Source organism: Flavobacterium sp. PL002 (assembly GCF_054165825.1).
Genome location: NZ_CM135110.1, coordinates 4189903 through 4247573 on the forward strand (window position 1 = coordinate 4189903; position 57671 = coordinate 4247573).

52 protein-coding genes and 1 pseudogene (1 of these 53 running past the window's edge) are annotated in these 57671 nt (G+C 31.1%); 29 read left to right on the top strand and 24 right to left on the bottom strand.

All coding sequences use genetic code 11. The features are described 5' to 3' along the window. Positions 1 to 460: 460 nt before the first annotated feature. The 20 genes from ACVEGE_RS18325 (at position 461) to ACVEGE_RS18420 (ending at position 21358) form a co-directional block, all read left to right on the top strand. A complete protein-coding gene (locus ACVEGE_RS18325) occupies positions 461 to 1114 on the top strand; it encodes a hypothetical protein (protein ID WP_192501615.1) in 654 nt (217 codons plus the stop codon). A 176-nt stretch (positions 1115 to 1290) separates the two neighbouring features. Then, positions 1291 to 2163, top strand: coding sequence for a hypothetical protein (locus tag ACVEGE_RS18330; protein ID WP_192501614.1), 873 nt, complete (start codon positions 1291 to 1293; stop codon positions 2161 to 2163). A gap of 428 nt (positions 2164 to 2591) precedes the next feature. After that, a complete protein-coding gene (locus tag ACVEGE_RS18335) occupies positions 2592 to 3143 on the top strand; it encodes a DUF3575 domain-containing protein (protein ID WP_458008595.1) in 552 nt (183 codons plus the stop codon). Between the two features lie 186 nt (positions 3144 to 3329). After that, on the top strand, positions 3330 to 4514 hold the full coding sequence (locus ACVEGE_RS18340) for a hypothetical protein (RefSeq protein WP_173857662.1): 1185 nt from the start codon (positions 3330 to 3332) through the stop codon (positions 4512 to 4514). 1591 nt (positions 4515 to 6105) lie between these two features. Beyond that, positions 6106 to 6795 (top strand): hypothetical protein, encoded by a 690-nt coding sequence (locus ACVEGE_RS18345; protein ID WP_192502046.1) that lies wholly within the window; start codon positions 6106 to 6108, stop codon positions 6793 to 6795. Between the two features lie 203 nt (positions 6796 to 6998). Further along, positions 6999 to 7382, top strand: a complete 384-nt coding sequence (locus ACVEGE_RS18350) for a helix-turn-helix domain-containing protein (RefSeq protein WP_192502009.1) — start codon at positions 6999 to 7001, stop codon at positions 7380 to 7382. A 23-nt stretch (positions 7383 to 7405) separates the two neighbouring features. Beyond that, complete coding sequence (locus ACVEGE_RS18355; protein WP_458008648.1) at positions 7406 to 8245, top strand: IS3 family transposase; 840 nt, start codon at positions 7406 to 7408, stop codon at positions 8243 to 8245. A 167-nt stretch (positions 8246 to 8412) separates the two neighbouring features. Further along, complete coding sequence (locus ACVEGE_RS18360; RefSeq protein WP_192501714.1) at positions 8413 to 10182, top strand: DUF4209 domain-containing protein; 1770 nt, start codon at positions 8413 to 8415, stop codon at positions 10180 to 10182. A 772-nt stretch (positions 10183 to 10954) separates the two neighbouring features. Continuing rightward, entirely contained in the window at positions 10955 to 11770 is an 816-nt protein-coding gene (locus ACVEGE_RS18365; protein ID WP_173839503.1) for a hypothetical protein, read from the top strand. Between the two features lie 213 nt (positions 11771 to 11983). Continuing rightward, on the top strand, positions 11984 to 12364 hold the full coding sequence (locus ACVEGE_RS18370) for a hypothetical protein (protein WP_192502050.1): 381 nt from the start codon (positions 11984 to 11986) through the stop codon (positions 12362 to 12364). Positions 12365 to 14133: 1769 nt separating this feature from the next. Continuing rightward, positions 14134 to 14940: a pentapeptide repeat-containing protein gene (locus ACVEGE_RS18375; RefSeq protein ID WP_192501620.1), complete on the top strand. Its 807-nt coding sequence runs from the start codon at positions 14134 to 14136 to the stop codon at positions 14938 to 14940. Beyond that, positions 14940 to 15566 (top strand): nucleotidyltransferase domain-containing protein, encoded by a 627-nt coding sequence (locus ACVEGE_RS18380; protein ID WP_192501619.1) that lies wholly within the window; start codon positions 14940 to 14942, stop codon positions 15564 to 15566. Before ACVEGE_RS18375 ends, ACVEGE_RS18380 begins: the two co-directional genes overlap by 1 nt. Further along, positions 15567 to 15866, top strand: a complete 300-nt coding sequence (locus tag ACVEGE_RS18385) for a hypothetical protein (protein ID WP_192501618.1) — start codon at positions 15567 to 15569, stop codon at positions 15864 to 15866. It begins immediately after the preceding gene. A gap of 188 nt (positions 15867 to 16054) precedes the next feature. Continuing rightward, positions 16055 to 16438 (top strand): helix-turn-helix domain-containing protein, encoded by a 384-nt coding sequence (locus tag ACVEGE_RS18390; protein WP_192502009.1) that lies wholly within the window; start codon positions 16055 to 16057, stop codon positions 16436 to 16438. A gap of 23 nt (positions 16439 to 16461) precedes the next feature. After that, positions 16462 to 17301: an IS3 family transposase gene (locus ACVEGE_RS18395; protein ID WP_458008648.1), complete on the top strand. Its 840-nt coding sequence runs from the start codon at positions 16462 to 16464 to the stop codon at positions 17299 to 17301. Positions 17302 to 17638: 337 nt separating this feature from the next. Further along, positions 17639 to 17845: a hypothetical protein gene (locus tag ACVEGE_RS18400; protein ID WP_173857657.1), complete on the top strand. Its 207-nt coding sequence runs from the start codon at positions 17639 to 17641 to the stop codon at positions 17843 to 17845. Positions 17846 to 18093: 248 nt separating this feature from the next. Then, the gene (locus ACVEGE_RS18405; protein WP_225738158.1) at positions 18094 to 19002 is read left to right on the top strand and encodes a transposase; all 909 of its coding nucleotides are present in this window, start codon (positions 18094 to 18096) and stop codon (positions 19000 to 19002) included. Then, positions 18959 to 19639, top strand: a complete 681-nt coding sequence (locus ACVEGE_RS18410) for a transposase (protein ID WP_370566993.1) — start codon at positions 18959 to 18961, stop codon at positions 19637 to 19639. The genes ACVEGE_RS18405 and ACVEGE_RS18410 overlap by 44 nt, the downstream gene beginning before the upstream one ends. 120 nt (positions 19640 to 19759) lie before the next feature. Next, entirely contained in the window at positions 19760 to 20614 is an 855-nt protein-coding gene (locus tag ACVEGE_RS18415) for an ankyrin repeat domain-containing protein (RefSeq protein ID WP_192501444.1), read from the top strand. 222 nt (positions 20615 to 20836) lie between these two features. Continuing rightward, positions 20837 to 21358, top strand: a complete 522-nt coding sequence (locus ACVEGE_RS18420; protein ID WP_192501445.1) for a hypothetical protein — start codon at positions 20837 to 20839, stop codon at positions 21356 to 21358. Positions 21359 to 21775: 417 nt separating this feature from the next. On the opposite strand, the gene ACVEGE_RS18425 is transcribed toward ACVEGE_RS18420, so the two are convergent. After that, the gene (locus ACVEGE_RS18425; RefSeq protein ID WP_225738160.1) at positions 21776 to 22216 is read right to left on the bottom strand and encodes an IS110 family transposase; all 441 of its coding nucleotides are present in this window, start codon (positions 22214 to 22216) and stop codon (positions 21776 to 21778) included. Between the two features lie 334 nt (positions 22217 to 22550). Between ACVEGE_RS18425 and ACVEGE_RS18430 the strand changes: the two genes are divergently transcribed. The 6 genes from ACVEGE_RS18430 (at position 22551) to ACVEGE_RS18455 (ending at position 31775) form a co-directional block, all read left to right on the top strand. Continuing rightward, complete coding sequence (locus tag ACVEGE_RS18430) at positions 22551 to 24608, top strand: tetratricopeptide repeat-containing sensor histidine kinase (protein WP_458008596.1); 2058 nt, start codon at positions 22551 to 22553, stop codon at positions 24606 to 24608. Between the two features lie 11 nt (positions 24609 to 24619). Further along, entirely contained in the window at positions 24620 to 26068 is a 1449-nt protein-coding gene (locus ACVEGE_RS18435; protein ID WP_192501447.1) for an FAD-dependent oxidoreductase, read from the top strand. A gap of 392 nt (positions 26069 to 26460) precedes the next feature. Then, entirely contained in the window at positions 26461 to 28944 is a 2484-nt protein-coding gene (locus ACVEGE_RS18440) for a PAS domain-containing hybrid sensor histidine kinase/response regulator (RefSeq protein WP_192501448.1), read from the top strand. Between the two features lie 165 nt (positions 28945 to 29109). After that, on the top strand, positions 29110 to 29922 hold the full coding sequence (locus ACVEGE_RS18445) for a tetratricopeptide repeat protein (protein WP_192501449.1): 813 nt from the start codon (positions 29110 to 29112) through the stop codon (positions 29920 to 29922). Positions 29923 to 30232: 310 nt separating this feature from the next. Next, positions 30233 to 30562 (top strand): hypothetical protein, encoded by a 330-nt coding sequence (locus ACVEGE_RS18450; protein WP_192501450.1) that lies wholly within the window; start codon positions 30233 to 30235, stop codon positions 30560 to 30562. Between the two features lie 295 nt (positions 30563 to 30857). After that, positions 30858 to 31775 (top strand): AraC family transcriptional regulator, encoded by a 918-nt coding sequence (locus tag ACVEGE_RS18455; protein ID WP_192501451.1) that lies wholly within the window; start codon positions 30858 to 30860, stop codon positions 31773 to 31775. 1 nt (position 31776) lies between these two features. Here the strand turns inward: ACVEGE_RS18455 and ACVEGE_RS18460 are convergent, their stop codons facing one another. Continuing rightward, positions 31777 to 32151: a DUF779 domain-containing protein gene (locus ACVEGE_RS18460; RefSeq protein WP_173853339.1), complete on the bottom strand. Its 375-nt coding sequence runs from the start codon at positions 32149 to 32151 to the stop codon at positions 31777 to 31779. A 66-nt stretch (positions 32152 to 32217) separates the two neighbouring features. Next, on the bottom strand, positions 32218 to 33723 hold the full coding sequence (locus ACVEGE_RS18465) for an aldehyde dehydrogenase family protein (RefSeq protein ID WP_192501452.1): 1506 nt from the start codon (positions 33721 to 33723) through the stop codon (positions 32218 to 32220). A 263-nt stretch (positions 33724 to 33986) separates the two neighbouring features. Here ACVEGE_RS18465 and pheT point away from each other — a divergent pair, with 263 nt between their 5' ends. Next, the gene (gene pheT, locus ACVEGE_RS18470; RefSeq protein ID WP_192501453.1) at positions 33987 to 36407 is read left to right on the top strand and encodes a phenylalanine--tRNA ligase subunit beta; all 2421 of its coding nucleotides are present in this window, start codon (positions 33987 to 33989) and stop codon (positions 36405 to 36407) included. A gap of 128 nt (positions 36408 to 36535) precedes the next feature. Here pheT and ACVEGE_RS18475 read toward each other — a convergent pair whose 3' ends face one another. Continuing rightward, positions 36536 to 37090 (bottom strand): fasciclin domain-containing protein, encoded by a 555-nt coding sequence (locus ACVEGE_RS18475; protein WP_192501454.1) that lies wholly within the window; start codon positions 37088 to 37090, stop codon positions 36536 to 36538. Between the two features lie 70 nt (positions 37091 to 37160). Here ACVEGE_RS18475 and ACVEGE_RS18480 point away from each other — a divergent pair. Further along, positions 37161 to 37578, top strand: a pseudogene (locus ACVEGE_RS18480) (IS1595 family transposase); the annotation flags it as partial. Positions 37579 to 37803: 225 nt separating this feature from the next. On the opposite strand, the gene ACVEGE_RS18485 reads toward ACVEGE_RS18480, so the two are convergent. Beyond that, positions 37804 to 39024 (bottom strand): IS4 family transposase, encoded by a 1221-nt coding sequence (locus ACVEGE_RS18485; RefSeq protein WP_192501455.1) that lies wholly within the window; start codon positions 39022 to 39024, stop codon positions 37804 to 37806. A 430-nt stretch (positions 39025 to 39454) separates the two neighbouring features. Between ACVEGE_RS18485 and ACVEGE_RS18490 the strand changes: the two genes are divergently transcribed. Then, complete coding sequence (locus ACVEGE_RS18490; protein WP_192501524.1) at positions 39455 to 40870, top strand: ThuA domain-containing protein; 1416 nt, start codon at positions 39455 to 39457, stop codon at positions 40868 to 40870. Positions 40871 to 41156: 286 nt separating this feature from the next. On the opposite strand, the gene ACVEGE_RS18495 is transcribed toward ACVEGE_RS18490, so the two are convergent. The 19 genes from ACVEGE_RS18495 to ACVEGE_RS18585 form a co-directional block, all read right to left on the bottom strand. Then, positions 41157 to 41366 carry a hypothetical protein gene (locus ACVEGE_RS18495; protein ID WP_192501523.1) on the bottom strand — a complete coding sequence of 70 codons (210 nt, stop codon included), beginning with the start codon at positions 41364 to 41366 and terminating at the stop codon, positions 41157 to 41159. 285 nt (positions 41367 to 41651) lie between these two features. Continuing rightward, positions 41652 to 42830 carry an IS256 family transposase gene (locus ACVEGE_RS18500; RefSeq protein WP_458008584.1) on the bottom strand — a complete coding sequence of 393 codons (1179 nt, stop codon included), beginning with the start codon at positions 42828 to 42830 and terminating at the stop codon, positions 41652 to 41654. Positions 42831 to 43499: 669 nt separating this feature from the next. Then, entirely contained in the window at positions 43500 to 43628 is a 129-nt protein-coding gene (locus ACVEGE_RS18505; protein ID WP_255505435.1) for a hypothetical protein, read from the bottom strand. A 205-nt stretch (positions 43629 to 43833) separates the two neighbouring features. Further along, on the bottom strand, positions 43834 to 44040 hold the full coding sequence (locus tag ACVEGE_RS18510) for a hypothetical protein (RefSeq protein WP_192501504.1): 207 nt from the start codon (positions 44038 to 44040) through the stop codon (positions 43834 to 43836). Positions 44041 to 44196: 156 nt separating this feature from the next. Beyond that, positions 44197 to 44463 (bottom strand): hypothetical protein, encoded by a 267-nt coding sequence (locus ACVEGE_RS18515; RefSeq protein ID WP_192501505.1) that lies wholly within the window; start codon positions 44461 to 44463, stop codon positions 44197 to 44199. A 32-nt stretch (positions 44464 to 44495) separates the two neighbouring features. Continuing rightward, a complete protein-coding gene (locus ACVEGE_RS18520) occupies positions 44496 to 45065 on the bottom strand; it encodes a hypothetical protein (protein ID WP_192501506.1) in 570 nt (189 codons plus the stop codon). Then, on the bottom strand, positions 45062 to 45259 hold the full coding sequence (locus ACVEGE_RS18525; protein ID WP_192501507.1) for a hypothetical protein: 198 nt from the start codon (positions 45257 to 45259) through the stop codon (positions 45062 to 45064). The genes ACVEGE_RS18520 and ACVEGE_RS18525 overlap by 4 nt, the downstream gene beginning before the upstream one ends. Positions 45260 to 45441: 182 nt before the next feature. Beyond that, positions 45442 to 45984 (bottom strand): hypothetical protein, encoded by a 543-nt coding sequence (locus tag ACVEGE_RS18530; RefSeq protein WP_192501508.1) that lies wholly within the window; start codon positions 45982 to 45984, stop codon positions 45442 to 45444. Further along, positions 45981 to 48005: a DUF4280 domain-containing protein gene (locus ACVEGE_RS18535; protein WP_458008597.1), complete on the bottom strand. Its 2025-nt coding sequence runs from the start codon at positions 48003 to 48005 to the stop codon at positions 45981 to 45983. Before ACVEGE_RS18535 ends, ACVEGE_RS18530 begins: the two co-directional genes overlap by 4 nt. Beyond that, a complete protein-coding gene (locus ACVEGE_RS18540) occupies positions 47993 to 48778 on the bottom strand; it encodes a hypothetical protein (protein ID WP_192500941.1) in 786 nt (261 codons plus the stop codon). The genes ACVEGE_RS18535 and ACVEGE_RS18540 overlap by 13 nt, the downstream gene beginning before the upstream one ends. Before the next feature lie 206 nt (positions 48779 to 48984). Continuing rightward, a complete protein-coding gene (locus tag ACVEGE_RS18545) occupies positions 48985 to 49839 on the bottom strand; it encodes a hypothetical protein (RefSeq protein ID WP_192500940.1) in 855 nt (284 codons plus the stop codon). Between the two features lie 45 nt (positions 49840 to 49884). Then, the gene (locus ACVEGE_RS18550; RefSeq protein WP_192500939.1) at positions 49885 to 51027 is read right to left on the bottom strand and encodes a phospholipase effector Tle1 domain-containing protein; all 1143 of its coding nucleotides are present in this window, start codon (positions 51025 to 51027) and stop codon (positions 49885 to 49887) included. A 2-nt stretch (positions 51028 to 51029) separates the two neighbouring features. Beyond that, positions 51030 to 52127 carry a DUF2931 family protein gene (locus ACVEGE_RS18555; protein ID WP_192500938.1) on the bottom strand — a complete coding sequence of 366 codons (1098 nt, stop codon included), beginning with the start codon at positions 52125 to 52127 and terminating at the stop codon, positions 51030 to 51032. 108 nt (positions 52128 to 52235) lie between these two features. After that, on the bottom strand, positions 52236 to 52832 hold the full coding sequence (locus ACVEGE_RS18560) for a DUF805 domain-containing protein (RefSeq protein WP_192500937.1): 597 nt from the start codon (positions 52830 to 52832) through the stop codon (positions 52236 to 52238). Position 52833: 1 nt separating this feature from the next. Beyond that, entirely contained in the window at positions 52834 to 53586 is a 753-nt protein-coding gene (locus tag ACVEGE_RS18565; RefSeq protein WP_225738114.1) for a phage baseplate assembly protein V, read from the bottom strand. A 232-nt stretch (positions 53587 to 53818) separates the two neighbouring features. Beyond that, the gene (locus ACVEGE_RS18570; protein WP_192500935.1) at positions 53819 to 54502 is read right to left on the bottom strand and encodes a hypothetical protein; all 684 of its coding nucleotides are present in this window, start codon (positions 54500 to 54502) and stop codon (positions 53819 to 53821) included. A gap of 8 nt (positions 54503 to 54510) precedes the next feature. Next, positions 54511 to 56394, bottom strand: coding sequence for a hypothetical protein (locus ACVEGE_RS18575; RefSeq protein WP_192500934.1), 1884 nt, complete (start codon positions 56392 to 56394; stop codon positions 54511 to 54513). Positions 56395 to 56398: 4 nt separating this feature from the next. Then, positions 56399 to 56566 (bottom strand): hypothetical protein, encoded by a 168-nt coding sequence (locus ACVEGE_RS18580; protein WP_173855870.1) that lies wholly within the window; start codon positions 56564 to 56566, stop codon positions 56399 to 56401. Between the two features lie 20 nt (positions 56567 to 56586). After that, positions 56587 to 57671 carry the 3' portion of a type VI secretion system Vgr family protein gene (locus ACVEGE_RS18585; protein ID WP_192500933.1) on the bottom strand. The gene runs 724 nt beyond the window's last position, so only the last 1085 of its 1809 coding nucleotides appear in the window; the start codon falls outside the window, past its right edge — the gene reads right to left on this strand; the stop codon is at positions 56587 to 56589.

A 57671-nucleotide genomic window follows, 5' to 3' on the forward strand; every position in this document is an offset into this window, starting at 1 on the left:
AAAATAATCAGAAGAAATAATCGTGGAAAATGAACTATGCCGAACTGTGCGTGCCGAATTTTATCTGAAAAGCAGAATCTGAGAATTGAACTTAGTCATACTGTACGTGCCGAATTTTGTCTGACAAGCAGAATCTGAGAATTGAACTTAGCCGAACTGTGCGTGCCGAATTTTGTCTGAAAAGTGGAATCTGAAAACCGAACTTAGTCGAACTTTGAGAGTAGAAAAATAAATAGAAGAAAATAACATTTTTCGATCAAAAAAATTGAATATTGTGGTTAAAATTGTAATTTCGACTAAAAATAAGCCTCGTACAACAGCGGTTTTGACATAGTGGGGTTTTAGTGGAATTATCGTTTCGCTTCAAGTTTTCGTTAAGCCGAAAATTTATCGTTTACGAATTCCCCACCATTTCAAAGCCGCGACACGTTGTATGATATTTTGGAAAAACTCGTGGAAAATGAAAACCAAATGTATAGGAATAACAGCAATTATATTAACAATTCTTTCGATTATGCTATTTTCAATTTATAACAAAGAAACTAAAGAAGAAAAATTTTGGAATTGGTTTGTAGAAAATCAAGAATCATATTATGATGAATCCGTAAATCTTGAAATTAGAGAAAAAATATTTGACGAACTTTCCAAAAATTTAAAAAAAGTCAATGAAGATTTAGTATTTGAATTTAGTCCAAAACATAAAAATAATACTGTAGAATTTACAATTTCAGCAGATGGAATCAAAGAAATATTTCCCATTGTAGAAAAATTAATCGAAAAAGCTCCAAAACTAAAAAATTGGAAATTTAACGCATTTAGACAACCAGTTCCAGGAGATGATTTTACAATAAATTATGGAGATTTAAAAATTGGTTATTCTGATATTTTTTACCGAAGCCAGACTAATAACGGAAAATTAGGAATTGAGTTAAATATAAAGAATTATGACGGAAAAGGTCGAACACAAAATGCTATATATATTCTTTTAGATAATTTAATTGGAGAATATAATGTAGTGACAAAAATTGATTGGATAGAATGGGTTGAGTTGAAAGAAAACGAAATAACAGGCCTAAAACCACTTACTGAATTACGAAAAGAAATAGATAAATAAAAAAACATCATACAACAGCGGTTTGCAAAAATGGCGAAATATGTGGTAAAATCACGTTTATCTTTCGCAAGATATTTTATCTTAGCCGAAAATAATCGGTTACGAAGTTCGCCACTTCTGCAAGCCGCGAAACGTTAGTAGCAAGGCTAGAAAAAATCGCAAGTAAATCAGAAAATATGACAGAAAAATTAAAATACGAACGCCGAATAATTGCTTTCATTGATATCTTAGGTTTTAAAGAAATAGTTAAAAAATCTGAAAGTGATACATCAAAAATCGAATTACTATATTCAGTTTTAGAATATTTAAAGAATTGGGAGAAACCAGATAATTGGAATCTAAAATTTGTGGAAATTGAAGAAGATGCTCAAAAGAAAGGTTTGAAATATTTTGATATTAGTACTAAGACAAATACAACTGCATTTTCAGATAGTATCGTAGTTTCAGTTAAAATTGAAAATGATATTAATGAAATGACTTCGACCTTAATTTGTAATTTGGCTTATATTGGCTCTATGTTAATGGAAAAAGGAATATTGTTCCGCGGTGGTCTAACTATTGGAAATATCATTCATAAAGACAACGGAACCGTATTTGGACAAGGTTTAATTGAAGCATATTTACTTGAGCTGAAAAGCGCAAAATTCCCAAGAATTGTCTTATCTGATAAATTAATAAAAGAATTAAATTATCCAATCGAACGAAAAATAAATAGATATCCTTATCATCAATACCTAAAGAGATTTGAAGATGGTTGCGTAGGATTTCATCAAATGATTTATTACCAAGTAATTGACAGTTGTCCATATTTCACGAAAGATGATAAAATTTTAAGTTTGGAAAATATTCGCAAAACTATTATTAATGGATTAGATTCAAGCTTTGAGCAATCTGAAGTTTTTGAAAAATATAAGTGGTTAAAAGTTCAATATAATGACTTGATAATTTTAAGCGATTTTGATTGCGATAATAAAACACATGAGAACATAAAGGTGAAAATTAGGGAAGTTAGAGAAGATCATAATATACATTTTTCTCAGGTTGATTAAAGTATGATTATATGATAATAAGCCCAGCCACTAACAGCGGTTTGCAAAAATGGCGAAATATGTGGTAACTTCACGTTTATCTTTCGCAAGAAATTTTATCTTAGCCGAAAATAATCGGTCACGAAGTTCGCCACTTCTGCAAGCCGCGACACGTTGTGCGACATTTTGGCGCAGACGGGTAGAAAACGAAAGTCGATAATCAAATGAAAATCAGAATTAAAGAATTTTAAGTTTAAAAAAAGCTTTGAAATATTGTCGAAATATTCTGAACTCACATGAAATAAAATTGGGAACTGTACCACAATCTTTATACAAACTTTTCGTCGCATTTATTTATGCTTTATTTAACGAGTCGTTTATGAGTAAGTTAACATTTTAAAAAGAAAATCAATGTAGGTTTGTCAGAAATTAATTAAATAAAAAAACTTATGAAAAAAATCTTTTTAGCAGTTACAATACTGTTTTCGTTTTTCGTTGCTAAAGCACAAAATAAAAATGAAACCATCCTAAATCCCTACGAAAAAAAAAATGAAGTTATTCTTGATTTAATTGCACCAGCTTTTTCGGGAGGAATTAATGCAAGTTATGAAAGGTATTTCAACAAAAAATCATCATTAGGGATTACTTTTATTTATATATTCGACAATACCAAGGAAAAAGATATGAACTATTCTATCTCTCCATACTACAGAAGGTATTTTGGTAAAAAATATGCTTCAGGTTTTTTTGTTGAAGGATTTGGAATGGTTATGTCAATTGATGGAAAAAAAGTATATGACACACCAGAGAAATTAACATTTACTGAAAATCCAAATGTTATTAATCTTTCTATTGGTGCAGGTTTTGGGTGGAAAGGAGTTACAAAAAGTGGACTTACATATGGTGCAAACCTTGGTTGGGGAAAAATGTTATTTAATGCTGACAAAACTGACCATACCCAAGTTGCTAAAATTTCATTGAATGTAGGCTATAGATTTTAATCCAATTACTGAAGAAAAACGTCGCACAACAGCGGTTTGCAAAAATGGCGAGATATGTGGTAAATTCACGTTTATCTATCGCAAGAAATATTATCTTAGCGGAAAATAATCGGTCACGAAGTTCGCCACTTCTGCAAGCCGCGACACGTTAGTGGCTATTATACCTAAAATAACGCATAAAATACTATGAAACAAATACTTAATCTTATCATTATTTTACTTTTTGTAATCAAAATTGAAGCGCAAATTAAAAAAGAAACTTATCAATTTTCTAAAGACATAGAAACTAAAATTGATAAAGATACTTTGTCTTGGAAATATCAAATGGGCGCAACTGATTATTCGATTAGCGAATATTATTTACAAGCACTAAAAACTTGGGATAAAAATGGAAGTGGAATTAAAAAAATTTCAAAAGAAGACAGTTTGTATTTTAATTCATTTAAAAAAAATGATGCAAAAGAATATATTTTAAATCGTTCCAAAAGAGAAAAAATTATAATTATAAATGAAGCTCATCATAACATAAGACATCGAGTTTTTACAACTTCACTTTTACAAGGATTATATGATAATGGCTATCGATTTTTTGGATTAGAAGCGCTTTCTGATACTTTAATAAATAATAGAAAATATCCTGTTTTAGAAAGTGGATATTATACACAAGAACCGCAAATGGCAAATTTACTTCAAGAAGCAATTAAAATTGGATTTACATTATTTACTTATGAACCAAATGATAAATCTAATGGTAAACAAAGAGAAATTGGTCAGGCAGAAAACATTGCTAAAATCATTAAAGAAAATCCAAATGCTAAATTTCTAATTCATTGCGGTTGGGATCACGTTATCGAAGGAACACCAGGAAATAAAAGTTGGGAAAAAGCAATGGCAGGAAGATTAAAAGAAAAAACCAATATTGACCCATTTACTATCGACCAAGTGGCATATTCTGAAAAAGGAGATATACAATTTATAAGTCCATATGTATTAATTGCTAATTCAGAAAAACCAGTAATTATGGTAAATGAAATTGGAAAAACATTTAATGGAAGTGAAACAAACGACCAAACTGATTGTAGAATAGTTCATCCAATAACAAAATACATTAACGAAAGACCAAATTGGCTATATTTAAACGGAGAAAGAAAAGCGTACAAAATTCCTGAAAATAAAATAACTGAATATCCAATTTTAGTTTTAGCATACAGAAAAAAAGAATTTGAACAGAATGGAATTCCAGCAGATTTAATTGAAATTTTAAACGAAAAATCAACTTCAAACCTGATTCTAAAGAAAGGCATTTACAAAATAATAATAAAAGACAAAGACTATAAAATTATAAACGAATATGAAGCGAAAATAAAATAACAGCCACTAACAGCGGTTTGCAAAAATGGCGAAATATGTGGTAAATTCACGTTTATCTTTCGCAAGAAATTTTATCTTAGCCGAAAATAATCGGTTACGAAGTTCGCCACTTCTGCAAGCCGCGAGACGTTGTCATAAATAATGGTTTTACGCAAAGAAAAAGCAATAGAATTTCTAAAGACAAAATATTTGAGCAGAAAGTAATTTGCTTCAATCAACAGAATTTAATTAGCGGCAGGATTTTAAACGACAAAAACGGTAAACGGAAAATCATCATCTTCGATCAACAGAATTTAATTTGTAACAGACTTTCAAATCACAAAATCAATAATCAGAAAATCATTCTCTTCGATCAACAGAATTTAATTCTGTGGCTAAATTAATTTTTACAAAATCGGTAAACAGAAAATCATTATCTTCGCTTAACAGCATTGACTTTTTAACTAAATAATCTGTGTTGAAACAAAATATAAATATTTAAAAATTACTCATGACAACAACGGTTTTACAATAGTGGGGTTTTAGTGGAATTACCGTTTCGCATCATGTTTTCGTTAAGCCGAAAAATATCAATTACGAATTCCCCACCATTGTAAAGCCGCATCACGTTGTAATAAATAATTTTGCCGAGCTTTTCGCATAAAAAAACAGAAAGTAATTGTTTAGTAGAAAGTATTTTGGTTCTATTGATGTGATGCAGTTTGCGCTGAAAATCAGAAATAAAACGTTAAGAAGAAAATATTTTGGTTCTATTGATGTGATGCAGTTTGCGAAAAAATGAATCAGGAAACATAGTTTGCCGAAAATACTTTAATTCTATTTAAATGAAGAATTTTGTGGTGAATTAGATTGCGGAAAATAAATCTGCGAAAAGGATGATGATCAATATAATTACTTATTACAACACACGTTTGTAGCTATTGCGGAATTTAGTGGAATTATCGTTTTTAATTTGTATTTTCGTATAGCCAAAAATTCTCGTCTTCGAAGTCCGCAACAGACTACAAGCGCGGGAACGTTGTACGAGACTTATGCCGAAATTACGCAGAAAACACTTTTGTCAACTAAAAATTTATTTCCGCAGGAACTTTTAAGTATTGTGTTTAGCCGAACTGTGCGCGTAGAATCAAATCAGAGGAAAAACTCGTGGAAAATGAACTTATCGGAACTGTGCGCGTAGAATTTTATCTGAAAAGCAGAATCTGAGAATTGAACTTAGCCAAACTGTACGTACCGAATTTTGTCTGAAAAGGAAAATCTAAGAATTGAACTTAGCCGAACTGTGCGTGCCGAATTCTGCCTGAAAAGTGAAATCTGAAAACCGAACTTAGCCGAACTTTGAGAGTAGAAAAATAAGTAGAAGAAAATAACATTATTCGATCAAAAAAATTGAATATTGCGGTTAAAATTGTAATTTCGACTAAAAATAAGCCTCGTACAACAGCGGTTTTGACATAGTGGGGTTTTAGTGGAATTATCGTTTCGCTTCAAGTTTTCGTTAAGCCGAAAATTTATCGTTTACGAATTCCCCACCATTTCAAAGCCGCGAGACGTTAGCAAACATATTACCCGAACGAGACGAATTCATTTTATGAGAAAATATACAAAATCATTCAAACTTGATGCTAGCAAATTAGAATTAAATGATTTAAACCATTTAGTAGAAATTATAACGAAGACATTCTCTGAAAATGAAAGAAGTAATGATTTTGAAATATTAACGAGATTAGATGACTTGGACATTAGATCTGAATCACTAGAAGAGTTTTTGAAACATAGAGAATTACCAAATAAATTAAATAATTTATCTATTAGTATGACAGGTTGGAATGAAAATGGAAATATAGATAAGAGTGTAAGATTGTTATTCTATAAAATATTCACAAACCTTGATGTTAACGGAGATGAAGAAACTTGGGTTATTGGTAAATCTTCACAAATAAACGAATTCTTAAAGAAGAAACGTCCATGGCATTGGTTACTAAATAAAATATTCCCCTATGCTACCGGTGTAATTTTTGCAATTTCATTATTCTACTTATCTCACTTTTTAAAAAACGGAGAAATAATTTATTCTATTAGTACAGGAATATTCTTTTTATCATGGATTTTAGCAACATTTTTTTTTACAAAAGGAACATTTTTACCGCATGTGCAAATAATTCTCAATAGAGATAAATCATTACTCAATAAAGAAAATATTACAATTTTAATTTCAATCTTGAGTCTAATAGTTTCTATAATTGGTGGAATAATTTTACCCTTAATTAATTCTAATTAAAATACGTTTGCTAACAGCGGTTTGCAAAAATGGCGAAATATGTGGTAAATTCACGTTTATCTTTCGCAAGAAATTTTATCTTAGCCGAAAATAATCGGTCACGAAGTTCGCCACTTCTGCAAGCCGCGACACGTTAGCCGTCAGTGTAAAAAATGACAAATCCTGAAATAGGTTGACTAAAAATTAAACACTTTTAGTAAACTATGGAACCCACAAAAAACGGACACTGTCCAAAAATTGAGTACAAAAAAATTGGTTTTGACCTAAAACTTTCCATCATTGACCAAATTTCAAACGGTCAAATTTCGGTAAATCACGCTTCCAAATTACATGGAATTTCTCGCTCTTCAATAACCTATTGGATGAAAAAATTGCGTTCCTTTGAACAAAATTCTAAAGCCATGAGTAAAAACGAGGAAATCAAAAAACTCAAAGAACGAATCGAAGAACTTGAGTTCATCAAAGACTTTCAACAAATGATAATTGCTGATTTTGAAGTAAGCACTAATCTTGATTTTGCAAAAAAGTCATTACCCGAAGCATTACTAAAAGAAGTGGAGAAAAAAAAGAAAGACCTTTTAAAATAAAATGGTTCTCCCAATGCTTCGGAATAAGCAAACAGGCTTATTACAAACGAATGAACAAACAAAAAACAGAAGATTTACAGGCTGTAAAGATCAAAGAACTCATAACACCTATCCGTCAAAAAATGGTACGATATGGAGGTAAAAAACTACACTTGGATATCAAAGATGACTTTCTAAAAAATGATATAAAAATGGGTAGAGATAAGTTTATTCACTTTTTAAAATATCATAATTTATTAATCAAAAAAACAAAGCTTTATCATATAACAACTGACTCTAAACATGGGTTTTACAAGTCAGACGACTTACTTAAAGACCTTGAAATAAAACACGCAGAACAAGTCTTTGTTAGCGATATAACCTATATTAAATTAGCTTCACAACATGCCTATTTAGCCCTGGTTACTGACGTTTATTCCAAGAAAATAATGGGATACAAAATTGATACAAATATGAAAGTTCAACTTGTCAAAGACGCAATGCAAATGGCTGTTAAAAACAGACTTTATAAAAATGAAAATCTAATCCATCATTCCGACAGAGGTATACAATATTGCTGTCCGGACTTTGCTGAATTTGCCAAATCAAAGAACATTATTTTAAGTACAACTCAAAATTCAAGCCCTTACGAAAATGCAGTAGCCGAAAGAATAAACGGAATTTTAAAACATGAATTTGGACTAAATAAAACAATTCCAAATTTAAAAACAGCACAAAAAATGGTGAAACAAGCTATAGAAATTTACAATAATGAGCGTAGACATTGCTCTCTTGAAATGAAAACACCACAATATGCACATAAAAATCAAACCCATCAATACAAGCCTTATAAAAAGAAAAAAAATACTAATTTAGTTGCGTAGGAATGTTGACAAGTTTGGAAAAAAATCCTTTCAAAGATTTTTTCTAAACTTATCAATATTCCGACTACAATCACCTATTTTTGAAATTATACATTAACAAAAAAAGGTCAACCTATATCAGGACAAGACAAAACCTCGTAAAAAATGAAATCTAAATCAAACATCAAATGAATTTTCAAAACTTAGAAGAGTATTACGATTATCTTGAAAACGACACTAATTTTAAACATTTAGATTTAAACACTTATAAATATATTACGGATTTAAGAGATAGAACAAATGAAGAAAGCTTAAAGAAAATCTGTTCTTATGAATTATTTTTCGCTGACTTTTCAATAGAAAATGGCGTACATATTCCAAAATTTAAAGTTGGTGCAGATGCTTATCCAAAATTAGAATTATTTGACGATAACTTTGATTATATTAAAACACGAGCAAGCAAAGTTAACAACCCGAAGTATAAAGCAAAATACAATCATTTGCTATGGTTAAGTCCTGTTAAACACATTGATTTTGCAAAACAAGCAATTGAAAACTATTTGTTGGTTTTACAAAACTCTTCCTTTTCTGTTGATGATAATTTACAATGCTATTCTTTTGGGAATTATTTCAAAAATATTTTTGTGTTGAGCCAAAAAGTCAACTACAAAAAAGATGAAGTTATTGATTACTTAGTATCGCTTTTAGATAGTGATAAACTTAATGATTTTACTAAGTATTCATTAATGGATTTCATCGTTTCGAACGAAAAAAAAAACAATTCTTCGACAACCCAAAAATTTTACGATTATTCGTATAATATGATTGGAAATTTAGAATCAAGGGTATTAGAAAACTACCTAAAATTGCTTGTTACTTTAAGTCAAAAGCTAAATCTATCAACAAGTGAATTTCACGAAAAAATAGGAGATTATCATATATCACAACTCAAAACTGAAAAAAATCAAGGCTTTATTGCTCATCACTATTACGCAAACGCTTTAGAAGAATATAAAAAAGCAAACAATAAAGAAAAGATTGAACAAACAGCAGTTTTACTAGAACAAGCAAAAAAGACTATTGACCTTAAAAAAGTTTCTTTTGAAATTAAAGACGAAAAAATAAATGAAGCTTTAAATCAATGGTGGGATTATACTAAAGAAAAAACTAACCAACTAATTGAAAATGGAAATGTTAAAGATATCTATGAATATCTAATTTTAGAAAACTTATTTCCAAAGGCTTCTACCTTAAACGAAGATATTAAGCCAGTAATGTTAGATTTAGTTTCTACGATAACATTTGACATTAATAATAACATCAGTAAAAACAAATCAGGTGGAATAAATCCATATTCAATACATATAAATAATTTTTCTATTAATCACATTTGGCTTGTAGTTTCAAAAGGAATTAAAAATGGTAAAATTTCATACGAAAGCTTAATTGAATACTTAAAGAACAATTCTTGGTATGGTCAAGATTTTACATACTTGGACACAAACAGCGAAACGCAAGGTTTCAATTGGATTGAATTACTTTCTCCAGCTTTACAAAGTTTTTTTATTCAGACTGAAATTGATATAAAAACAAACAACCATAATACACAAGGTTACATTTTGGCAATAGACAGTTTAGTATTGAAATTTGAAGGCCTATTACGTGAATTTTCAAGAATGATTGAAGCTCAAACAATAGAAATAAAAGAAAATGGAACAGAGGAAAGAATTAATTTTGACAAATTATTAGATAACGAAAAGCTAATAGCATTAATTCCAGAAGACGATATTGCTTTTTTTAAATTTCTATTTACATCAGAGGGAATGAATTTAAGAAACAATATAGCACATTGTTTTTTCAACACAAAAAATTATACTTCAGCAGTTATGCTTTTGTTAATAATTGCGTTATTGAGACTTGGAAATTATACACTTAAAACTGCAGAAAATGATGAATAATAAACATATTAGAAAATGAAAAATAAGTAGAAAAAAGAACACCGAACGGCTAACAGCGGTTTTGCGAGACTGCGAAATATGTGGTAAATTCAAGTTTATCTTTCGCAAGAACATTAGCAGTAACAGAAAATACTCGGTTACGAAGTTCGCAACCTCGCAAAGCCGCAAAACGTTATAATATATATTTCGCCATTTTTGCGGTGAAAAAATTACTTACTTCGCTCCTACTAAGAAAATAATCTGCAATGAAAAAAATTGATGATTATTAAGAAGGTTTTGAAAAAGCTTGTGTCGAAATAAATTCTGGTAAAATCGTTAAGCCGAAAGTAATCTGATTAAATTAAAGTGATACAGTTTGCGTCGAAATAGATTCTGGCGATTCATCAAGCCGAAAATAATTTGCTTCAATTAAAGTGATGCAGTTTGTGTCGAAATAGTTTTTGGTGAATTCATTAAGCCGAAAGTAAGTTGGTTCGATTAAAGTGATGCAGTTTGCGTCGAAAAATATTTTGTTGAAATCGTTACGCCGAAAGCATTTTGGTTAAATTAAAGTGATGCAGTTTGTAGCCAAAAGTATTGCGGTGAAAAATTGAATAACGACGAAATTTTGTGCTGAAAAATACATATTATAACAGCGGTTTGCATAAATGGCGAAATATGTGGTAAATTCACGTTTATCTTTCGCAAGAAATTTTATCTTAGCCGAAAATAATCGGTTACGAAGTTCGCCACTTTTGCAAGCCGCGACACGTTATAGCCAATTTACAGAAAAATGGAAATCCTGAAAAAATACACCGAACTGCAATATAGCAATTTAACAATAATTAAAAGTTATACTTGTATGCTTTTAACGATTAATCCAGAATATAAAGTTTATGGTTCAGGTGTGTTCATACAAGTCAAAAATCATTTTTTTCTTGTTTCTGCTTCACATGTTCTTGATAATTTTGAAAACCTAGTTATTCCATTAGAAAAAGGAAAAAACTTATTTAAACCAGGAGGAATAACATATATTAATGAGTTTTTTATAAGCAGGGAAAAGGATTCTGTTGACATCGGATTTTTGGAATTAGATAAAGAAAGTGTAGAAGAATTATTAACTACTTATAAATTCTTAAAAGACGATGATTTAGCAATTAATCATAAATTTGAAAATCAACCATATTATACTTTTCTTGGATATCCTACCACACTTTCAAAGATTTCACAAAGCAAAAACTCTTTTCATAGTTATCCATTTTTTCAATTTTCAACTCCAGCCAAGGAATGTGAATATATGAAATACAATAGAAACATAAATTCTAATATTGTAACATCTTATGAAAGGAAAAAATCATATAATTTAAAAATTAATAAATTTGCTGTAGGTCCAGATTTACATGGAATCAGCGGTTGTGGATTATGGTTTACTGATCCTATGGATATATTTACTCAAAATAAAAGACCGAAATTAACTGCAATAATGACAGATTGGCCAATTAAAGATAGAACAAAAGTTATAGGTACGAGAATAGATATATTAACAGAATTTCTTAGAAAAAAATTAAATTTACAACTTCCTGAATCTAATATCATTTCGGTAAAATAAACTGGCTATAACAGCGGTTTGCAAAAATGGCGAAATATGTGGTAAATTCACGTTTATCTTTCGCAAGAAATTTTATCTTAGCCGAAAATAATCGGTCACGAAGTTCGCCACTTCTGCAAGCCGCGACACGTTGGCAGTAATACTTCCGCAGAGTCATGAATCTATCGCAACTTAAAATAAATAATGAAAAATACTGAAATAAATATAACAGATTTGAAAGAATTTTTAAAACTGAAATTCTCAAAATTAATTCCTGATTTTATATATGAAGGTTTTGGAGATTATGATTCTAATGAAATTGACATTTTATATGAATTAGAAAAATATGGAATTACAAACATTTCTGAATTAGAAAAAATTATTCCAGATAACTATATGGAAGCTGTAACTGAACTAGGAATCAAATTCAATTATTTAGGAACGTTGAGAGTAATACTGATAATAAATGATTACAAAAAATATATTAGTAACTATAATGAATACGAATACAGGAATTTTTGGGAAATAGCTAATATTAAAAGTGTCGAATCTATTTTTAGCTTTTATAACATATCGGTTGACGAAATTACAAATGAAACAAGAGAACGTAATTAGTACTACTGCCAACAGCGGTTTGCAAAAATGGCGAAATATGTGGTAAATTCACGTTTATCTTTCGCAAGAAATTTTATCTTAGCCGAAAATAATCGGTCACGAAGTTCGCCACTTCTGCAAGCCGCGACACGTTAAGCAATATAATATCAAAAAATAAAAATCTGCTTAAAATTCACATTTATGATTAAGCAGAAAATATTTTGAAATCAGCATCTTAAGCGGAATTTGGAATGAAACATTATTGCTGAAATGTTTGTGGCGAAAGTTGAAACGGAAAATGATTACCGAAGTGTTTGTGGCGAAAATTGGAACGGAAAATGATTGCCGAAGTGTTTGTGGGAAAGTTGAAACGGAAAAGGATTGTCGAAGTGTTTGTGGCGAAAGTTGAAACGGAAAAGGATTGTCGAAGTGTTTGTGGCGAAAGTTGAAACGGAAAATGATTGTCGAAGTGTTTGTGGCGAAAGTTGGAGCGGAAAAATATAAAAAACATTTAGCTGAAAAACTTCTAAAAGTTCATTTAAAATCCACAAAATATTACTAAAATTGTCGTATAATTACATTGCTTAACAACGGTTTTGCAATAGTGGGGTTTTAGTGGAATTATCGTTTTGCTTCAAATTTTCTTTAAGCCGAAAATTTATCGTTTACGATTTCCCCACCATTTCAAAGCCGCAAAACGTTGCAGTAAATAATCTTGCCGAATTTTGCGCATAAAAATAAGAAAGGAATTGTTAAGCGGAAAATTATCTAGTTCTATTTAAGTAATGCTGTTTGCGCTTAAGAATCAAGAAGATAATGTTAAGCGGAAAATTATTCGATTTTATTTAAGTGATTCTGTTTGCGCTTAAAAATAAGAAAGTGATTGTTAAGCGGAAAAATATTTAATTCTACTTAAGTGACGCTGTTTGCGCTTAAAATCAAAAATAAATTGTTAAGTGGAAAATATTTGGTTCTATTTAAGCGATGCAGTTTACGTTGAATAATTAAGAAAGAAATTGTTAAGCGGAAAACTATTTTATTCAATTTAAGTGCTGCGGAATTGATCAAATTAGATTGTAATAATACAATTTTGAACAAAATAGGATTTTGAACAATTACTTACTGCAACAACCATTTGCCATGATTGGGGCTTCGGTGGAATTATCGTTTTTATTCGTATATTCGTTTCGGTGGAAAATAATCTGGTTCTATTTCCCCAACCAAGGCAAGTGGTGAACCGTTGTAATATATTTTAGCGCCGAATTTTGCGGTGAAAAATTCCTTGCTTCTCTCCTACTAAGAAAATAATCTGAAATCCAAAAAGTTGTCGTTTATCAAAAAAAAAAGAACAGTTTTATGTGAAATAGATTCTGGCGAAATCGTTAAGCAGAAAGTAATTTGCTTCAATTAAAGTGATGCAGTTTGTGTCGAAATAGTTTTTGGTGAATTCATTAAGCCGAAAGTAAGTTGGTTCGATTAAAGTGATGCAGTTTGCGTCGAAAAATATTTTGTTGAAATCGTTACGCCGAAAGCATTTTGGTTAAATTAAAGTGATGCAGTTTGTAGCCAAAAGTATTGCGGTGAAAAATTGAATAACGACGAAATTTTGTGCTGAAAAATACATATTATAACAGCGGTTTGCATAAATGGCGAAATATGTGGTAAATTCACGTTTATCTTTCGCAAGAAATTTTATCTTAGCCGAAAATAATCGGTTACGAAGTTCGCCACTTTTGCAAGCCGCGACACGTTATAGCCAATTTTAAGAAAACAGAAAAATATGACAAATAATGATAAATAGTGGACGAGAAAAATTCGAAGACAAAATAATTGAAACAGATTTAGAGTTAACAAATTATCATAATAAACATTTTGTCAGAATTGGAAGTAAAGACCTTACATTCACGAAGGTAAACTTTAGTCATTCTTATTTTGAAAACTGTTATTTCAGAAATATAACATTCGATTCTTGCGAATTTAATGGCTGTAAATTTATCAATTGTAATTTTCAAGGAAGTAAATTCCCTGGTAGTAGATTTGACTATGCAACATTTGAAAAAACATTAGTTGATTCTGAAATATTAAGTAATAATTGTCCAAGTCATAATAACTTAATATTAAAATTTGCAAGAACTTTAAGAATAAACTATCAAGGTATTGGCGAATCAGAATCAGTTAACAAAGCTATAAGAATTGAACTTAAAGCTACACAAGAACATTTATACGAATCTTGGAATTCTAAAAAAACATATTATAGAAATAAATACAATGGGTGGAATCGTTTCGGAATGTTTCTCAAATGGCTTTATTTCAAATTACAGGATTTCATTTGGGGTAATGGCGAAAGCCCTTTAAAATTGTTAAGAGCTGGATTTTATTTTTGGTTAATTATTTCAGTAATTGATACTTTGACTTTTAAAAATTCTAATTTATTATGTGATTACCTATCTTCATTTTTTAATGCACCATCAATAATTATGGGAGTTAATAAGCCTCCAAATTATTCAGATTTATTTTTAACTATTATTACAACTGTACGATTTATAGGTTTTGCTTTGTTTACATCAATAATAATAAAAAGATACAATAGAAGATAATGGAAATTTATGCGTTTGGCTCGATAGTAAGAGGAGAAATAGATAAGTTCTCAGATGTTGATTTGCTAATATTAAAAGATGTAGAAGAGAAAATTCAAGAAATTGACAAAGAACAATATTCAATTTATACATATGGAAGAATTTCTGAATTATGGAAAGAAGGTAATCCATTTTCTTGGCATCTATTTATTCAATCAAAATGTATTTTTTCAAAAAATGATATTCCTTTTTTAAGTTCGCTTGGAGAGCCAAAACCTTACAATAATATCAAAGATGATTTAGATAAGTTTACTCAATTATTTTACGAATCAAAAAATTCAATTAATTCCGACAGTCATTCAGTCGATTTTGATTTATCAATGATTTTTTTGGCAATTCGAAACTTTGCTTCGTGCTTTTCACTAGGATTTTTAAAAAAAAATGAATTTTCTCGTGATTCTGCGCTTAATATCGAGGAATATTCAATTCAAATTAATCACTTTGTTTACAATAGATTAAGAGAATCGAGACTTTTAGCAACAAGGGGAATTGGAGAAAAAATTTCAGAAATAGAACTTGAAATAATAATTAATGAATTCGAAAAAATTGAGAATTGGTTCAATAAATTAATAAAACACACTAAATAAATGGATGATTTTTTAAACAGAATTACCGCACAGCGAAAAGTGATAAATATAGTTAATAAAGAAAAGAAACACGATTTCCCTCTAGTAGGTTTGTCATCTAAATCATTAGAAAGATGGAAATTAGAGAATTCAATTTCAGATAATTCTGAATTAGTAGAATCACTTTATTTAATTTCATCAAATCTTTTTTTTCTTGCAAATAAAAGTCAAGAACAAATTACTGAAGAATATAAATTATTAAGCAATTCTGTAAGTAACCTAATAAATAATCTTAATGTGAATATAAAAAACTGGCTATAACAGCGGTTTGCAAAAATGGCGAAATATGTGGTAAATTCACGTTTATCTTTCGCAAGAAATTTTATCTTAGCGGAAAAATCTCGGTCACGAAGTTCGCCACTTCTGCAAGCCGCGACACGTTATAGCCAATTTTAACCCTGACAAATCCTGAAATAGGTTGACTAAAAATTAAACACTTTTAGTAAACTATGGAACCCACAAAAAACGGACACTGTCCAAAAATTGAGTACAAAAAAATTGGTTTTGACCTAAAACTTTCCATCATTGACCAAATTTCAAACGGTCAAATTTCGGTAAATCACGCTTCCAAATTACATGGAATTTCTCGCTCTTCAATAACCTATTGGATGAAAAAATTGCGTTCCTTTGAACAAAATTCTAAAGCCATGAGTAAAAACGAGGAAATCAAAAAACTCAAAGAACGAATCGAAGAACTTGAGTTCATCAAAGACTTTCAACAAATGATAATTGCTGATTTTGAAGTAAGCACTAATCTTGATTTTGCAAAAAAGTCATTACCCGAAGCATTACTAAAAGAAGTGGAGAAAAAAAAGAAAGACCTTTTAAAATAAAATGGTTCTCCCAATGCTTCGGAATAAGCAAACAGGCTTATTACAAACGAATGAACAAACAAAAAACAGAAGATTTACAGGCTGTAAAGATCAAAGAACTCATAACACCTATCCGTCAAAAAATGGTACGATATGGAGGTAAAAAACTACACTTGGATATCAAAGATGACTTTCTAAAAAATGATATAAAAATGGGTAGAGATAAGTTTATTCACTTTTTAAAATATCATAATTTATTAATCAAAAAAACAAAGCTTTATCATATAACAACTGACTCTAAACATGGGTTTTACAAGTCAGACGACTTACTTAAAGACCTTGAAATAAAACACGCAGAACAAGTCTTTGTTAGCGATATAACCTATATTAAATTAGCTTCACAACATGCCTATTTAGCCCTGGTTACTGACGTTTATTCCAAGAAAATAATGGGATACAAAATTGATACAAATATGAAAGTTCAACTTGTCAAAGACGCAATGCAAATGGCTGTTAAAAACAGACTTTATAAAAATGAAAATCTAATCCATCATTCCGACAGAGGTATACAATATTGCTGTCCGGACTTTGCTGAATTTGCCAAATCAAAGAACATTATTTTAAGTACAACTCAAAATTCAAGCCCTTACGAAAATGCAGTAGCCGAAAGAATAAACGGAATTTTAAAACATGAATTTGGACTAAATAAAACAATTCCAAATTTAAAAACAGCACAAAAAATGGTGAAACAAGCTATAGAAATTTACAATAATGAGCGTAGACATTGCTCTCTTGAAATGAAAACACCACAATATGCACATAAAAATCAAACCCATCAATACAAGCCTTATAAAAAGAAAAAAAATACTAATTTAGTTGCGTAGGAATGTTGACAAGTTTGGAAAAAAATCCTTTCAAAGATTTTTTCTAAACTTATCAATATTCCGACTACAATCACCTATTTTTGAAATTATACATTAACAAAAAAAGGTCAACCTATATCAGGACAAGACAAAAATGATAATTATTATTGGAACAATCATCTTTCTGATGTTGATTTTGAGCAACGTTCAGAATAAACGGAATGAAAAAAAGTTGCGAAAATTAAATGAAAGTCGACCGAATCTCACGCGAACGGAATATATTAACCGACTTGTGAAAAACGGATTTAATAAACGGCACGTTGAAATCGTTCACGACGAAATTCGAGAATTTATTCAAATGGACGATTTCTCAATTTACCCTGAAGATGACATTCATAAAATATATGGAATTGAGGATTTAGATGATATTGAACTGATTGACACAATTTGTGAAAAACTGAATTTGAGAAAAGCGGAACAGAAAGACTGTGAAGAACTAAATAAAAGAATGAAAATATTTAACGCGGAATATATTCTGACTTTGACTAAAGAGTTAACGGAATAAAATACTGCGTACAACAGCAGTTTGCATAAATGGCGAGATATGTGGTAAATTCACGTTTATCTTTCGCAAGAAATTTTATCTTAGCCGAAAGATTACGGTTACGAAGTTCGCTACTTCCGCAAGCCGCGAAACGTCAGTCTGTGAAAAAACTAACATTTATTTGAATCAAATATAATTAAATAATTTTATTATTATTATTATTATTATTATTATTATTATTATTATTATGAAAAGTTGTATATTTAGTAATGCAACATATCACTGGAATCGCACGTAATCAGCTATATTTCTCAAGTCTGGAAGAAACAATTTCAGCAGATAACCCCGTTCGTTTTGTAGATGCTTTTGTGGAGGCGTTAGACTTGGGACGCATTGATTTTAGGGTTCAAACCATTAAATTGGAAGGGCGACCTAGTTATGACACTAAAGTGTTTCTTAAAATCTATTTATATGGTTATTTGAATGGCCTTAGGAGTTCTCGAAAGCTTGAAAAAGAGTGCAGTCGTAATATAGAATTGCAATGGCTTTTGTGTGGTCTTGTACCCAATTACCACAGTATATCCGATTTTAGGAAAGAGAATCCTGCAGGATTAAAAAAACTTTTTAAACTTTTTGTTACATTTTTGAAAGATTCGGATTTGATTTCAGGAGAAACTATCGCCATTGACGGCACCAAAAGCCGAGCCCATAACAGCCGAAAAAACAATTTCAACCAAAAGAAAATTGACAAACACCTAGCTTACATAGAGGAAAGAACCCAAGAATATTTGGATGCACTAGCTACAAATGATCAAAAGAAAAATAGCCTTACAATTACCGAAATACAGAAAAAAATAGAGCGTTTAAAAAGGAATAAAATTGGCTATGAACTCCTAGAAGAAAAGTTAAAAACTAGTGGCGAACCGCAGATTAGTAAGACCGATGCTGATGCACGAGCCTTGTTGGTTCAAGGTGTAGTGGTCGAAGTAAGTTACAACATCCAAGCAGCGGTAGATAATAAACACAATTTGGTGGTTGCTACGCACACGATCAATCGCAACGATTTGAACGCTTTAGGAACTATTGCATTGGAAGCAAAAGAGAATTTGGGGGGTAGAAACTCTTACTGTTATAGTGGACAAAGGCTACCACAACGGACGAGAAATCAGCCAATGTAAAGACCATAACATCACCACCATTGTAGCACATCCTACACCAGGAATAAGTAAAGAAAGCGTTACACAACCGGATTATTTAGTGGCTAAATTTATCTATAATAAAGAAGACGATATCTACGAATGTCCGCAAGGAGAAACCCTAAAAACCACTGGCCGTTGGCACAAGAAAACGGGGCGTACCGAACAAAGTGGTTATGCGTTTAAGAAATACCGAACATCAGCCTGCAAAGAATGTCCAGTAAAAAACCTTTGCACCAGTAGAGCAGGCGGACGAGAGATTGACCGAAGCCAGTATGCCGATGCTGTAGAAGAAAACAACCAACGCTACAGAGAAAACAAAGAGCTATATCGTACTAGACAAGAAATAAACGAACATATTTTCGGGACAATTAAACGTCAATGGGGCTACAATCACACCAATTTATCGGGACTCGATAAAGTAAATGGGGAACACAGTTTAATTATGCTAGTATACAACATCAAACGCTCGATAAATATCTTGGGTGTACCTGATTTGATTGCCAAAATTAAGAATTGGAAGTCACCTTATAAAGTAAAAGGTGTTTTTGTTTTAAAAAGGATTTATTTTAGGCTTTCTAAGGACTTATTGGAAATAGACTTGGCAATTGCTGCCTAAAAATCCTTTTGCTTAGCGTAGCTATATTGAAGTGTGTAACAGTGAATTTTACCAAAATTAAGTAAAAAACGGAGTTTTTTCACAGCCTGACGTTAGCGGTAATTTTAACAAATAGCATCAATGAAAGTACTTTACGAAAAAATACAAGAAACATTACTAAGGTTAAGAAAAAAAGAAATTAGTGATACCGAGTTCTATAAAATTTCGAATATAAATTGTTTTGAAAATTACTTAGACACAACTTCGAACAATAATATGATAAATATTTTGGCTGGAACTATTAGTTCAGCATTACCAGTTAATTCGACCGTTTTTGATTTTTATCTTTCTAAAGGATTAGACCCTAATTTAATAGATAAATCAAAAGGACGTACTGCAATCTTTGATTGTAAATATTCTTATGAAATTATTGATATTTTAGTAAAATATGGTGCAAATTTAAATCTTCAAGATGATGGCGGAAATACATTTTTAATGTATGGAACAAATTTTAAAGTATTTAAATTTTCAGTTGACAATAACTATGAAATATTAACTAAAAATATTAACGGTAAAGATATTTTATATAGTTTGTTTGATAACAGATATAACCACGGAGATGAGGCTTTAAATGAACAATTTAAAATATTAGAATTTTTATTAATCAATGAATTTTTTAATCTCAATGAATATAATTTTAACCAAATGAGTGTTTTGCAATTTGCTATTACATACGGAGATTTACCACTTGACGCATTAGAACTACTTGTTAAATATGGAGCAAACCCAAAGTTGGAAACAATAAAGGAAACTTCCTTTAGGTTATGGAGTGAAGAACAGACTATTTTACCTAAAGGAACGCAAACGATTGACATATTAAAAAAACAAAAAGAAACTTTAAATCTTGAATATAGAAATGGACTTATTTCTGAAGACCATTATTACCACAAAGGCCTAAAATATTTTGATAAAGCGATTCAAATTTTAGAATCTTGAAAATAAAAACTACCGCTAACATCGGTTTGGCAATATGGCGGTTTTAGTGCTAAATCGAAGATTTTTGCTATCTTTGAAGTTAAGTGATTATAGAAAGTTTCGGCTTCCTAATCCGCCACATCGCCAAGCCGAGAACCGTTGTGCGTCAGTTTAGTGCAGAAACTGAAAATTGAAAATGACATAATTATAAAATTGTTTAAACCAAAAATATCAAAATTATATATGGAAAACGAACTAAAATCTGATATTGAAAAAAAATATAATCAATATTATACTCAAAAAGAAACGGTAGAATATTTATTAAAAAATGGATATAGTGAAAGTGAAATTAAAAACGAGATATATAACTATTACTTAAAGGAAGATGACAAAACAGTAAAGAAGGGATTTTCATATATATTTACTTTAATAATATTGTCAATAATTTCAATATCACCGTTATTTGCTTACCTTTTTGTGACAGAAATTTATTATGCTATTATTTCATTAGGTTTGATTTTGTTGACTTACGGATATTCAAAATTAAATAACAAATGTATTTTAGCTTGGTTAAGTTTTGTAGTTATTTTTGTAATTTATATTTTGTCAATATTTCTAATAAAATTATCGGGTAAATTTATAAATTCATTATATTCGTATCAAATGATGATTTCCTTATTATTCTTTTCGTCTTTAGTTACAGCCAAAATTTATGATGTTTACCAACGTAAAACTAGATTAAACGAACAATTTGACTTCCAATAAAACCGAACGCACAACAGCCGTTCCTATGTAAAGCATCATTAAGTTATTAACAACTTTTGAGAGGGTTATATGTAAGGTGTTTTTCAAGTATAGAATTCCGTTGCAGCGGCTTGTTGGAAAAGTTGGAAACAACTTTTTGTCGGCCGTAGGCTTTAGACAGAAAAAGTTATTCTAACTTTTTCAATAATGCCACGAATTAATTTCTCTTTTCCTTCATCGTTTATCTTTTAAAAATCTTAAGGCTCACGCTCCTATATGTGGTCCACGCCTCAGACGTGGCCACCAGCATCGGTATGATTGTAAGATTAAATAAAATAGCTACCTGCTTGGCGATGTGGCTTCTTGTTACAGAACCACCACGGCTGTTTTGTAGTCTATTTTTCTTGTATGGTTGAGCTTTTTAAGATGGTTATTTTTTTATTTCTCTATTGCGATAGCTATCGGTATTAAATTCCTATTGATTTGGTAAGCTGTTTCGGTTTTGATTACCGATAAAATTCTTCGTGCCATCTTATGAGCCACTTTTATAATGACACTTTTTACGTTTTTTCCTTGATGGTTTCGGTAATAGTTTTGCATCTCAACATCTTTTCTAATAGCCACCCAAGCTGCTTCTACTAAATAACTGCGCAATTGTGAACGACTTCTTGGTGTAATTCCTAAACACTTTTCTGATCCTCCACTATTGTAGATTCCTGGAACCAATCCAACGAATGAACTAAATTGTCCTTCATTATTAAAACGACGTAAATCTCCGCATTCTGCCAAAATAACACTCGATAAATAACCGCCTATTCCAGGAATACTTTTTAATAGATTGTAATCTTTCTTGTTAGTTTTTCTATAATGAGCTCGCATTTGAATGCATCTAATAGTTCTTGTAAAAAGATAGATATGTTTGGATATAAACTGTCCAACTTTTTTTTAATATCTAAACCAATGAATATCTTTAGATTAGAAAAAGTGTTTTGTATTTACATATCTTCGTTTTTAGTATTCTCAAAGTTATGCTTTTACATAAATGCTTGGCAAGATAGGTGTTTTAAGAGAATTAGCATTTTTTATCCTATCTTCGTATTGTCACAAATATTCTTTGAATAAAAATTAGCGATATAAAAGTTGCCAACAGTAAAATATAGCCCTAAATAGTTATAAAATATACGTTTATTAGAATTTTGGATCTCTTATTTAGATGATTTATGTAAATTGGTTTACGACATCTTCAAATGTAGTATATATGAAATATCCATTAGTAATTATTCTTTTATTATTCTCTAATTTTTTGTTTTCTCAAACAAGGATTGATAGTTTAGAAGGGCTGCTGTCTCATAAAGTAGATCTTGAAAAAGTGATATTATTAAATGAATTATCCTTTGCATACTGGAATGTATCTCCAGACAAAGGCCTTCAATATGCAAATATGGCTTATTCACTAGCTATAAAAGAAAACAGCAAAAAAGATATTGCAAGATCACTACAAAATAAAGGAGTAAATTACTGGGCTAAAAGCGAATTTAAACTTGCTCTTGATAACTATCAAAAATCATTAAATATATTTGAAGAAATCAATGATTTAGAAGGTATAAGCGCACTATGTAGTAATCTAGGAGCTGTCTATCTCGATATAAATGATTATGAGAATGCATTAAAATATAATTATAGATCTTTAAAAATTTCTGAAGAGAAAGGGTTTACTGAAATTTATATCATAGCAATAAGTAATATCAGTTCTATTTATTTGGCACAAAAAAATTACCCTAAAGCCTTAGAATATGTGCAGAAATCTATTGCTGTTTCTAAGAAACAATCTAAGACAAGTAATTTAGCTTCTCAACTAAATACTTTGGGTGAGATTTATAAATTTAAAAAAGAGTATAAAAAAGCGAAAGATAGTTATAAAAATGCCCTAAAACTGTTTGAGGAAACTAAAAACAGCTATGGAACTGCTATTTGTTTGTACAATATTGGAAACACAGAGTACCACCTTAAAAATTATGCTAGTGCTAGTGCATATTTAGAAGAATCTCTCACTATAAGTAACACTATTAATGATCAAATTGGGATGTTACTTGCTAATCAAAATATAGGGCTTGTTCATAAAGAACAACAACAGTATGATAAAGCCCTATCCTACTACTATAATGCGTTTCAATTGGCAATTAAATTAGGCGCTAAAGAAGAAAAGTTAGAACTCTATAAGAACTATGCCGACCTTTATAATACTACTGGTAAATTTGATAAATCAGTGGTTTTTTTAGAAAATTATATTTTGCTAAAAGATAGCATCAATAATGAAAATAGCTCAAAGCAAATTGCTGAAATGCAAACTAAATACGGTAGTGAACAAAAAGAGAAAGAAAATGAATTATTACGAAAAAACAGTGAAATCCAAAATTTAGCTATTGCAAAACAAACCAACTTAAGAAATTCATTTATTGGGGTGTCATTATTAGTCATACTTATGATTATAATTCTTTTAAATAGGTTTACTATTAAGAAAAAGGCGAACCAATTATTAATTATTAAAAATGAAGTAATTTCAAATCAACGTGATGAACTTAAAGAAATAAATTCGACTAAGGATAAATTCTTTAGCATTATTTCCCATGATCTCAAGAGCCCATTTAGTAATATTCTAGGTTTTAGTAATTTGTTAGTCGAAGATTACGATAGTTTTGATGATGATCAAAAAAAAGAAATTATAATTGCATTAAATAAATCATCACAATCAGCTTTTGATTTATTAGCAAACTTACTTACTTGGGCACAATCGCAAACAGGAAGAATTAAAATTAATAAAAAACTACTGAACTTAAAAGAGTTGGTTGAAAATAGTATAGCTCCTTATAAATATAATGCTTCCGCAAAAAATATAGAGGTTACAACAACTATTCCATCTGAGGTAAATGTTTTAATTGATCTAAATTCGGCTGTAATAGCTATTGGAAATTTGGTGAACAATGCAATCAAATTCACATCTAATGGTGGAAAAATTACAATTAAATATCATGCTAATAAAAATACGATAATGTTACATATTATTGACACAGGTATTGGTATGTCAACAGAAGTCATCGAAAAATTATTCAAAATTGATAAAAATATATCAACTAAAGGAACTAATGATGAAGAAGGTACAGGATTAGGTCTTATTCTTTCTAAGGAATTTATTAATAAAAATGGCGGAGATATTACTGTAAAAAGTGAATTAGGAAAAGGCAGCGAATTTATCATTAGCCTTCCCAAGTAAAATAAAAAAAAATGAAAAATGAAGTAACTGGCTGGACTACTTGTCAGGAATGTAAAGGACGCGGTAAAAAAAGTCGAAGAATCAATAAAAAAGAACGCATTAGGTACCAAGTAGCATTCGAACAATATGAAAAATCTAATAATCAAGGAGTACTTCCTATTCGCCCTAAAGCACACTTAGACCACTGTATAAAATGCTTTGGATCTGGATTAATACCATCTGATAATTTTCCAATAGCAGATATCGAAAATTACCCACGGGTTGCTATTATTGGTGGAGGAATTGGTGGTGTGGCTCTAGCTGTAGCTTGCTTACATCGCGGAATTCCCTTTACAATTTATGAGCGAGATAACGGTTTTGAAACACGTTCGCAAGGTTATGGACTTACACTACAACAAGCGAGTAAAGCCATTGAGGGATTGGGAATTTTTAACTTAGAGAAAGGGGTTGTCTCTACTAGACATTTGGTTCATACTACAGATGGAAAGGTAATTGGAGAATGGGGAATGAGAAAATGGATGGATTCTGATTCAAAAATAGCTCCCAAACGTACAAACATACATATCGCACGCCAATCATTACGATTAGCACTTCTAGAGCAACTTGGGGGACATAATAAAGTACAATGGGGTCACCAGCTTATGGATTTTAAAGAAGTTGATGGTGAAACTGTTGAACTCAAATTCCAAGTAAACGGTGAGATTAAATATACTAAATCCAATCTTGTTGTAGGTGCTGATGGCATACGTAGTTCGGTGCGTAAATTATTAATTGGCGACAAAATAACTCCTTTACGTTACCTAGATTGTATAGTAATATTAGGCATTTGTCCCTTGAGTGAACTAGATGGCCTTGAAAATCCTTTATTAGATTCGGCTACAGTATTTCAAACCGCTAATGGCAAGGAACGAATTTATATTATGCCTTATGATTCTGATTCGGTGATGTGGCAATTAAGTTTTCCAATGCTTGAAGCAGATGCTAAAGCGCTAAGTACTAAAGGACCTATAGCATTAAAAGAAGAAGCTTGCCGTAGAACGCAATGGCATGCTCCTATTCCTCAAATTCTGTCTGCGACTCAAGCAAATCAAGTTTCTGGTTATCCCGTATATGATAGAGAATTACTTGATGTTGCACTATTAGAAAAAGGAAAACAAATAACGTTAATTGGGGATGCCGCTCATCCTATGAGTCCGTTTAAAGGCCAGGGAGCAAATCAAGCTTTATTAGATGCATTGGCATTGGCACGTGGAATCACAAGAGAATGCCGACCTTTATCTAAATGGAGGGAAGCTGGAATAAGACAAAGTGTTTTAAATGAGTTTGAATCCGAGATGTTACAACGTAGCGCCATAAAAGTAAAACATTCAGCCGAAGCGGCACAGTTCCTACATTCTAAAATTGTACTACATGAAGGCAATGAACCTAGAGGACGTTGCCTAACTAGAAAAGAAGATTAGCCTAATTTAAAGCTTTAAATTACAATACCATGAACTTATAGGTAATCGATTTGGTTAGACAGTTTTAAAGTCTGCAATATTCAATTAACTCAAAAAAAAAAAACTTGCCACTGATTAAATCATATTAATCTTTCACAATATAGTTTTTAAAACCAAAGTGGCATCTCTAAATTCAATAACATTAGACTCTATTTAAGACTAATAATAGCAATAACTAGTAAATTACAACAACAATACCTAAGTAGTCGCAAACAATTTGCCAATATGCTTATTATAGCGTTTTTATTTGTATTTTCGTTTAATCTAATGTTCTATTTCTCATATAATTAATTATAATTTGAACATTCCATACGGTAATATATTGCAACAAATAATCATAATCTAATTTCAGTATGCAAAACGAATTGTCGAAAATTAAAGATGAAGTTGTCAATAAAATAGTTGTAATGAGCGCTATTTTTTTTATACCTCCATATATTTTTTCATTACTAAGATGGTTTGAAATAGGATGGCAAGATATCTACGTATTTCATTCTTTACTCTATTTTTCTGTACTTGCGTTAGCTATTTTTCGCAAAAAATTAAATTATTTTCAAAAAACAGTTTTAATCTCTCTTTTATATTTAACGATATCCTTGATTGGGTTGGTTAAATTTGCCTTAAATGGCGGATTCTATTATTCGATCATTGCTATGGCAATATTAGCCATACTCACAAAACGAAAATTTGCTATATATGTAAACATTATAATAATTATCCTTTTTAGTTTTGTAGCAATTGGTTACTCAAATTATACTTTAAACCCCTCATTAGATCTCAATTTATTAGCTCGCTCTCCTTCACATTGGTTTTTAACCTTGTCTTCAATTTTTTCAATTACAATTATTTTTATTTATGGTTTTGGGGATTTTTATAGAAACTTAACTGAGACAATCATCCAAAAAGAAGAAACAACTACTAAATTACTTCTTCAAAATGAGCTACTTGAAACTAGTGAGAAAAAATACCAATTGATTTTTGATGGCGCAAATGATGCTATATTCCTATTAACAGAAAACCGATTCTTAGATTGCAATCAAAAAACTTGTGACTTTTTTAAAATCAATAAAGCAGCGTTAATTGGCATGGAAGTAGATAGACTAAGCCCTGATTTTCAATATGATGGCCAGAAATCTACCATTAAAGCACAACAAATAATTAAAAAAGTGCTTGATAATTACCCACAACAATTTGAATGGCAACATATAAAATCAAATGGTGTACTTTTTGACACATCAATATCTTTGAATAAAATTACTATTCAAGGGAAAGATTACATTCAAGGAGTTTTACAAGATATTACTGCAAAAAAAAGAAATGAAGAAGCGCTAAAGGCCAGCGAAAATAAATTTAAAAGTTTGTTCGAAAACTCCGCTGATGGAATTCTTGTACTGAATGAAAAAAGCGAGATATTAGAACTAAACAACCAAATTTGTGAAATATTAGGTTATGATTGTGAAGAACTTCTATTATTAAAAGTAAATGATATTATACATACTGAAGATAGAATGAGTAAAGACCATAATGCTTCATTACAAGAGTTACTACAAGGAAAAACTGTAATTAGTCAGTACCGCTTATGCAAAAAAAACGGAGACTACATTTATACTGAACTAAGTACAAAAAAAATAGCCGAAGGACAGTACCTAAATATTGTTAGAGACATTACGGAGAAAAAGAAGATAATTGATGAACTCATAATTGCTAAAGAAAAGGCAGAAGAAAGTGACCGACTTAAATCAGCATTTTTAGCAAATATATCTCATGAAATTCGCACCCCTATGAATGGTATTTTAGGTTTTTCGGAATTGCTTAAAGAACCCAATCTTACTGGAGGAGAGCAACGAAAATATATTAAGATTATAGAAAAAAGTGGGAATCGAATGCTCAATATTATTAATAATATTGTGGATCTTTCTAAAATTGAAGCAGGCTTAGTCGAGTTGACAATTTCAGAGACAAATATTAATGCTCAAATAGAATATGCTTGTACATTTTTTAAGCCAGAAGCTGATAAAAAAGGAATTCAACTTATTCAAAATACAACCTTGTCAAATCAAGCTGCAACTATAAATACAGACCGAGAAAAATTATACTCTATTCTTCTCAATTTAATAAAAAATGCCATAAAATATTCTGATACAGGCACCATTGAAGTTGGATACAACTTAAAAAACTCCGCTACAACTGATTACATCGAGTTTTACGTATCAGATACTGGTATAGGAGTTCCAATTGATCAACAAGAGTCCATTTTTAAACGTTTTATTCAAGCCGATATTTCCGATAGAGAAGCGAGACATGGTGCTGGTTTGGGACTTTCTATTTCTAAAGCATTTGTTGAAATAATGGGAGGAAACATTCGCGTTGAAAGTAAAGAAGACAAAGGTTCTATTTTTTACTTCACTATGCCCTATTCCCCTACTAATGAAATTAAAAAGCGCAAATCTGGAGAAACTTTAGATTTTGTGATTCCTGAAAAATTAAAAATTCTTATTGCTGAAGACGATGAGATCTCTAAAAAACTATTGACTTTTCTATTAGCTCCCATCGCAACCGAATTACTCGTTGCTAAAAATGGCGAAGAAGCCGTAGAAATCTATAAAACAAATCCAGATATTGACATTATTTTAATGGACATACAAATGCCCGTACTAGACGGTTTTGAAGCCACAAAACAAATTAGACTTTTAAATAAAGAGGTTAAGATTATTGCACAAACTGCTTTTGCTTTATCTGGTGATGAAGAAAAAATTAAAAATGCGGGCTGCAACACCTATATTTATAAGCCTATTAAAAAAGAAAATCTTTTCTTAGCGCTAAAAGAAAATATTTAATGAGTACTTTTTTTAAATTATTTAATCATCATTTTTCAAACAAATCTTTCTGAGCATCGTAGTCAAAATACAGTTTTTTTTTATTAAAATAATTTAACTATTTTTGAATATAATAGAAATCGATTTTAAAAAACAGATAACTTTAATAATAGTAAAACAAATAACATGAGGATTCTAACGCTTTTAGTTTTATTTATAACCACTTTTAGTTTTGCACAAACGGAACTAATAGACAACACTAGTGTTCAAATTGATACGGTAAGGTATAAAGGAATTCGAAACAGAATTAAAGACCAAACTTATTTCATAAATATGAATCCTTCAGCAGAGAAATATTTTAAAAGAGCACAGCTAAAAACACAAATTGATGATTACAAAGGTGCGATAGAAGATTATGATCTAGCTGCTAAAATGGCTCCCAATGAAATAACCATTTATTATAATAGGGCTGCTGCCAAAGAAAGAATAAACGATTTAGAGGGTGCTTACAATGATTTTACAAAAACAATTGAGTCAATGCCTAATAATGAATGGGGCTGGCATGATAGGGCATTAATTGAGATTAAACAAAAAAAATACAACGAAGCCGAAAAAGATTTAGAGAAAGCATTATCGTTAAAACCAAACTGGGAAATAGCAGTATTCAGTAAAGGATTGTTGTATCAAGAGCAACAAGATTTTGATAAAGCAATAATATTCTACACACAAAGTTTAGCTCTTAATCCAAACAATTACTTAGCATTTAACAACTTGGGTTTTATTTATTTCAGCCAAAAAAAATACGATTTGGCTATTTCAAAATATTCAGAAGCAATAGTACTTAATTTAAACTATTTTAATGCTTATAGAAACAGAGCTGATGCTAAAATTGCCAAAAAAGATTTTCAAGGTGCTTGTCAAGATTTGAATATTGCATCAGGATTAGGAGATAAAAAAGCAGAAAAAATTTTAAATGATGTTTGCAAGAAAAATAATTGATTGTTTTAACCTCTGATGTGGTTAAATAATCAATACCTTGATTTGTATTTAATAATAAAAAATATCGCTTAAAAGTCATACCAATACCGTTAAAAACACCCAAAACAGAATTACTTTTAAAATAAATTCAAACTAAAATAATTAATAATGTAAGTATTTTTCAGTTAATAAATTTGAGTACTTAAAAAATAAAAGGGAAAACTATTTCTTGAATATATTATTTAGATATATGCCATTTTATTTCTAAAAATCGCAGAATAGATCATGTAATTATAAATCAGTATTTAATATTCCTAAGAACAGAAAAAAAATGGAAGACTTTAATTTTGAAGAATCGCAAAGAGAACAAAAGAGAATTGACGAAAATTTTGAAAGGACAGAAATTGAAGGAGGTAAAAATATTTTAAAATATTTTGATAGAATTCATGATAAACTTTTTGCATTTAATAACATTTTAATTGCAGGTTTCTTTGCGCTTTCTAAAATTGAAAATTCTATTTCAGTAAAAACCATTTTAATACCAATAATCAATTTATGCTTCTTAGTATTTATAGAATATCAAATGATGGAAAAAAGCCGATTTGAGTCATCAATAAAAACTCAAAATTTTGAAAATATGATTCACACGGTAAAAGAATAAATAGAACAAATCTCTATTCATTACTCAGTATTGTATCAACGTTAGTTGTAACAATCGTTTTTCTTTGGTTCTTACTGTGTAAATAAAAAAACGGCATATAAAAGCGGTTTGCAAAAATGGCGAAATATGTGGTAAATTCACGTTTATCTTTCGTAAGAGATTTTATCTTAGACGAAAATAATCGATCACGAAGCTCGCCACTTCTGTAGGTCACGACACGATATAACTACAAAATGTTTTTTTTAATACATCTATTTTCAGTAAGTTTATAGATCAATTTTCATACGTTATATTTATGAATCGCAGCTATATCTCTCCTCCAAGTTTGTCAAATGAAAAGTCCTTAAAAACTTTAGTTGAAAATAGAACGGTTTATAATTTAAACCACTGTGAATTAAATATTTTTGAGACTTATAAAGATGCTACTTTAGTTCCATTACAATTTAATGATTTAGTGGTGACGAGCATGTTAAGAGGTAAAAAAATAATGCACTTGTTTGACGATCCTTGTTTTGAGTATTTACCGGGCGAAACAGTGGTGATTCCGTCAAACGTAGAAATGAAAATTGATTTTCCTGAAGCAACTAAAAGTAATCCTACGCAATGCTTGGCTTTGGCGATAGACCAACAAAAAATCACAGCAACTTTACACTTTTTAAACGAGCGCTATCCTAAAGAAGGTAACAATCAGTTTTGGCATTTAGACTACCACAATTATTATTTTTATAACAATATAGAATTAGCAACTACCATCAATAAATTAGTAAAGGAATGTATGGGTACGTCCATAACTAAAGACATTTTAGCTGATTTGACCTTACAAGAATTATTGATTAGAATAATACAAACACAAACAGCAAAATCAATTGATGATGGAGTAATAACAGACTCTAATGCTCCAATAACTCAGGTAATAGAATACATTCGTTTAAATTTACGTGAAAATATCAGTTTGAAAAATCTAAGCGAAAAAGCATGTATGAGCACAACTTCATTTTATCGTTTCTTTAAAAGAGAATTAGGAATGACTCCTATAGAATTTGTAATTAAAGAAAAAATTAAATGTGCAAAAAAACTGCTTAAAAACCCTAAGATACAAATAAATGAAGTTTGCCATTTATCAGGATTTGAAGACAGTAATTACTTTATTAGATTGTTTAAAAAGCATGAAGGTATTACCCCTAAACAATACCAATTATTGTATGTAAACTGAATTATTCAATGTAGTGAATAGGTGTTAAATTTTGTTCTTCTTCTGGAGTGAAAATTCGGTATTCAATTTGGAACGTTTTCTTTAATGGCGTTTCTAAAGAGAATCCGCCAACACCAAAAGCATCAATAACTTTTAAGGTAAAATGAGCATGTTTCCAGTATTCAAATAAGTCTTTATCCACCCAAAACGCTACTTCTTCAATAGTTCCAATGCATACATCACCCATTCGTTGGTAAAAACCTCCCTTTTCAAAACACTGTGGCTGCGATCCCTCACAACAACCTCCTGCTTGATAAAACATCAATTCCCCATGTTTTTCTTTAAGAATAGCTATTAGTTCAATAGCTTCTTTTGTAGCATCAATTCTTCTAATCATTTGTTTATTTTAAATTATATATTAAGATAAAAGGCAAGCTTACACCTGCCTTTTTTGAATCATTTGCTAAAAGAAACCTAATTTCTTTTTGTCGTAAGAAATCAACATGTTTTTAGTTTGTTGGTAATGTGCAAGCATCATTTTATGATTTTCGCGACCTATACCAGATTGTTTGTACCCACCAAAAGGAGCACCCGCAGGGTAAGAATGGTATTGATTAACCCAAACCCGACCTGCTTGAATTGCTCTTGGAACTTGATAGATTTCGTGTGCATCTCGAGTCCATAAACCCGCGCCTAAACCATACATAGTATCATTTGCAATAGCGATAGCTTCCTCAGTAGTTTTAAAAGTTGTCACTGCTAGAACAGGACCAAAAATTTCTTCTTGAAAAATACGCATTTTATTATTCCCTTTGAAAATCGTAGGTTGGATATAATATCCTCCTGCAAGATCTCCATCCATTTTATATTGATCGCCACCAGTCAACAGCTCAGCTCCTTCTTCCTTACCTAATTTTAGATAAGACATAATTTTTTCTTTTTGTACCAATGAAGCTTGGGCTCCCATCATTGTAGTTCTATCCAATGGATTCCCCATTTTTATAGCCTTAGTTCTTTCAATTACACGTGCCATAAATTTTTCATAGATATCCTCATGAACTAATAAACGGGAAGGACTAGTACAAATTTCTCCTTGATTTAAAGCAAATAAAACAGCTCCTTCAATGGCTTTATCAAAGAAGTCATCATCAGCATCTCCAACAGATTTCATAAAAATATTAGGAGACTTCCCTCCTAGTTCCAGCGTCACCGGAATAATATTTTCAGTGGCATATTGCATCACTAAACGTCCTGTAGTCGTAGAACCCGTAAAAGCTGCTTTAGAAACTTTTTTATTAGTTACCAAGGCGCGTCCTAATTCTGCACCAAAACCATTTACAATATTCAATACTCCTGGAGGCAAAATATCACCTATTAATTCCATTAAAACTAAGATGGAAATGGGTGTACTTTCTGCTGGTTTTAATACTACAGTATTTCCTGCAGCTAATGCAGGTGCAATTTTCCAAACGGCCATTAATATGGGAAAATTCCAAGGAATAATTTGTGCAATAACGCCAAGAGGTTCACTCAAAGCAATTGAAACACTTTGTGAATCTAGTTCTACAATTGAACTTTCCTCAGCTCTAATCACTCCTGCAAAATATCTAAAATGGTCAATTGCCAACGGAATATCAGCAGCTAGCGTTTCACGAATCGCTTTTCCGTTATCGACCGTTTCTACCGTAGCGATGTATTCTAAGTTATCTTCTATTTTTTGCGCAATCTTATTCAATAAATTACTTCTCTCTGTGGCTGATGTTTTTCCCCAAGTTTCAAATGCTTTATGTGCAGTATCTACTGCTAGTTCTAGGTCCTCTATACTAGAATGTGCTGCTTGAGTGAATACTTTTCCGTCAATTGGAGAAACTACATCAAAATAATTTCCTTTTATCGGAGCTACGAATTTACCTCCTATGTAATTGTCATACTTTGCCTTAAATTCAGGTCTTTGTGCTATATTACTCATACTTCTCTATTTTAATTTACCCAAATTTACTTTGAATAATAATACATCTATAGCATTATCTATTCACTTAATAGCATAAAATTTCCATATTCGTTTTTTTAACCTTATTTTATTATTTAATTAGTAAAATAAATACTTAAAGTATAAGATATTATTTTTGTAGAAAGTTTTTTAATACTACAAAATTGACATAAAAAACAAAAAAAATAGTTTCTTACTACAAACTGCAATCCTTATATTTGCAATCTTATTAAAAATGACAGATGAAAATATCTTATAACTGGTTAAAACAATTTATTAAAACAGACTGGAATTCTGAAGAGACAGCAGCTTTACTAACCGACTTAGGTTTAGAAGTAGAAATGGTTGAAAAATATCAATCTATAAAAGGTGGATTAGAAGGAATTGTAGTAGGACATGTGCTTACTTGCGTTCCTCATCCTGATGCTGACCGACTAAAATTGACGACTGTAGATATAGGAACCGGTACTCCTATTCAAGTAGTATGTGGAGCTACCAATGTTGATGCGGGACAAAATGTACCAGTGGCAACAATAGGAACTGTTTTATACGATAAAGAAGGTACTGCTTTTACTATCAAAAAAGGTAAAATTCGCGGTCAGGAAAGTCACGGTATGATTTGTGCTGAGGATGAGCTAGGTTTAGGAGAAAGTCATGATGGAATTATGATTCTTGACGCAGCACTAGTTCCTGGGACAAAAGCTGCCGAAGTTTTTAAAGTAGAGAATGACGAAGTATTTGAAATAGGCTTAACGCCAAATCGTGCAGATGCCATGAGTCATTTAGGTACTGCTCGTGATTTAAGAGCGGGCTTACTGCAAAGTGGTATTAATGTAGAGTTAATTACGCCATCTGTAAGTAATTTTAGAATAGACATGCGTACCCTTAAAATAGATACTGTAATCGAGGACACACAATTAGCGCCAAGATATTGCGGAGTTACTATATCAGGGATTACAGTAAAACCTTCTCCACAATGGCTACAAGATAGATTAAAAGCTATTGGATTAAATCCAAAAAACAATATAGTAGACGTTACAAATTACGTTTTACATGAACTAGGACAACCATTACATGCTTTTGACGCTGCGAAAGTAAACGGGAAAATCATTGTAAAAACATTAGAAGCAGGAACAAAGTTCACTACTCTTGATGATGTAGAACGCACATTACATGAAGAGGATTTAATGATATGTGATGAAAAAGGCCCATTGTGTATCGCAGGAGTTTTTGGTGGTAAAAACTCTGGGGTTTCTGAGCATACTAATGCAATATTTTTAGAAAGTGCTTATTTCAATCCTGTAAGTATTCGTAAAACTGCAAAAAGACACCAATTAAGCAGTGACGCTTCATTTAGATTTGAAAGAGGTATCGACCCAACAATCACTGCTTATGCTTTGAAACGTGCAGCTTTATTAATTCAAGAAGTTGCCGGTGGAGAAATCACATCTGATGTTAGTGATGTTTACCAAAAGAAAATTGAAGACTTTGCTGTATTCTTAAACTTTTGTAATGTTAAGAAAATCATTGGTCAAGAAATACCAAAAGATACTATCAAGCAAATCTTAGTATCCTTAGATATTAAAGTCAATAGCGTATCTGAAACTGGATTGGGGCTTACAATTCCTTCATACCGTGTGGATGTGCAAAGAGAAATTGATGTTATCGAAGAAATATTAAGAGTTTACGGATACAACAACATTAGTTTTTCAAAAAAATTCAATGCTACCGTTGCTAACTCCCCTCGTAATGAGGACTATAAATTGCAAAATATTATTGCAACGCAGTTAAACTCACAAGGTTTTCACGAAATGATGGCTAACTCGCTAACTACGGCTAGTTATGTACAACTTTCGGATACTTTAAAAGAAGAGCACAATGTTACTATGTTGAATCCTTTGAGTAACGACCTAGCAACAATGCGTCAGTCATTATTATTCTCAGGATTAGAAGCTATCTCTTATAATATAAACCGAAAAAATAGTGATTTAAAATTATTTGAATTCGGTAAAACATATCATAAGTTTTTATCAGGATTTGAAGAACACAAACATTTGTCTGCTTTTATCACTGGAAATAGAAATCAAGAAAGCTGGACCAACGCTCAAAAACCAACAGATTTCTTTTTATTGAAAGGATACGTTGATGCTGTATTAGCACGTTTTGGAATACAAAAAACGCAAAATAGCCCCGTTACCTCTGATGTGTTTTCAGAAGGAATCGCAATTGGAACTGGTCACAATGCTTTGGTAGAATTTGGTTTAGTAAAAAAATCAATTTTGAAACATTTTGGAATAAAACAAGAAGTTTATTATGCTGATTTTAATTGGGACATCCTTTTGAAAGCTGCTGCCAGCAAAATAAAATTTACTGATATTCCAAAATACCCAGAAGTACGTAGAGATTTAGCGTTGCTAGTTGATCAAAGTGTAAATTACGATGCAATATTCGCTTTAGCAAAACAAACAGAGAAAAACTTATTGAAAGACATTAATTTATTTGATGTTTACGAAGGAAATAATTTACCTGAAGGAAAAAAATCTTACGCATTAAGTTTTACAATTCAAGATACTTCTAAAACATTAACCGACGCTCAAATCGATAAAATTATGGGTAAGTTGCAAAAAGTTTTTGAAACTGAATTAGGAGCTACGTTGAGATAAAGGCATTCGTGCTAAATATAAAAATCCCAATTCTGAATTAACAGAATTGGGATTTTTTTTCGTCAAAAAAAAGAGCCTTGAATAATTATCAAGACTCTTTATTATTTGCAATAACCTTCAACTAATTCTTAGTTTTTAGGTAATAAAACAGCATTTACTACGTGAATAACACCGTTTGATTGATTAACATCAGCGATAGTTACTTCAGCCATCCCCCCTTTTTCATCTGTGATGTATAGTTTTTTTCCTTTCATCCAAGCTGTTAAAGTTCCGCCACTTACTGTTTTAAGCATTGCTTTTCCATTTCCTTCTTTTATTGCTTTTGCAATATCAATTGCGTTCATTTTTCCAGAAACTACGTGGTAAGTAAGTATTGTTTGTAACATTTTTTTATTTTCAGGCTTCAATAGTGTTTCTACTGTTCCTGCAGCTAACATATCAAAAGCTGCATTAGTAGGAGCAAAAACTGTAAACGGTCCCATTCCTTGTAAAGTTTCAACTAAATCTGCCGCTTTTACTGCTGCAACTAATGTAGTGTGGTCTTTAGAGTTTACAGCATTTTCGATAATGTTTTTAGAAGGATACATTTCTGCCCCACCTACCATTACTGTTTTTTGTGCGAATGAAGTTCCTCCGAATGCTAATGCTAAAAATGCTACTGATAAAAATTTTCTTGTTTTCATGATTGTAATTATTAAGTTACTGAGGTCAGTAGATAATTTAATGCCTTAGAAGTCAATAAATAGGGGGATTATGAATTTATTTACGGGCCAAAACCTTTTAGAGTTTACTGAACGGTTTAAAACAGATGAAAACTGCAAGGAATATCTAGCAAATTTCAAATGTGAACAAGGTTTTGTATGTTTAAAATGTAAGCATACAAAGAGTCAAATCCGCAAGAATTTTTCGAGAACTTGTAATATTTGTAGCCATACAGAAATAGCGACTGCAAATACTTTATTTCACAAGGTTAAGTTTGGCTTACACAAAGCTTTTTTTATATGTTTTGAGATGTCCACTACTATCAAAGGTTTATCAGCTAGTTACGGAAGTTCGCTTTGGAGTCACCGAAAAAACAGCACGTTTATTTATACACAAAGTTAGAGAAGCAATGAAATCTAATGAGAATCATCCAATGAACGGAACCGTTCAGGTTGATGAATTTTTTATAATTCTAAGTAAAATTTAAAATTGCCAAATTTCTAAAGCAGCGTTATTTTTAATAATGCTGCTTTGTTTTACAATCATTGTTGTCCGGTAAAAATAATTTGAAAGTTATTTTTTCTTTATTTTGCAAGGCTTGACGAGGTTTTAACCTAGTTCAGCTTGTTTTCGAGTACTATCTTGAGAATTCGATGTACTAAAAAATATAATTTTTGGTTTGTTATATCGAATTTTATCCAGTTGCTAAATAATCATCAAATAAACCTATTTGACCATCTTTTATATGATCTAATTCCCAGTCTTTTTCAGGACTTTCTAAGAATTTAGTTAGGTGAATGTAATTGAATAAATGAATTCTACAAAAACTAATTAAATTCGAGAAAGACCATTGTCGTTTCAAGCTTTTCTTTATCACGCCTAGCAATAGATTTACTATTAGAACACAGTAAATTTGGATTTTAATAGCGTTTTCATTGTCTCCTAAAAAATATTTTAGAGGAAAATTTTGCTTGATTTGTTTGAACAAAAGCTCTATTTGCCAACGTATTTTATAAAGTGCAGCTATTGTGTCTGCTCTAAAGTCAAACAAATTACTAATAAACTCAAATCTTCTTTTGTGTTCTCTGTCATAGTACATTATTTTCCTTAATTTCAATTTGGTTTTTACGCCTTCCTTATTGACTTCAACTTCAATTATTTCGTCCGATAAAACACCGCAGTGAATGTTCCTTGGAATGTCATTTGTTTGTGTTACTTCATATTTTGCATTCTCTTTTATTCTCGTTACAAAACCTGTTTTTTGAGCTGTAAAATGCTCAAAAGCTTTGTAATCATTGTATCCTTTATCGAATATATAAACGGTATGTTCATCGCATTTTAGTCTTTTCAAAAACTGATGATCATGCGTTATGGCTGATGTGAACCAAACTAAACTTGGTACTTTTTCATCGGCATTTATCACACTATGCGATTTAATTCCTCCTTTACTTTTTCCGTCAACAGACTTTCTACCAACACATTTTAATATATCTTTAAACAAGCTTATTGTGGTGCTATCTACAATCTTAACATTCTTCTTCAAAGCTTCTTTAATTCGACTGTCCGATAAAACGAAGCTATATTTCTGAAGTAAATTGGTATAAATTTCTTCAAAAAACTCAACCTTACGTCCCTTGTTGGCATCCGCCAAAGTACTCTTTTTGGGAAGAGAGTTGATTCTAACAGTTTCTTCCTTACCTGACAAACCAAGCATTCCTCCAGATACTTCTCGTAAAGAGTTGCACTTTTCTATGCAACAAAATATCATACTAAATAGATGATCTTGACTCTTGAAACGTTTTACATATCGGTCTGAATTATATTTCTCAACAGCTTTCTGAATCATGGAGTCATCTATTAAAGAAATTAGCTGTCCGAAAACAGACTTAGTCGAAAAATACTTATTTTTACCCATCGTTATTTGAATTTTGCAACTCTAAATTACGATTATTTTAAGAAGCCATTAATTTGGCTTCTTTTTTTATCGGACAACAATGTTTTACAATACAATTTTATTAGAAATTTTAGCCCATGATATAAAACGACACTTACATACTTCGTAGATTAAGAAAAATTAGAGCTATTGTATAGAAAATTATATTTTATTCATTACAACTATCTGTTATCGTAACAAGAAAATATCTAATTTTTTTCCTATTTCATATAATAATTATTTAGGTTATATTTAATAACACTATCAATTTGCATTCGTGTTTTAACTTAACTTCTAATTCAATTTAGTAACAATATTGTTTTATTTATTATTTCTACACTAATTTAAATGAAATAGAGTTAATAGATATGTAATTACTTATTAAAATCTAAAGTATTAAAACAAACAAATTATGAAATCAAAAACTATTAAAACAGCGCTTTATTTATTCCTTTTTGCATGTGCAATAGGAAACGCTCAAACATTTAAATTACTTGTTTTTAACAAAACAAATGGTTATCGTCATTCACCAGCCATAACTAGTGGTATAACTATGATTAGAGATTTAGGAAATACTAACGGATGGACCACTGATGATTCACAGGATGCAAACATTTTTACATCTTCAAACTTATCACAATATAAAGTTATTATTTTTGCTAATACTTCGGGCGATGGGTTATTCACAAGTGCACAAAAACTAGCACTTGAGAATTTTATTAAATCTGGTGGTGGTTTTGTAGGTATTCATGCTGCAACAGACACTTATCGAGATAGAAGTTGGCCTTGGTACAATGACTTAGTTGGTGGAATTGTGCAAACAAGCCCTAATCATACTAGCAACAATACAGCAGGAACGATGGATGTTTTAACAACAAATGAAATAACATCACATTTAGGTTCAACTTGGTCAAAAAATGAAGAATGGTATTACTGGGAAAGAAACGGTGGCTATTTATACAATCAAAACATTAATTTATTACAAGTTCGTTCTACAGGTTCTAATTCTTATGATGCGTCAAGACCAACAACTTGGTACAAAGAATATGATGGTGGCCGTTCTTTTTACACTGCACTAGGACACAACAGTTCAGATTATGTTAGTAATTCTAATTTTGGAAAACTAATAAAAAATGCCATCTTATGGACTTCAAACGCAACAACTTCAACAACAACAATCCCTTTAGGTAGCATTATCTCAATAAAAGGAAGTAATGAGAAATTTATTTCTTCAGAAAATGGCACTAAATCTATGACTTGTAATAGAGATGCATCTGGATTATGGGAAAAATTTACAGTTGTTGATGCTGGAGGAGGAAAAATTGCTCTTAAAGGAAATAACGGAAAGTATGTTTCTTCTGAAAATGGTACAAAAGCAATGACCTGTACGAGAACATTTAACACAGTTTCTTCAATTGGTTCATGGGAAAAATTTGACTGGGTTAATGTTTCAAATGAAAAATTTGCTCTAAAAGGAAGCAATGGAAAATATGTTTCTGTAGATATGTTATGTAATAAGATTACAAAAACTACAACAGAGGAATTTTCATGGAATACAACTTCAAATGCTCGTCTAAATGATTTAGAAACAGCTAATTTTGAGGATATTACAGTATACCCAAACCCTTCTTCTGAAAGGATAAGTATTAATGCTCCAGTAAATTCATCGATTGCTATACTAGACGTTACTGGAAATATAGTTCTAGAGAAAAAAAATACAACAAATATTTTAAACACAATAGACATAAGCTCACAAAAACCAGGTATTTATCATGTTAAAGTAACTAATGGAGACGTTGTTAATTATAAAAAAATCATCATAAAATAAATCAAATACTTTAGATTTTAATAAAAATCTCTCTCTTTAAACTAAAATTTAAATTGAGAGATTTTTTTATAAAAGGAGAATTTAATAAAATTAAAGCTAAAGACTACCTAGCTAAAAATTGATTCTAATTTATTGGGGTCACATAAATTTTCTGGGGATTAAGCAAAAAGCTTTTCCATCCTAAAGAGAAAGAATTTCACCCCGCTACCGCACGAATCCTTTCGTGTGGGACGTTCTGTTAAACACAAAACATCCTAAATACTACCACTGCATCAACTAATCCTTTTTACCCTGCATAATCAATTGCACTACTATATATATAATCTTCTGGCTTATAAACAAATCCTTCTTCTACAGGATTATTATGCACATAATCGATTTTTTGATGAATAACTTTATTGCTCCATAGTTCAATTGGTTTGTTATCATGTCGCCAAAATTGAAAATGTTTTACATTGGAACTTTTTTCAGCTTCTTTTCTAAAGAACTCTAACAAAAACTCTTTTCTGCTTTGCTTCGCTTGTTCGCACTTTCAGGCTCGAGTCCCTAGGGTTTTCTTGTATGCTTTTTACAATAGATTGACTGGCAAACCTTTTTAAATCTCCAATCAAAAAAGCGGGTTTTTGATCATCTATACTTCTAAAAACTAAAATTATATAATTGCTCATTATACACCAAGCATGAATTTCTAAACCCTTATTGGTAGTGTATTAAAAAGTGTGTAAAAGTTATTATTATTATTTCAATAGAAAAAGAAGAAGTTTAGTGAAGCGTAGCGGAACTAGACTTCTTCTTTTTCTATTATTCTTTTTAATTCTTCAATCTCTCTAAAAACTGATACGGGATAAACATAGGATTTATATTCTTTTTCTATAGCCACTGATCCCATTAAAAAAAGTACCGATTCTGAGCTTGGCATTGCTCCTCTCATTTTCAATACCCGTTTGTAATCTCGATTTAAACGTTCTATCCAGTTGGTTGAATAAATCATTCTCTGAATCGAAATTGGATAATTTAAATAGGTGAAATATGCTATATTTCGCTGGTTTGAAAATGATTTTAAACTAGGATAACTTTTTTTATACTTTTCTACGAATTTACATAAATTTTCAAATGCTTCTACTACGGTAATGTTTTTTGTTTCTATTGCAAATATTTCAAGAAGTTCCTTACCTATTTCTAAACGTTTTGTTCTAGGAAAAACTGCTAAAATATTACGTTTGAGATGCACTACACATAACTGATGCTGAGCATTAACAAAAGACCTTGCAATGGCATTTTCTATTGACGTTAAGCCGTCTGAGACAACTAGGCCAACACTCTGAACACCCCGTTCTTTTAATGATTCTAATTCTTGTTGCCACAACAAAGCTCCTTCTGTAGGATGATTTACAATACTAAGGACTTCTCTAGAACCATCTTCTTTAATGCCTAATATAGTATAATATCCCTCTTTGCTGACCGATTTTTCTCTTCGAGTATGAACAAAAGTTGCATCTATATAAAACACTAAATAGTGAGAATCTAATTTGCGCTTAAGCCAAATTGAAACTTCCTCGCGACTATCTTTCATTAAATAACTGATCTGCTGCTTACTGTACTCTTTTCCGTAAATTTCTTCGTAAACATCACTAACTTGCTCGGTTGTTAAGCCTCGGCGATATAAACTAAAAATCAACTTGCGATGTTCTTCATCTTCATTGCGAAGCACATTTAAAAGCACTGGATAAAATGTTCCATTTCTTGTTCTAGGTACTTTTAAAACCATTTCTTTACCAAATCCTCGTGCTTTCCTTGTACGATATCCATTTGCAGAATCTCCTGGATGCTCTAGTTGATGTAGATGTCGTTCACTTTTCATAAAAGCATCTAATGTCATTTGCATCAGTAAGTTTGTTCCATTTTCAGAATTTGCTATATTCAACAATAATTCCGAAATTTGAGCGTGTGTAAGGTTCATAGTATGTAAGTTTATTTGTCATAATTTAAAATTACAACTTTTTTACTTTACACACTTTTTTAGTACAGTATCACTAATAACTTCATTTTTCCTATTGGATATATCTAAATTTATTCTTAATTCTTCTTTACTATTTGATACATTGCTGCATTCAATTAATGAGGTAGTAATCAATAAAAAACAGAAAATTTTAAGCATTATTTTTAGTTTGTAATTACCCATTTATTTGTAGGAATATTTAAAGTTTTCGAAACATTTAATCTAATATTATGTTTTGAGGCCTATAACTAAGAAAGTAATTATTCTCTCTTCTGTTTTTTTTCATTTTATGGCTGTAGATATATAGTATCAATTCTATTTACATTATCACTAGTATACTTACTTGTTGCAAGCATAGATTCTTGTTTACCTAAATATATAATATTATCCTCGTCTGTACTAGAAATTTTAATTTTAACATACCTAAATTATCAGTTTTTCCTATACGAAATTCAGAAGAATGGCTTTGATCCTAGACTAGTGAGTAACCAAATTCGATATTTGGGACGGGATTTCCATGAGAATAAATGAACCCTTTAATTTCACATTCTTTTTGTTCTTTACAACTAACCGTAAATATTAATACTACTATTAAATAAACAAATTTCATCATACTATTTTAACTTTTGTTTACCAAATTAAACCTAAAACATCTTTTTCTGCTGCAAATGTTCTTCCTTTATTTTTTATTCTATCATTGTAATACTTAATTAATTCGATTTCTCCTTTAAGGGTATATTCTCCAGAAATTTCTTCCATGAAACCACATAAATATATTCCTAAACTAATGATTCTTTACCAACAGGCTTAGTGTCTTGTGGTAAATAATATGAACTTCCTTTATGTTGCCAAGAAAATACCGTTCCTCCGTAAGCTTGTAATATCTCATGTCCGATTTCATGAGCACATGTGAATTCAAATTCTTTTTCTTCCTTTAGATCTGTAATATATTCCCATCCTTTATTTAAGTATACTGAATGACTTTTATAATAATCTTTCCAATTATCATTATATATATATAGCCAGCATTATATGAAATTCTTTGAACAAGCCCTTCCGATAACATGCCCATTATTTCATCATCTAAATTATTGTCTTTATAACTACCACCTGTATTTCCTGAGCGAGACCAAGCAACATTAGTATTGTATATTAATGGGATATCATTCATAGTGTTTTTATTGGTCGTAAATGCATTAACATAAGTTTCAAACGCTACACCACCTAACAATATATACTTTCTTCTACTTGAATTTCTACCTCAATAAAAAGACAATCCATTTATTGCAATTTTTTTTAAGATCTTCGAATGTCTTTGTTCTAGTTGTTAAACAACATTACCTATTGAAGTCAAAATATCTTTTGGAGGAGAGTTAGAAATAGTTACACTTTTAATGTTTTTAAATGGGTCAGGTTCATCGGTTGAAAAAGTTTCTCCGTTTGTTTCTTCTTGCAATTTAATAGTTTTTTTATTTAAACCTATAGCTCCTCCATATATAAGATTTACCCTCAATGTTACATCCATTCTTTTGGCATTTCTATCTATTTTAACCTCTGTAGATTGCAAATTATCATAACGGTTATTAAAGATCAATTTCTAATGTTTTTTTTTAATAAATTACAAACTTAATTTATTATCAAAGTCCAACCTTCTTCTTTAGATTCTATATCATTAATATTATTATAACTTGACATTTCTATATTCTTAAAAAACTCCTCCTTATTATATGTTTTTATTGTTTTTCCTAATGAATCTTTAATTTGTATACTAAAACTTTTAGGGAATTTTATTATACTATTTTTATAGGGTATTGGCAGCATAAAATTACCTCCATTACCCTTATTTACATAAAAAGTTGTGTCTTTTTTAAGATTAATATTTTCGATTTTGTATTTTTTTATTTCGTCTTTTGTATACTTAAAATTAATTTTAACATCAATTAGCTTTTTAGTGTTGTTGTAAATATTTATAATTTTTACCCTGCCTGAATCTTCATATAACTCTTTAGGTTCTCTATTAGGACCTCCCTTCTTCCATGAATTAACAAATGAAAAGAATAAAACCACAACTAATAATATTGACAATACAAATACAATAATTATTTTTGTCTTTGAATTTTCATTACTCTTTATGACTTTTAAAATTGAATATATAATTCCTAAAAACACTAAATAAAAAAGGATTATCTCTATCATTTTACTTTTATTTTAGTTAACCAAATCAATCCTAAAACGTCATTTTCAGCTGCAAAAGTTCTCTGCAAATAGCTTCCAGAAACAAACTTGCCATTTTTATCTGTTGAATTATAATACTTCATTAGATCTATTTCATGTGGTGCTTTAGGATAGTATTCTCCTTGTGAATCAGGCATGAAATCCAAAGGCTTCATTAGATGAATATAGGGGGCTAAAGGAATATATTCTCTTGCTTTCTCCCATGTAGTTTTATCTATATCTATAGGTTTGGTGTCTTGTGGTAAATAATATGAACTTCCTTTATGTTGCCATGAAAAATTATTTCCACAATAAGCATATAAAACTTGATGGGAAGAAATTTATTTGGTTTTCTATCCTATTTTATTATTAAATTCCAGCTTGTTTCCTTTCGCTCAACATCACTTAGATTTGTGTATGCTGATTTCTCTATGCTATTAAAAAAAGTCTCTTTACTATATGTTTTTATAGTTTTACCGAAAGAATCTATAATTTTTATCTTGAAATTTTCTGGAAAATTAATAGTGTCTAAGTAAGATATAGGTGTTTTGAAAAATTCTTGTTTACCAATACCTAAATAAACTGTATCGATGGTGTTATATATACTATCAATGCTTGGGTTATTAAGAATATCTTTATTTGAATATTTAAAATCAACTACTACTATACATCGTCTTTTATTTACGTTATTGAAATAGATTTTTTTAGTAGTTGGCTCAGTTGGTTGCCCACCAGTACCAGAATTCCATAAATAAACAAATAACAATGAACAAATAACAATAAAAAATATTGACGTAACAATTGAGAATATTAATTTGAATTTAAAATTCTGTTTATTTAAAAACAGTTTGTTAATTATAAAAAGTACAATAATTAATACTATGAAAAAAAATAGTGTCATTTTAATTTTATTTTTGTTAACCATATAAGACCTAAAACATCATTTTTATCTGCTATTAATCTAGTTTGATCGACAGGGTTTGGGGTATTGTTATAATACTTCATTAAATCTATTTCTCCATTTTTAGGATATTCCTCACCAGAAGATTCAGACATGAAATCGGGTATAAAATAATCAATAATTGTTTTGTCTCCTTTTATAGGTTTTGTATTTTGAGGTAAATAGTAAGAGCTACCTTTATGTTGCCATGAAAAAGTTGTTCCATAATAAGCTTGTAAAATTTCATGACCTATTTCATGTGCTGCTGTTTCTTTGAATTTTGAAATTGCAGCATATGGACTACTACCATTGTCAATGTCATCATAATATCGCCACCCATCAAGTTTATCATTTTTCCAGTCATTTTTAATATATCCTGCATTATATGATAATTGTTGTACTACTCCTGTATCAGGTATTAGATTCATAATATTATCGTCTAAATTATTATCCTTATAGCTTCCTCCTGTATTCCCAGAACGTCCTGAATCTCCATTTGTATGATATACTAATGGTATGTCATCCATTGTTTTGCTTTTATCCTGTAAGTTTACAGCATTTACAAAAACCTCAAATACAACACCATTCAACATTACGTTTTTACCCCTAGTTGCATTTCTACCCCAATATTGTGCTAGTCCTTCAATAGCTAAATCCCGTAGTTGTTCAAAAGTCTTTGATCTCGTTTTTTTAATAGGTTGACTTGGCTTTATCACTGAAGAAGGTATTTTATCCCAGTCACAAAATTTCACTTTAATTCCTGTAAAAGGGTTTGGCTCTCCTGATAAAGTATGCTCTGGCTCAGAATAGGTATAGCAACTTAATCCCTTAGCTCCACCATCAGTAAGATTCACTCTCAAAGTTACATAAATTATTTTTGCATTTCTATCTATTTTAACATCGGTCCATTGTACTTCGCTATAATTTGTCGAGAAATCTACAGTAGCGTTTTTTTGTTTCCCATCTTTTCTGGCAGTAATTACGGCTTCTAGATCCTCTCCATTGAATAATGTACTGTCATAAATACCCTTTGCATCAAAACCATCCCAATTAATAACATACTCGCCAGCAGGCCATAAACTTGGAGAACTTGTTTCTTCAGATGATGATTCAGTAGAACTTGTAGGTCCTCTTTTACTCTTTCCTGTAACTATTACCTCGTCTAACTCCTGAGTCGATGAATAACAGGTATAAATTACACCCGATTTTCCTTTTATATCCAATTGCCAATCATTTACTCCGTCGCCACTTATTTTAAGTTTGAATTTAAAAAATTGATTCTCTTCATTTTCTTTAAAATCTTTTATCCCAAAAGGGACTATTGATTTTATTTTGGTATCCAACTCTAAAGAAATCTTGAAGTCTTTAATCTTTTTCGCTTCCTTTGGTGCTGACTCAATATCTGCTGGTTCATTAACTTGTGCGCAATCGGTTATTTTTATGGGAACACCGCCATAATTGCATTTTATGGTGCTTTTTATCAGTAACGGAAATTGATCTTGTACTTTTATAGTACCCACATCTTTCCATTCGCCTAATTGCATCATCGAGGCGCATGGACTGGCACTCTGGGGACTTTTTTTACAATTTCCTTTAAAAATGAGACTCTTCATATCTTTCTCTTTTACTGTGGCAATTTTTTTACCTTGTATGGTGGGGGTCTTAAAATTAACTTTAAGATCCCCTATGGGGTTGACACACAAATCGCATTGTAATTTTGCAGTATCTAACACAAGTTTTAAATCATCTGCTGCTTTTTCCTCTTTTTTTCTTTCCTCTCGAGCTTCTTCCTTATGGGTATCATTTTTAGATTTTCGTTCCGCAATGGCGTTATTTTGCGTACGCTTATTAATCTGGTCCACATTTTTACTCATGTCAAAGATTGCGTCTTTTTCTATTTGCTCTTTTTCCAGACGTTCCTTTAACATTTTATCATAATCAGGCTTACTCAACCCTCCAAAAATACTATCTAACCAACCCATAATACGTTGTGTTTTATATTTAAATTCTCGTTTTCTATTTCTAAAAATCCTTCAACCATTTGATGATCTTGATTGTATCGCAATTCACCTTCGTATTTTTTTAGCACATCACTGGACGATTCTATGTTTTTATGTATGTCATTTGTTTTTTGCGCTCTAATTACAAAAGACGGTTCTCTATTATCTGTCCAGATTTCTTCGGTAACCAATACATCGTCTAAATCTAAAATTGCGGCAGTCCTTTTTTTAGGTACTACATGCATGTCATTTTTACCAAATAATCCGTGAAAATAGAGGCCAAACATGTTTTTGGAATTCAGGTAGAAAAGTAGTTTTTCGGTATCATTCATCACATCCGAAATTTCATCAAAAAAAGCCTCCAATTCGTATCCAGAATTATCCACTCTCAATTCAATCATTTTGCTTTTCCATCGGTATTGCATTTCCTTGATATTATATACTTTACTAATTTCGCCTTTATCGTTTACCCCCATTTCAATATCATCAAAAGCATAAATGTCCTCCTTTAACAAGCGTTCATTTTTAATGGTTTGATTCGAGCTAAGAGTCACCCTAGCGGTAAATACATCAAAAACAAACAGTTCGTCTCTTTGTCCTAAATGCGTAAAATCGACCTCTCGAATAATCGATTTCTCTACAATGCGTTTTTTGTTCGAGGAATCGGTAGTTGTAGTTACAAATCGGTAATTATATCTTTTGTTTATGACCGGTCCTAGATAAAATTCATGTAAAAAATGGGTTAATGGGATCATCAATTAGTTTTTTTTGGAAATATATTACTAGAGTTAATCATTTAGCTACATAGTGTTTTTTGGTGAGAAAGAGTATCAGATGGGGCATACTTTTTATTAGATTATTAAAAATTGTTCTTTGTTTTGTAAGCCTATAAGGCTATATTTTTATTTAAAAAACAGATTGTTTTTTCTGATAAAAAACATGTTAAAAGCGGCGTCGTAAATTATTCTTTTGGTAAAGCATCTCTTTTTCTATTGCTATTAGGTGGTTCCATACCAAACCAATCCCTATAAGAAGACCAGTGTAAATACTCGTGTCGCAATTTTTTAAGAGCTTCTCGTTTACTAAATCCGTATACCACAACTTCATCAAGCATGATCGGTTTAACTTCTGTGCTAGATTCGCAATCTTTTTCTTCAATTTCTTTTTCCAAGATTTTAGGGCTATAAAATCTTGGATCAAGATTATCTTGCTTCATCGTTAGTTCATCCTCTAGGTACTTACCACTTTTTATATCCTCTTCAATTTGCTTTATTTTAGCTAACCTTTCCGTTTTTTTTCTTAGTTCTTCTTCTTTTTCTTCACGTTCGTAAGCCTCTTTTGCTAGTTGCCCATCGCTTTTAAACTTCCATTCCAACCCATCATCAAAGACATATTTGTGCAATTGTTCTTTTACTTCCTCAAGAAAAGAATCATCCAGTGGGTATTTGGGAGCTATTGGTATTGTTATATATTTTTTCATGGTAGTTTTATTACAATATTCTTCCATGAAATGAAGGGGTATATAGCTATACTCTTTTTTTATTTTTCGTTTACCTTCTAATCTAGTGTATCCCCAATCCCAATGTATTTCTAATTCTTTGTCTGTATACCAGTATTCATCAATTAAGTCTTGTTTTAATGCCTCTAATCCCGTCTTATCAGGCTCTTCTGGTGAGTTAAATGAGTGCCGAACCGGGACAGGTTTTTCCCATTTAAACACATTACTGGTGTAATTCCAATCTTTTACGGAAGTACCTATTTCATCGATAGTCTCTAGGTCTTGATTTTCATAGGCACCGCCTATATCACAATGCACACCTAGCAGATTTTTTTCGATTGCCTTATCAGGGATTTGATGGATTCAGGTAAGGATAAAGTTTTTTCGATGCTCATCCTGGGCGGTAAAATGAACCATTTGTTGAAACTTAGAGGCATCTCCATTTAGCTCTAATTCTTGTAGCCCTAATTCATTTTGATCATTTTCAAAATCTTTAGGGTCGAATGTGGCTAGTTTTATGCTCTTACTGTCATCTCCTAATTTTTCAAAATCATCGTAAGCTCCTAATGCTCCTCTCTCATAGTAAGATGAAACGGTATCATAAACTCCTATAAAACGAATAATAATTTTCATCTCTATTAACTCGTCTGGCGTTAATATTTTATTTGTAATCAAGCTATATCCCAAATGTCCATACCGAGGCAGTTTACCTCCTACTAAGCCTTTAGAATTTACCTCAAGGCCATCTGCATCTCCTAACGCATCCCTATATTTATGAATTGGCATACCATGTTGACTATAAGGATTTATTGGACAAAAACCATCGGGGATTGTTATGGATCTTGTAGAATATTCCATTTTGGTATTGATCTCATGTACAAAATTACGTGCCGATGCCGCACCACGGCTAAAACCAAATACATCAAACGTTATTTGTGTTACTTTTTTATTCCCTTTTTTTGCAAGTTCAACATGTTTTGCTACCCGCTCACAAGCAAGTCGTACCCTTGCTCTTATGCCAGTAGTTCCAGCACCAAACGCAAAGCCATCTTGGCTGTCCTGCCTATTATGGCTATCCTCTTCGCTGGTACCCATTCCTTCTACGTAAATAGCCTTGTCTTCGTCACAGCAACTCCACATGCGGGCTACATTGGTATCATCGTTACTGTAGCTGTTATCGGTACCCATCTCATCCAGAAAATCGCGATCAATGCCCTCAAGATATTCTTTGTATAGCTGTAGGTTATTTTTAAAACCAGTGGGAATAACAACTAGTTTACCCGATTTTATTTTTTTTAAATCGTTAGCTTCTCTCTCTATATCCGCCTTTTTTTTCTCCTCGGTTATTGTACTGTTTGCTGTTTCGTTGCGGGAATCGCGGCGCAATTGAGTGTTTTTTTTATTATTAAGTGTGCCGTCGATAAAAATTCCGAAAATAAGATGTAACTCATCTTCTTTTTTATCATCGTCTGTTGATCCAGTATTATAAACAAATGATTTTCCCATGTTTATTTTTTTAAAGTTAAACTACTTGATTTATAGATATTTACTTTAGTTTTTGATAATCGTATTTCTTTTTCACCTTGCTTGAGTAAAACGGTAACATAATCATTGGTATAGTTGATACTAAATTGCAACTCAGCTTCTGTTACTTTATCCTCTTTGTATATTTCCTGGAAAGCGTTAAAAATTTCCTGCTCGTCAAAAAGAATATCTCCTCCATAGCCTTGCCCTTTTTTGTCCCTCCAGCCTAAATCAAAAGACTTAGGTATAGAACGTTTTTTGAAATTATTTTCTATCAACTCTTCATCAAATAAGTATTCAGCCTCTCCATTGAACATATCAATATAACTCATTGCCATTTCTCCTTCAGTTCTTAAAATAAAAATAGGCCGCCAGCTATATCTGGTTCTATATGTATCCCATAAGCCATAAGGTATGGGCTTGCCCGCATTTGCTTCTCGTACTTCAAGAGGTATTACTTTGGTATTGTTCATGATATTCTTTCGATCTGTAGCATCAAACAACAATCGCTCATGATTGTCTAATTTATTGATTTCTGACTGAGGAACGGTATATTTCTCGCCTTTGTAACGACCTACCTCTGCGGTTTTTCCTGCTCCCAGAGCCCAAATTACCACCACACCTCCCGGTGCAAAACCTACTAGAACAGTATCAAAAGTGGTTTTTTTGTACTCTCCATCTCCATTAAAAAAGAAACTGCTATCTTGATAGCCTTCCTTAAAAAGCTGAACCATTTTTTCGTAGTCGATATCGCTATCTATAGAATAAGTACAATTCTCGGCATATGAAACCCAGATGCAATTAATACGGCTAGGTAGTGGTTTTACACCATAGCTTAAGCCGTTTCCACTTGATCCCCAACCTCTTATACCTGTTGATAGTCTATCGCTTAAGCTTGCAAACCCATTCCCTTCTAGTCCTCCTCGGTATACTGCTATAGGGTAACCTGTTGGACAATTGAGGTTTTCGACCCATTCAAATTCTGGTTCATTCATTTTCTTATCTTGATTTTTATTTTGGCAGGATGATGTGAGTGTTAATAACATCAAAACTGCGTAAAGGTGTATTTTTATATTTTTCATGTTTTTTTTTATATATGTATCCGGATTTTAATAAAAAAAACCGTAGTGATCTAGCCCTAAGATTTATACAATTGTTGTTTTATAAAAAAAATGTTTCAATATTAAGGATTAAGAGATAATTAATAACAATGTAAAAACACAACTAAAAAACAAAAAGTATAAAAAATAACTAAATAAACTGTCTTTTGTAATCTTATTTTTAAAAATAATAGTCAACAGATAAAAGAGTACTATAAATAAAGGAATTAAACAAACACAGTATATCAATACAATATAATCTTTGTAAGGAGCAGAATTATTAAATGGTCCTAAAAGCCCAATAAGAAAATTTACTACTCCAACAACAAGAGAATATAATAATAATTTAAAAAAAACTACTACACAATTAAGCAAATTAAAACTTTCTGGATTCGAGTCATTCACACTTTTTTCTAGTAACAAAACAAAATTATAAAAAGGAATAAATATATAAAACCATCGCTTTTTTATATCATTCATTCTTCTTATTCCTGCTGAAATTAAAACCAAAAAATAAATCAATAGAAGCATCTGATCTAAAATTTCATTTTGTAAAAAGTCCAACATGCGTATTAATAGTATCAAAAATAAAAAATTAACACTCACGTATACCCAATAATTTTTTCTTGATAACAAGGACTCTAACTCGAAGAAGGATTTCCAAGTTTTTAAATATTCTTCTATCATCCTACCCTATATTAACTTTTGCATCGGTAGCTCCCAATAATTTGGCTACTCCAGCACTTTTGATTATAATATCGCCTCCTATAGCCTTGTGAGTTGTTGTGGCTGTCGTTTCCTTTAGATCACCACCAATGGTTACCGTTTTATTTTCATCTATACTTTGTTTATATTCTTGCCCTTGTAGGCTTAGTTTTTCTGTAACCGTGATCGTTTGGTTTTTACCAACATCCATGGTGCTATCTTCTCCAACCTGGGTAGTCATATTCTTTCCTACATTTATAATTAGATCCTCACCAACTTCAAAAGTCATGTTTTTTGGCGCAGTAACTACAATATTTCCTTGTCCATCCATTGAATACGTATTCCCAGAAGGATCTTCAATCAAAATACTTCCCTCACTATCGTTCATGATAATTTTAGTTCCTGAGCGGGTGTGAATGGCTTTTACGTTATTCTCTCCATCAGCATATCCACTGGATTCACTACCGTTGTATTGACTACCTAAAACGTAAGGATTTTGTGCATTATTGCCTTCAAATCCTACTAATACTTCTTCGCCTATCTCGGGGATGAAGTAAAATCCTTTGCCTGCGACAGAGTGGGGTTGGAGCATGCTCATCCAGTCACTTTTGGTACTACCGCCTGCCCAGTAAAATTTTACTTTGACACGTCCTAAACCATCGGGTTTACAATAGTTTTTTTGAATAAAATGAATACGAAAAAGTGCAGTAAATTCATTAAGTTTATAATAACACAAAACGCAAAGTCAGGAGACTTTGCGCAGCGGGTTTCCTAAAATATTTTTTTTTCTGTATCGTAAAGATATTTCAAATAATATTTATCATAACAGATGCATCTTTATCCCATTTTATTAGCATCTATTAAATATTGCTTAAATGCAGTATCAGTATATCTAGGTAGCTATGGCCCGCAACTATAAAAAAACTAATAACCCTAAAACTATTTTATTAAATGCCTTCATTCATTTATCAGTCTCTTGTATATGCATTAAATTCTCCAGTTACAATAAAAACATCATAACCAAACTGCGGATCTTTAATTTTGCCTGCTTTAAGTTTAGGTTGATATGCATGTATAAAATGAGTTTTATGTTTTTTTGCCCACCATTTTTTCTCATACCCATATCTTTTTGCTATATAACTAGCAGTAAGGTGTATAGTATCATTTTTTACATAGCCTGTATCGTTTTCATCCCATTCTCTAAAAGCTGTCTTAATATTACGACTAATTTCTATAATACTATCAGTTACTTCAAAGTTTCCAAGACTAGAAAGTTTAAGATGTTGTTTTATTTTTATAATTCCGTTTTCTGGTGCACTTAAATACTCATTATCTACAAAATAAGTTCCAGTATATAGTTGACCATCATCAGCAAAAACACTAAATATATAAGAATTTCCATTACTTTTTAAGTAGGTATAAACTTGATTAGCCTTCAAATAAGGATTTCCTAAAATATGTTTTTTTTCCGTATCGTAAAGATATTTCAAATAATATTTATCATAATAGCTATCATTAATAGCTGCATCTTTATCCATTTTATTTGTATCTATCAAATATTGCTTAAATGCAGTATCAGTATATCTAGGTAGCTTTGGCCCGCAACTATTAAAAAATAAAAAAACTAATAACCATAAAAGTATTTTATTCATTTTCGATCTTATTTATTTGTTTTATTTTTATTTTCTTCTTCTATTCTGTAGAATTCTTGCAGTAATTTTGCTTTTGTTGGTACTTCTGTTTCTGAATAAGTGTTAATTCTTTCTAAACTCGGTTCATTAGAATCTCGCATATATACTACAAATAAATGATGAAAATAAGTCGGACCATCTTTTATATTTGAAGTTATTTCTAAATTTTTCTGATCTCTTTTATAAATCTCTAAATCTTTTTTATATTCATTTGCAGCATCTCTAAATGCTTTATCACTTTGATGTTTTTTCTTAATTGGTTCTACAGGTTCATTCTTTGCTACTTGATAAAAAGTTGTTTTATATTCTTCTAAGGCTTTATTATATTCGTTTTCACTGCTAAAATCTGATTTAACAGGTTTTTTTCCTCTTACCATTTTACTGAGATCTTCTGGAAATGCAATAGAATCATGCATTTTATTTGATGGCCAAAATGTTTCGTAGCCAAATTTTGTAGAAGTATTAATATTACCATTATTATCTGTATACGAAAAAGTTTCTTGACCACGATTTAACAAAATATCAAACAATCGTTGATTATCATAATTTTGACCATTAATGTTCTTATCTAAATTGTATGGATTTTTATTATTTGATTTTCCATAATACAAATCAAAAAGGTAAGACAAATATATAGAATCTGTTAATTTTGCTTGTATATTTACACCTGCTGACCAATATTGATCTGAATTCATACCCAAAAATAATGGCGCTTTGAAAATATCGTTATACGACGAAATAATAAAATTCCCCGCTTTGATTGATGCTCCCCCTACAATTTGATTTCTAGTAGAACGATCTTGAGAATTATAAGAGTCTTTAATTCGCTTACCCTTTTTTATATTATTCCCATTTTCATCGTGTGTATTTGTAACTTCCCCTGAGCTTAGGACTCCCGTTGCGCCCACTGTAAAAGCATATTCGTAAGGAACATTCAACCCAGAGCCACTAAAACTATTAAACAAGTTCATGTTGAGTGAGTTTCCTGTTTTGGCTCCTAATGTTACTGCGGGTGTTAATGTTGCATTGAATAAATTACGACTTAATGGCGAAGTTCCAGGTGCACCGTTACCATAATATGTTAAGGCTACATTCGCCTGTGACATAACATGTAAATCACCTGATCTTGCAACTTCTTTTGAAATTCCTGCATATAAACTTGCTGTAAATCCACCTGAAAGACTAAAACTAAATTTCAATCCCACATTTAGAGGAGGATCTCCAGGTCCTTCTCCTCCAGAATTTAAATCTTCTATATCACCTGTACTTGGACCTCCCTTTTGTTTTAAATCTTGCTTGAAATGACTACCGTATTCTACCTTAGTTTCTTCTTTAGGAAAACTAATGTTTAAATCGCCACTATAGTCAGACGATTCTAATTTTGCAATAGTTACAGTAGCATCTCCTAAAGCATCAAATTTAAAAAGATCATAATCATACGTTTCAAGATTTTCTTCTGGTTTCAAAAGATCTTTAAGAACTGTATTAATGTATTTCCCATAAGCTCCTACCAATGCAGCCGCTAATTTTATCTTTTTATCTGTATCTTTCTCTATATTCTTTAAATGATTTTGCCAAACCACAATTTTTTCATTTTGCACATCATAAAATGCCATCTGATTTGAAAATGGACTTGTAGACACTACAATTTGTGGATTGATAACTTTTCCGTCTGCAATTTCTTTATAAAGTTTATATATTATTCCTGTATTATCATCAAATTTTACAATCATTTCAGAAGCAACGGCTTTGATATGATCATGTACATAACTACTTTCCAGTTTAAACTCACTTTCTTTAACTTCGTTCTTAGACACTACAAACCTTGGCTCTCCTAATGTAACATTTGCCATAATTCTATTTATTACCTTTTAATTGTACTTTTTTATTTGAAACTAAGCTTAAATTTTTTTCAGTAGCAACTATTTCAACTTTTTCTGCCGTTTCTACAAACGTTTTTGCAACGCTGTAATATTTATTCTCAATTGTAATATATAAATTTTTTGCATTTTTATTAATTGCCATAAAAATTAGTTTTTAAAAAATTACATCATGTTAGATTTTTCAGCGCTATTGACTTCAACTGTTTTCTGGCTGCTTTCTAAAAGCATGTTTTCCTTTGAGCTAAAAATCGTAACTTCCTCGGCATACTGTGTCGATTCTAGAGCACCTCTAATGTATTTTTGATCTATAATTTCCGACTTATTATTAGCACTTTCCGTAAAATCGCCTGCCGCCGTTTGAGTAATATCTTGTCCCGCTGTTTGAGTAATATCTTTATTTGCAGAATTATCCATGTTTTCTCCAGCACTCACAGAAACATTTTTACCTGCAGTAATGCTTACATTTTCTCCCGCATTCAAAGTAAAATTCTTAGGCGCATTCACACTAATATTCCCTTGACCATCCATTTGCCAAGTATTACCACTTGGATCTTCAATCAAAATACTTCCCTCACTATCGTTCATGATAATTTTAGTTCCTGAGCGGGTGTGAATGGCTTTTACGTTGTTCTCACCATCGGCATACCCACTGGATTCACTACCATTGTACTGACTACCTAAAACGTAAGGATTTTGTGCATTATTGCCTTCAAATCCTACTAATACTTCTTCGCCTATCTCGGGGATGAAATAAAATCCTTTTCCAGCACCGGAGTGCGGCTGTATCATGCGCATCCACTCGCTAGTGGTGCTGCCACTTGCCCAGTTGAAGGATACTTTTACGCGTCCTAATCCTTCTGGGTCGTTGTTGTCTTTTACTTTGGCGGGTTGCGTATCTGCTTTGGCATAAACATGCACATCAGTGTAATGCGGTGCGGCTACATCTGCTGGGATGGCCTTGAACTCACACGTATAATTCCCGTGTACTTTAGAGTGGTGGGTGGCTTCTATAACAATCAGTTCATGCTCTACCGTTTGGTTTGTTATTGTAAATACCTGTCCTATTCCTAACGGAAAATACGAAATTCCACTATAATACACACTGTTGGCATCACTACCTGCTGTTTGTAAAGTGGTCATTTCATCTATCTCCTCTTTATTTTGAGCATTGGTCGTGTAAGCACCTACTGTTAAGTCTGACTGCGCTACTGTTCCTTGATTATAACCTACAATCGAGGCAAAACTAT

Coding starts and splice junctions, on each gene's coding strand:
- ACVEGE_RS18325 (WP_192501615.1), top strand. CDS start 461: ATGAAAACCAAATGTATAGGAATAACAGCAATTATATTAACAATTCTT.
- ACVEGE_RS18330 (WP_192501614.1), top strand. CDS start 1,291: ATGACAGAAAAATTAAAATACGAACGCCGAATAATTGCTTTCATTGAT.
- ACVEGE_RS18335 (WP_458008595.1), top strand. CDS start 2,592: ATGAAAAAAATCTTTTTAGCAGTTACAATACTGTTTTCGTTTTTCGTT.
- ACVEGE_RS18340 (WP_173857662.1), top strand. CDS start 3,330: ATGAAACAAATACTTAATCTTATCATTATTTTACTTTTTGTAATCAAA.
- ACVEGE_RS18345 (WP_192502046.1), top strand. CDS start 6,106: ATGAGAAAATATACAAAATCATTCAAACTTGATGCTAGCAAATTAGAA.
- ACVEGE_RS18350 (WP_192502009.1), top strand. CDS start 6,999: ATGGAACCCACAAAAAACGGACACTGTCCAAAAATTGAGTACAAAAAA.
- ACVEGE_RS18360 (WP_192501714.1), top strand. CDS start 8,413: ATGAATTTTCAAAACTTAGAAGAGTATTACGATTATCTTGAAAACGAC.
- ACVEGE_RS18365 (WP_173839503.1), top strand. CDS start 10,955: ATGGAAATCCTGAAAAAATACACCGAACTGCAATATAGCAATTTAACA.
- ACVEGE_RS18375 (WP_192501620.1), top strand. CDS start 14,134: ATGATAAATAGTGGACGAGAAAAATTCGAAGACAAAATAATTGAAACA.
- ACVEGE_RS18380 (WP_192501619.1), top strand. CDS start 14,940: ATGGAAATTTATGCGTTTGGCTCGATAGTAAGAGGAGAAATAGATAAG.
- ACVEGE_RS18385 (WP_192501618.1), top strand. CDS start 15,567: ATGGATGATTTTTTAAACAGAATTACCGCACAGCGAAAAGTGATAAAT.
- ACVEGE_RS18390 (WP_192502009.1), top strand. CDS start 16,055: ATGGAACCCACAAAAAACGGACACTGTCCAAAAATTGAGTACAAAAAA.
- ACVEGE_RS18400 (WP_173857657.1), top strand. CDS start 17,639: ATGGACGATTTCTCAATTTACCCTGAAGATGACATTCATAAAATATAT.
- ACVEGE_RS18405 (WP_225738158.1), top strand. CDS start 18,094: ATGCAACATATCACTGGAATCGCACGTAATCAGCTATATTTCTCAAGT.
- ACVEGE_RS18415 (WP_192501444.1), top strand. CDS start 19,760: ATGAAAGTACTTTACGAAAAAATACAAGAAACATTACTAAGGTTAAGA.
- ACVEGE_RS18420 (WP_192501445.1), top strand. CDS start 20,837: ATGGAAAACGAACTAAAATCTGATATTGAAAAAAAATATAATCAATAT.
- ACVEGE_RS18425 (WP_225738160.1), bottom strand. CDS start 22,216: ATGCGAGCTCATTATAGAAAAACTAACAAGAAAGATTACAATCTATTA.
- ACVEGE_RS18430 (WP_458008596.1), top strand. CDS start 22,551: ATGATTTATGTAAATTGGTTTACGACATCTTCAAATGTAGTATATATG.
- ACVEGE_RS18435 (WP_192501447.1), top strand. CDS start 24,620: ATGAAAAATGAAGTAACTGGCTGGACTACTTGTCAGGAATGTAAAGGA.
- ACVEGE_RS18440 (WP_192501448.1), top strand. CDS start 26,461: ATGCAAAACGAATTGTCGAAAATTAAAGATGAAGTTGTCAATAAAATA.
- ACVEGE_RS18445 (WP_192501449.1), top strand. CDS start 29,110: ATGAGGATTCTAACGCTTTTAGTTTTATTTATAACCACTTTTAGTTTT.
- ACVEGE_RS18450 (WP_192501450.1), top strand. CDS start 30,233: ATGGAAGACTTTAATTTTGAAGAATCGCAAAGAGAACAAAAGAGAATT.
- ACVEGE_RS18455 (WP_192501451.1), top strand. CDS start 30,858: ATGAATCGCAGCTATATCTCTCCTCCAAGTTTGTCAAATGAAAAGTCC.
- ACVEGE_RS18460 (WP_173853339.1), bottom strand. CDS start 32,151: ATGATTAGAAGAATTGATGCTACAAAAGAAGCTATTGAACTAATAGCT.
- ACVEGE_RS18465 (WP_192501452.1), bottom strand. CDS start 33,723: ATGAGTAATATAGCACAAAGACCTGAATTTAAGGCAAAGTATGACAAT.
- pheT (WP_192501453.1), top strand. CDS start 33,987: ATGAAAATATCTTATAACTGGTTAAAACAATTTATTAAAACAGACTGG.
- ACVEGE_RS18475 (WP_192501454.1), bottom strand. CDS start 37,090: ATGAAAACAAGAAAATTTTTATCAGTAGCATTTTTAGCATTAGCATTC.
- ACVEGE_RS18485 (WP_192501455.1), bottom strand. CDS start 39,024: ATGGGTAAAAATAAGTATTTTTCGACTAAGTCTGTTTTCGGACAGCTA.
- ACVEGE_RS18490 (WP_192501524.1), top strand. CDS start 39,455: ATGAAATCAAAAACTATTAAAACAGCGCTTTATTTATTCCTTTTTGCA.
- ACVEGE_RS18500 (WP_458008584.1), bottom strand. CDS start 42,830: ATGAACCTTACACACGCTCAAATTTCGGAATTATTGTTGAATATAGCA.
- ACVEGE_RS18505 (WP_255505435.1), bottom strand. CDS start 43,628: ATGGAAGAAATTTCTGGAGAATATACCCTTAAAGGAGAAATCGAATTA.
- ACVEGE_RS18510 (WP_192501504.1), bottom strand. CDS start 44,040: ATGAATGATATCCCATTAATATACAATACTAATGTTGCTTGGTCTCGC.
- ACVEGE_RS18520 (WP_192501506.1), bottom strand. CDS start 45,065: ATGATAGAGATAATCCTTTTTTATTTAGTGTTTTTAGGAATTATATAT.
- ACVEGE_RS18525 (WP_192501507.1), bottom strand. CDS start 45,259: ATGAAGCCTTTGGATTTCATGCCTGATTCACAAGGAGAATACTATCCT.
- ACVEGE_RS18530 (WP_192501508.1), bottom strand. CDS start 45,984: ATGACACTATTTTTTTTCATAGTATTAATTATTGTACTTTTTATAATT.
- ACVEGE_RS18535 (WP_458008597.1), bottom strand. CDS start 48,005: ATGGGTTGGTTAGATAGTATTTTTGGAGGGTTGAGTAAGCCTGATTAT.
- ACVEGE_RS18540 (WP_192500941.1), bottom strand. CDS start 48,778: ATGATCCCATTAACCCATTTTTTACATGAATTTTATCTAGGACCGGTC.
- ACVEGE_RS18550 (WP_192500939.1), bottom strand. CDS start 51,027: ATGGGAAAATCATTTGTTTATAATACTGGATCAACAGACGATGATAAA.
- ACVEGE_RS18555 (WP_192500938.1), bottom strand. CDS start 52,127: ATGAAAAATATAAAAATACACCTTTACGCAGTTTTGATGTTATTAACA.
- ACVEGE_RS18560 (WP_192500937.1), bottom strand. CDS start 52,832: ATGATAGAAGAATATTTAAAAACTTGGAAATCCTTCTTCGAGTTAGAG.
- ACVEGE_RS18570 (WP_192500935.1), bottom strand. CDS start 54,502: ATGAATAAAATACTTTTATGGTTATTAGTTTTTTTATTTTTTAATAGT.
- ACVEGE_RS18575 (WP_192500934.1), bottom strand. CDS start 56,394: ATGGCAAATGTTACATTAGGAGAGCCAAGGTTTGTAGTGTCTAAGAAC.
- ACVEGE_RS18580 (WP_173855870.1), bottom strand. CDS start 56,566: ATGGCAATTAATAAAAATGCAAAAAATTTATATATTACAATTGAGAAT.